This window comes from Corynebacterium lujinxingii (assembly GCF_014490555.1).
Lineage (GTDB): Bacteria > Actinomycetota > Actinomycetes > Mycobacteriales > Mycobacteriaceae > Corynebacterium > Corynebacterium lujinxingii.
In genome coordinates this window covers 2040864-2098534 of sequence record NZ_CP061032.1, presented here as the reverse complement: position 1 = coordinate 2098534, position 57671 = coordinate 2040864, and the positions used below count along the sequence as shown (strand labels likewise).

The window sequence follows — 57671 nt, the reverse complement described above, 5'->3', positions numbered from 1 at the left end:
CAATGACAACTCAAGCAACAATACGGATTAGATACGACCAGTTGGTCGCGTTTTGATAACACTTGGCATACAAAAAGGGGTCGTCGATAAGCATTTGCTTATCGACGACCCCTTGTTCCCGAAGAAACTACCCGCCGAACTCGATGGTCGCGGCGCCACCGATGTGGCGAAGGTTGGACTTGGCCAGGTGGAACAGTCGACCGACGCCGCCCTCGAGGAAGGCGGTGCGGGCGCCGGACTTGGCGAAGCCCTTCATCATGTCCCAGGTGATTCCCGGCGGCAGGGAGAGTGCCTCCGGGTCAGTGACGATGTCGACAAGCACCGGGCCGTCGTAGGCGAGTGCCTCCTTGAGCATCGGCTCGAGGTCCTCCGGCTCCTCGATGCGGAAGGACTTGATGCCCACGCCCTTGGCAATCTCGGCGTAGTTGGCCTGCTCGTGGTCGGTACCGAAGTACGGCATGCCGGCGACCATCATCTCGAGCTTGACCATGCCCAGCGAGGAGTTGTTGAAACAGATGACCTTCACCGGCAGCTGGTGGAGCTTGATGGTCAGCAGCTCGCCCATGAGCATGCCCAGGCCGCCGTCGCCGGACCAGGAGATCACCTGGCGGTCCGGGAACGCCGCCTGCACACCGATTGCCATCGGCAGGGCGTTGGCCATGGTGCCGTGCAGGAAGGAAGCGGCCTCGTCGCGCTTGCCGTTCGGGGTGAGGTAGCGCGAGGACCACACGTTGCACATGCCGGTGTCGACGGTGAAGTAAGCGTCATCGTCGGCAAGCTTGTCCAGCACGGAGGCCGCGAGCTCGGGGTGGATCGGCTTCTTGGACTCGAAGGCTTCGGAGGTGTAGCTCTTCACCACGTGATCAAGCAGCTGGTAGTGGCGCTTGATCATCTTGTCCAGGAACTTGCGGTCCTTCTTCTCCTCGATGTGCGGGAGGATGTTTTCGATGACGCTCTTCACATCGCCGACGACCGGGTAGTCGACCTTGGTGCGGCGACCGATGTGGGCGCCGTCGATGTCGATCTGCGCGACGTTTTCGTCCGGCAGCCAGTCGGTGTACGGGAAGTCGGTGCCGACCATGATGAACAGGTCGGACTCATCCATGGCGTCAAGGCAGGCGCCGTAGCCGAGCAGGCCGGACATGCCCACGTCGTAAGGGTTGTCGTACTCGAAGTACATCTTGCCGCGGAAGGAGTGGCCGATCGGGGACTTGATCTTCTCGGCCAAGGCGAAGACCTCGTCACGGGCGTCGCGGGCGCCGTAGCCGCAGAACAGGGTGACCTTGTCTGCCTTGTTGATCGCCTCGACCAGGCGGGCGGCCTCGTGCGGGTCCGGGTAGATGCGCTTGTTCTTGCCGGTGGCGTAGACGGAGTCCGCGGTGTGCGGGCCCTCGGCGGTGTCGGCTGCGAAGACGTCGCCCGGCACGATCATGACGGAGACACCGTTGCCGGCCAGGGTGTTTTGCAGCGCATTGTGCAGCACGCGCATGCCCTGGTCGGCCTCGTGGACAACCTCGCAGTAGGAGGAGCACTCCTGGAACAGCAGTTCCGGGTGGGTTTCCTGGAAGAAGGAGGAACCGATCTCGATGGTCGGGATGTGCGAGGCGATCGCCAGCACCTTGGAGCCGTTGCGGTGCGACTCGAACAGGCCCTGGACGAAGTGGGTGTTGCCCGGGCCGCAGGACGCGCCACAGACGGCGAGTTCGTCGGCGGCGAGCGAATCGGCGCCAGCTGCGAAGGCGGCGGCCTCCTCGTTGCGCACGTGCACCCATTCGATGTCGCTTTGACGGACGGCGTCGGAAAGCGGGTTGAGTGAGTCGCCGACCAGGCCGTAGATGCGCTTCACGCCCTGGTCTTCGAGCCGCTTCACTACTTGTTCAGCGAAATTTGGCATTACTGCTAACTCCTGATTAATCGTTTCTTTGAACGTGAGCCATGGTAACGACATTTATCTAGCTGGGTCGGCCCGCTGTTGCAAAGCAGACACGAACGCCGGGTCTGTGAAGTAATCGGTGTGCCCGCCCGTGACCCCCTCGACACGCTCGCCGCCCCAGCCGACGTGCGAGGGGGATGCGCCGAGTACGGCCGACGGACCGGAGCGCAACCGCAGGATGATGTCGTCTGGGGAGTCGACGATGTGGACGGTGCTGGTGTCGTCGGCAAGCGTGAGCTCGGAGACGTGCTCGCCCGCCACGCCTGCGCTGCCGAGCACCCACAGGTCGTCAGCGATAAGCCCGTGGTCGCGGGCGGCGGTAGTGGCCAAAAGCGTGCCGTAGCTGTGCGAGATGACGGTTTTCTGCGCCGCAGGGAAACGCTCGTCGAGGGCGGCCTGGAACATGGCCAGGTCGTCCGCGCCGGCGTTCGCGCGCTGCCGTGAAACCGCGTGCGGGACGGTGGGCGGGGGAGCGTAGCCCTGCCAGACGACGACCGCCGCCCCCGTCTGCTGCGCCAGCCGTGTCGCTTTGACCAGTTCGCCTTCGAGTTTCGCAGGTGTGCCGGTGGTGGCGCCGGCGACCAGCGTGATCACCCGCGCCGGGTCGACGGTGTCGCCGACGATGACGGTGGTGGATTCGGGGCCGGCTTCAAGAACGGTGCCGCCGTGGCGCTCAACGGCCGACAGGGTGGTGGCGGGCAGGGTGGGCGCGTGGCGGGCGTGCAGGTCGGAAAACGAGGCGTCCGGGTGGGCGAAGAGCGGGTCGTAGTCTTGCTCGCCGTCGCCGAGACGTAACAGCGAGCGGGAGAGTTCGAGATCGAGCAGCATGGACATGGAGTTCAGCCACAGCACCGCGCGCTGGTGGAGGTGGTTTGCGGCGAAGTCGGCGGCCTCGTCGAGTTGGCGCTGCAGCCGCGCCGCCGTATCGACGAGGACCGCCGCGGCCTGCAGATCTGCCGCTCCGCGCGCGAACACCCCGCCGAAGACGTCGATCTTGGCGTAGGCCAGCGTGGCCGCTTCACCGGAAAATCCGGTGGAGACTAACGAGGTGCGGGCAAAAGGGGCGTGGCGGGCGCGCTCGGTGGCGGCAGCAGCAGCGAGGCGGAGCGACAGCGCCGCCGTGTCGAGTTCTGCGGCATCTAGTGCAGGGCGGTACGTCACGGTCGCAGCCTCGCTTCCAGGTCGGCATCTACGGTCTCGACGGACGAGGCGAAGTCGGCGATGGAACCGAGGTGGGTGTTGAGGTGGTGCGTGGTGTCGTCGATAAGCGAGTGCGTTTGCGTGCGTAACGATTCCAGCGCGGCGGCGGTGCGTGAGGCGCTGATGCCGGAAAACGGCAGCGGTGTAAACAAGCGCGTTAAACGACGGGCGGTTGGGGCGGTGTGTGTGGTCAATTCGAGTTTCATGCGCAGAAGTGTGTGTGGGCGAAACGAACGGCACAAGAGGCGGGCGAAAATCTGTGGATAACCCACCGGAATCGCGCATAGAGTTATCCACATGAAAATCGGGTTGGTGCAAACGGCCACAGGCAGTGACAAGATGGAAAATTTTGCGCACCTTGCCCCGCTGGTGCACGACGCGGCGAGACAAGGTGCGACGCTGATCGTGCTGCCGGAGGCGTCCAGCCAGGCATTTGAGCAGGGCAGGCTGGACACGCAGGCTGAGGAGCTAGACGGGCCGTTCGCAACGGGGATGCGCGAGCTCGCCGACGAACTCGGTGTGACCATCGTGGCCGGCATGTTCCGCCCGGCGGATACCTTGGAGCGCGACGGTAAAACCATCAACCGCGTGTACAACACCGTGCTGATCACGGGCGGGGGCGTGCACACGGGCTACGACAAGATCCACACCTACGACGCGTTCAACTACCGCGAGTCCGACACCGTGCGCCCCGGCTCCGAACTGGTCACCTTCGACCACCAGGGCGTCACTGTCGGCGTGGCCACCTGCTTCGACATCCGCTTCCCCGAGCAGTTCCAGGCGCTCGCCGACCGTGGCGCGCAGGTGGTGGTCGTGCCGACGAGCTGGGCCGACGGGCCAGGCAAGGTCGAACAGTGGCGCACCCTCACCGCCGCGCGTGCCCTCGATGCTGGCGTGTTCATCGCCGCTGCCGGCCAATCGCGCCCGGACTTTGAGGTGAAGGCCGGCGAGCCGTCCGGACCTACCGGCGCGGGGCACTCCGCGGTGGTCGACCCCGCGGGCGTGCGTATCGACGAAGCCTCCTACGGGCCCGAAACCCTCATCGTCGACATCGACCCCACCGAGGCGGACACGCAGCGCACCACACTCCCGCTGGGCGCGATCCGGGCGACAACTACGATGCGCTGAACCACTCCGGCACCGCGTCGTGCGCGATGACCTGCACGTTCGCCGCGCCGTCCAGTGCGTCACGTAACCGCGCCGCCCGATCTTCGCCCGCGCACACGATCACGTCGCGGCCCCACCACATGCCCGCACCTGAGATGACCCGTTCCAGCGGTGCGCCAAGGCGCGATTCCGCCACCCAACTCACGTCCAACCAGTCCTGCGCCGCCGCCAGCGTGTCCAGTGCCGCCCGGTCGTACGTCGCATCCGAGACCAGGTGCACCTCCGGGCGCTCCCCGCGCTCCAACCAGTGGAAAATCAGCGCCTTCGCCGCCGCCAGCCCCGTCCCCGCGGCCACCATAAGCACTTGCTTATCGACGACCCCCTGCAGACCCCCGCGACCCGACCCCAACGTCAGCCACGCCCCGGGCTCCACATCGATGCCGGTGTCGGCGCCGATGTGGAACTCCAACTGGCCGAACTCGTTCGACGGCAGCGCCGGGATCAGCCCGGTCCACACACCTGGCGCGGCAGGCGACATGACCGGCAACGTTTCGCCGGGCGCGTACGCGACGCGCGTGCCGGCCTCGAGGCGCACGACTTTTACCCCGTCGTGGTCCTCCACGCCGGTGACCTGCGCGGCCGAGGCCGCCGGCACGCCTGCGTGGTCCATCTGCGAGGCCGCCTCCCGCATCACCTCGGCCGCGGCGTCGAGCTCTGGCAGGTCGCCGACGCCGCCGGCGGCGCGGATTTCCTCGGCAAGCATCCGCACCGCGTTGGGGTACTCCTCGGCCGGGAAACCGGTGCGGCGCAGGTCGAGCGCGATCGCGCGCAGCCGCTGCCTGGCCTCTTCGGGCAGCTCGGTGGTGCTTTCTGGGACGTTGGTGAGCAGCCACGTGGTGGCGTCGATAAGCGATTGCGGCATGCGCTCGCCAGGGGGAAGCATCGTCGTGGCGTGGGGGTACGCGTCGGTGAAGCGGGTGCGCCAGCCGCGACTGATGGTCTCGCCGTGGTTGCGGAGCAGCTCGGATACAGGCATGGAATCAGGGTACTTACCTGCGGTGGGATACAGTTGCACCCGTCTGATTTCTATAAGTTGATAAAGGAGAGAGGTGCTGCGATGGAGTTCACCCCGTACACGCTACTCACCGACATCGGCTGGATCTCCATCCTGCTGATTATCGGCAACATCCTGCGCAACCGCCTGCGCGTGCTGCAGGCGCTGCTCTTGCCCGCACCGATCACCGCCGGCCTGCTCGGGCTTATCCTCGGGCCGGAAATGCTCGGCGTGATCAACTGGTCCGACCAGGTGGGCACCTACACCACCCTGTTGATTGCGGTGGTGTTCGCATCGATGGCGTACTCGATGGAACTCGGCGGCTCCGTCGCCTCGGGCGCGCGCAACATGTGGGGCTACTCCACCGCAATGTTCATGGGCCAGTGGGGCCTGTTCATGCTGCTGGGCATGTACCTGTTCGCGCCGGTCTTCGGCACCGAGCCGTGGTTCGGCATGATGCTGCCCGTCGGCTTCGTCGGCGGCTTCGGCACCGCCGCGGCAGTCGGTTCTGCGCTGGAGGAAATCGGCGTGGAGGGCGCATCCTCGCTCGGCTTCACCTCCGCCACCGTGGGCACCCTCGTGGCGATCGTCGGCGGCGTGATCATGGCCAACTGGGGCATCCGCAAGGGCAAAGCCTCGCAGCTCGCGGGCACGCTTCCCGACGACCTGCGCACCGGCTACATCCGCAACGAAGCGGAACGCCCATCCATCGGCAAGGCCACGACCAACCCGTCGTCCATCGAGCCGCTCGCGCTGCACGCCGGCTTCATCGTGTTCACGGTGCTGATCGCCTACATGCTCAACTCGGTGATTAAGGACCAGTGGTCGAACGTGTCCATCCCGCTGTTCGCCATGGCGTTCGTGGTCGGGCTTATCGGGCGTCTCGTGCTGAAGCTCGCCGGCCGTCCGAACTACCTGGACAGCTCCACCATTAACTCGGTCTCGGGTGCTGCCACCGACTACATGATCGCCTTCGGCATCGCCTCCATCGTGCCGGCCGCGCTGGCCGGCTACTGGCAGGCGCTCGTGGTCCTGTTCGTGCTCGGCACCGTGTTCTGCCTGGTGTGGATGCTGTGGGCCGGTCCGCGCTTCTTCGGCGAAAAGTGGCTCGAGCGCGGCCTGTTCGGCTGGGGCTGGGCCACTGCCGCGGTTGCCACCGGCATCGCGCTGCTGAAGATGGTGGACCCGAAACTCAAATCCGGCACGCTGAACGAGTACGGCGTGGCCTACGTCGGCTTCGCCCCGTTCGAGATCGGCATGACCATCCTCGCGCCGATTGCCGTCATCGCCGGGTTTGTCACCGGGTTCGCGTGGGTGTCCTTCGCGGTCGCCGTTGCGGTGGTGGTGATGGCGTACGTGCTGAAGTGGATACCGGTGCGCGAGGAGTCGTCGTAAAGCGGGGGTCGTCGTAAAGCGGGGTGCGCTTTTTGCGATCTGCTAGTCGCTCACGAACGCCACTAGCAGATCGCGTTTTTATTGCGACGGGTTTTCATTATCATCTGCGAATACAGATGCGCAACGAACTGATCTGCTAGTTCCCCCCGGCGTGTCACTAGCAGATTCGCACTTGAGCCACCTCTGCGCAACTTTTTTCTTGTTGACAGGAACAGACTCAACCTTTCGTGCGTTATACGGGGTGCGAAACAAAATTAACCACGAAAGGACGATGCACTCATGGCATCCAAGTACACACAGAAAACCCAGGAGGCCCTGCAGCAAGCGCAGATGCGCGCCTCCGCCGCCGGGAACCCGGATATGCGCCCGGCGCACGTGCTCGAGGCGCTGCTCAAGCAGGAGGATGGCATCGCAGCTCCGGTGCTCAAGGCCACGGGCGTTGACCCAGAGACTGTCGCGCGCGAGGCCGGCGAGCTGATTAGTTCCTACCCGAGCGCGGAGGGCCAGGGCATGGCTAACCCGGGCATCAACCGCGATCTGCAGACCGCGCTGAGTACGGCGCAGGATCTTGCGGGCGAGCTTGGCGACGAATACGTCTCCGCCGAGGTCCTCCTCGCCGGTATCGCCAAGGGCAAGGATGACGCCGCCGAGTTGCTGCACAAGCGCGGCGCGACGTTCGACGCACTCAAGGAGGCGTTCCCGTCGGTGCGCGGCGGCAAGAAGGTCACTTCGGAGAACCCGGAGGACCAGTTCCAGGCGCTGCAGAAGTACTCCACGGACCTGACGGCCCGGGCGCGTGAGGGCAAGATCGACCCGGTGATCGGGCGCGATTCGGAGATCCGCCGCGTGGTGCAGGTGCTCTCGCGCCGCACGAAGAACAACCCGGTGCTCATCGGTGAGCCGGGCGTCGGTAAGACTGCGATCGTGGAGGGCCTGGCGCGGCGCATCGTCGCAGGTGACGTTCCGGAGTCGCTGAAGGGCAAGACGCTGATTTCGTTGGACCTCGGCTCGATGGTCGCGGGCGCGAAGTTCCGTGGCGAGTTCGAGGAGCGACTCAAGGCTGTCCTCGACGAGATCAAGGAGTCGAACGGGCAGATCATCACGTTTATCGACGAGATGCACACCATCGTCGGCGCCGGCGCTTCCGGCGACTCGGCGATGGATGCCGGCAACATGATCAAGCCGTTGCTCGCCCGCGGTGAGCTGCGTCTGGTCGGTGCGACGACACTGGATGAGTACCGCCAGTACATCGAGAAGGATGCCGCACTCGAGCGCCGATTCCAGCAGGTGTACGTGGGCGAGCCGACGGTGGAGGACACCATCGGCATCCTGCGTGGCCTGAAGGAGCGCTACGAGGTGCACCACGGCGTGCGCATCCAGGACTCGGCGCTCGTGTCGGCTGCGGAGCTTTCCAACCGTTACATCACGAACCGCTTCCTGCCGGATAAGGCCATTGACCTTGTCGACGAAGCCGGCTCCCGCCTGCGCATGCAAATCGATTCCTCCCCGCAGGAGATCGACGAGTTGGAGCGTGTCGTGCGCCGCCTCGAGATCGAGGAGATCGCGCTGGAGAAGGAGTCCGACGCCGCCTCCCAGGAACGTCTGGAGCACTTGCGCGAGGAACTCGCCGACCAGCGCGAGCGCCTCGGCGAGATGAAGGCCCGGTGGGAGAACGAGAAGGCGGAGGTGAACAAGGTCCAGTCCGCGAAGGAGGAGCTCGAGCGCCTGCGCAACGAGTCCGAGATCGCGGAGCGCGACGGCGACTACGCCAAGGTCTCCGAGCTGCGCTACGGCCGCATCCCGGAACTGGAGGCCGAGGTGGCCAAGGTGGAATCCGAGGCCAGCAACAAAACGATGCTGGAAGAGGAGGTCACCCCGGACACCATTGCGGACGTCGTGTCGTCCTGGACCGGCATTCCGGCCGGCAAGATGATGCAGGGCGAGACCGAGAAGCTGCTCAACATGGAGCGCGTCCTCGGCGAGCGTGTCGTCGGCCAGAAGGATGCCGTTGTCGCGGTGTCCGACGCGGTGCGCCGCTCCCGTGCGGGTGTGGCGGATCCGAACCGTCCGATCGGCTCGTTCCTCTTCCTCGGTCCGACCGGCGTGGGTAAGACGGAGCTGGCCAAGTCGCTGTCCGAGTTCCTCTTCGATGACGAAACCGCCATGATCCGCATCGACATGTCCGAGTACGGCGAGAAGCACTCTGTCGCCCGCCTCGTCGGTGCGCCTCCGGGATACGTCGGCTACGACGCTGGCGGCCAGCTCACCGAGGCCGTTCGTCGTCGCCCGTACTCGCTCGTGCTTTTCGACGAAGTGGAAAAGGCCCACCCCGACGTCTTCGACGTGCTCCTGCAGGTGCTCGACGAAGGCCGCCTCACCGACGGACAAGGACGCACGGTGGATTTCCGCAACACGGTGGTGATCCTGACCTCCAACCTGGGCGCGGGCGGTAACCGCGAGCAGATCATGGAGGCGGTCAAGCACCACTTCAAGCCGGAGTTCATCAACCGCCTCGACGACGTGGTGGTGTTCGATTCGCTGAGCCAGGACCAGTTGGTGGGCATCGTCGATATCCAGCTGGAGGGCTTGGCCGAGCGCCTCGCTGCTCGCCGACTGACACTGGACGTCTCCGACTCCGCGAAGTCGTGGCTCGCCGAGCGCGGCTACGACCCGGCTTACGGCGCCCGCCCGCTGCGCCGCCTGATCCAACAGGCCATCGGCGACCGTCTGGCGAAGAAACTGCTGGCCGGCGACATCCGCGACGGCGACACCGTGCACGTCGACGTCGCCGACGGTGGCGAATCGCTGGACGTGTCAGCGGCGTAGTACTGATCCGGGAGGATAATCGGGGTATGACCGAAATTGTTCATACCCCGGAAGCACTTCAGCAGACCCTGGCAGGCACGCGTGAGGACGCCGGCCTGTCACTCGTTCCCACCATGGGCGCCCTGCACGAAGGCCACCTCACCTTGGCGCGTGAAGCGCGTAAGCTCGGCCACCCAGTGGTGGTCAGCATTTTCGTGAACCCGTTGCAGTTCGCGCCGGGCGAGGATCTGGAAGCGTACCCGCGCACGTTGGACGAAGACGTGGCCAAACTCGAGGCGGAGGGCGTTGCCGCCGTGTTCGCGCCCTCGCCGGAGACGATGTACCCGCACGGTCCGCGCACCACGGTGCAGCCCGGCCCGCTGGGTGCGGTGCTGGAGGGCAAAACCCGGCCGACCCACTTCGCGGGTGTGCTGACGGTGGTGGCGAAGTTGTTCAACCTCACCGGCGCCACCGACGCGTTTTTCGGAGAGAAGGACTACCAGCAGTTGGCGCTGATCCGGCAGATGGTCGAGGACCTTCACCTGCCTGTGCGCGTCCACGGCTGCCCGATTGTGCGCGACGAGGACGGTCTCGCGCTGTCGTCGCGCAATCGTTACCTGTCTGCAGCGGAACGCACGCGCGCGCTCGCGATACCGCGCGCGTTGGCCACCGGGAGCCTCGAGCAAGCGCGGGCATTGCTTGACGACGACCCCAGCATCGACATCGACTACCTCATCACCACCGCCCCCGACCTGTCCGAACTTCCCGCAGACTACTCCGGACCAGCCCGCCTGCTCGTGGCTGCGAAGGTAGGCAACACGCGGTTGCTCGATAACGTCGCCATCGAGGTGTGACCCGCGCCGGTCCGGTTAGAAGGTGTGCTCCGGTGCCGGGAACTGTCCGGTGTGCACGGCGCGTTTGTAGTCCGCCGCGGCCGCTGCGAGGTCGGCGCCGATTGAGCCGAAGCGCTGCACAAACCGTGCCCGGTGGTCGCCTGCGGGAAAGTCTGCCATGTCGTGCCACACCAGCACTTGGGCGTCGGTCCCGGCCCCGGCGCCGATCCCGATGACGGGGGCCGGGCACGCCGCGGTGAGCTCCGTGGCGAGATCTGCCGGGACCATTTCGAACACCGCCATGTCGGCGCCGGCTTCCGTTACCGCTTCGGTGTCCGCCCGCAGTTGGTCGGCGCTGTCGTCGCGGCCCTGGACTTTGAATCCGCTGAGGTTGTCCACTGACTGCGGGGTGAATCCGACGTGGGCGCAGACGGCGAGCCCGGCCTGCTTCAGTGCGCGGATACGGGGAGCGATGCGCGAGCCACCTTCCAACTTGACCATGTTCGCGCCGGTGCGTCGGACGAGTTCAGTGGCGGTGCGAACGCACTGTTCGTCGCTCGCTTCGTAGGTGCCAAACGGCAGGTCGATGACCACCAGCGCGTTGCCGGCCCCGCGCACGACGGCGGCGCCGAGGTAGGCCATCTCGTCGAGCGAAATGTGGTTGGTGGTTTCGTATCCGTAGACGACGTTCGCGGCGGAGTCGCCAACTAACAGGCATTCGATGCCAGCAGCAGCGAAAGTGCGCGCCGTGGCGTAGTCGTACGCCGTGAGCATCGCCCACTTCTCCCCGTGCGCTTTCTTAGCGACGAGATCTGCAACCCAGACCTTCTTCTTCGGAGTGAGATAACCAGACACGTATGCAGCCTAGCCGTTGTGTTCATAGGCTCTCGCCGTTTTTGGCGGCTAGATGCTTACCCCAGGGTGCTTGTGTCCGCAGTCCCGGCCAAAAACCAAACCAAATGTGAGGGGAAGGATGTGAGGGGTTCGCCGTCATTGTTTCGGGTGCTTCCGGGCGTTGGCGAACCCCTCACATCCTGCCCCTCACATCTACGAATGAAGTCGGAGAGCAGCAACCTACCAAACACACCAGCCGGTTTGCGCCGGCGCGATACACTGCCATCCATGCAAGCAACCACGACGATTCTCACCCGCGTCGTTATCCCCGGCGTGGAAAGCGAGCAGCTCCAGGCGCAGCAGATCGGGCGGGATCATTTTGTGGTGGCGAGTGTGCCGTTCGTCGATACGACGCTCGCGCTGGGCGACATTGTGCAGTGCGTGAAGGTCGGCGGCGCGTTCCACGTTGACAAGGTGGTGGTGCGCGGCGGCGCGTCGACGGTGCGCGTGCTGCCGGAGGATGAGAACCCGCGGGAAATCGCGGAGACCCTGCTCGCGTTCGGGTGCCGGGTGGAGTTGGGCCCGGGTGGGATGCTCGCCGCCAGCATCGGTGCAGACTGCCCGCGCGAGGGGATCACGGAGTGGCTGGGCGGCCTGGCTGAACAGGGCGCTATCCAGCTCGCTCCCGGGTACATGGCGTAGACACCCGTTACACTGGCGCCCATGAGCGTCTTTGTCTCCGCAGCTGAACTCAACGAGCGTGTCCAGACCGGCCAGAAGCAGACCGTAATCGCCGCGTTGTGGGACGCGCAGGAAGGCAAGGCCTGGTCGAAGTTCCAGTCCGAGCATGTGCCGACGGCGCTGTTTTGCAACCCGTCGTCGCAGCTGGCGAGCATGCCGGGTCGGCAGGTGGGGCGTAACCCCTTGCCGTCGCTGGATGTCGTCGCTAAGGCGGTGGCGAATTGGGGGATCGAGGACGGCAAGCCGGTCTACATCTACGACGGCGGCTCGGGTCTGTTCGCGGCGCGCGCTTGGTGGGTGCTGCGTTGGGCGGGCGTGGACAATGTGCACATTGTCGACGGCGGGTACGCCGCATGGCACCGCGGTGGCTTCAAAACGATCGCCGGACCCGGCGGCATCGTCGTCCCGCGCGAGCCGGAGGCGTTGAACGCAAACTCGCTGCCGACGGCCACGATGGAAGACGTGCGCGCGTTTAACGGCAGCCTCCTGGACACGCGCGATCAGCGCCGCTTCGACGGCCGCCGGGAGATCCTAGACCTGCGTGCGGGTCACATCCCGGGTGCGGTGAACCTACCGGTGAGCATGCTTTTCGACGACACCACCCGCACCGTCAAAGACACCGACCACATCCGCGCGACTCTGGCGGAGCACGGCATCACACAGAACACGAACCCGGCGGATGTCATCGTCTACTCCGGTTCCGGCAACCACTCGGCGCTGCTGCTCGCCGCGATGGAACACGCCGGCCTGCCGGTGCTCACGCACTACGTGGGCGGCTGGTCGCAGTGGAGTGCGAACCGGGATAACCGGGTGGCCGCGAACGTTTAGTGTCGGCGGGCGCGGTAACATCGTCGCCGATGGTTGCTCTCCTTTTAGTCCTCGCGTTTGCGGCGCTGGCCGCCGGTGTGGCGCTGTTTATCGCCGATGCCCGCCAGCGCAGCCCGCGCCGGGCGTGGGCACGCGAGCACGGGTTCACGTTTGCCAAGGTGGATGACCTGTTGGCGGGGGAGTGGACGCGTGGCGCGGCTTCACGGGGTGCGACGGCGCGCGAGGTTGTCTCCGGATCGGCGTATGGCCACGATGTGCACCTCGCTGACCTCGGTGGGGTGACGGTGCTCGCGGTGCCGACGGGCCGGGAGGCCGACGTCGTGGTCGATATGCGCCGCAACGGGTTCGCGCCCGCGCAGCGCGATGACGACCTGCTCGAGGTAGCCGGTGAAGGTGGGTTCACCGTGCACGCCACGAGTGCCGGTCCCGCGCGCAGGCTTATCGACGAACGCGTGCGCACCGCCCTTGCCACCCTGCCGAAATCCGTGTCCGCCGTGTGGTTCGAAGGCGCGTGGGTGATCGGCGAGTTCGCACCCGATGCCGCCGCCGAGGACTGGGACGCGGCACTCGCACCGCTCGCATTGCTTGCCGACGCCGCACGCACTCTGCCCCCACGCGAGGCGGCGCCACTGCAGGTGGTGGATGTTGTGGGTGAGGGGGTTGTCGAGAAGCGAAGTGCCCGACCCGACGACCCGGTGGAGCTGCCGACCCGCACCACTGGCGGGGAGCGCGGCGAGGTGGAGGAGCGCGATCTTGGCGACGACGACGTGACCGCCATCGCCGGCGACGCCCACAACGTCACGGACTTGACGCGGGTGCGGCGGGTGCAGGGGCCGTCGTCGATATTTGATTCGGAGGAGAAATGATGAAGGAACAACTCGCTGAACTGGTCAAAGAACTTGCCGTGGTGCACGGGAAGGTGACGCTGTCCTCCGGCAAGGAGGCCGACTACTACGTGGATTTGCGTCGCGCGACGCTGCACCACGAGGCGAGCCCGCTGATCGGCAAGCTGCTGCGCGAACTGACCGACGATCTGGAGTTCGACGCCGTCGGCGGCCTGACCCTGGGTGCGGACCCGGTGGCCACCGCCGTGATGCACGCCGAGGGGCGCCCGATCGACGCGTTCGTGGTGCGCAAGGAGGCGAAGAAGCACGGTATGCAGCGCCGCATCGAAGGCCCGTCGATCAAGGGCAAGCGCGTGCTGGTCGTGGAGGACACCACCACGACCGGCAACTCGCCGCTGACTGCTGTGGAGGCGTGCCGCGAAGAGGGCGCCGAGGTAGTCGCCGTTGCCACCGTGGTGGACCGCGCGACCGGTGCGGACCAGGTGCTTCGCGACGCCGGCCTGGAGTACCGCTACCTCCTCGGCCTGGAGGACCTCGGGCTTGCCTGAGTTGGAACCTGCGAAGGGCCCGACCGAGTGGATGGAGGGCCGCCACGGCGTCGGCCCCTGGGAAGGCGCGTGGCCCGACGACCCGCGCCTCGACCCGGAGTACCTGGAACACGGCGACACGCGAAACGTTGTCGACGAGTACCGCTACTGGTCGCTCGACGCCGTGGTGGCGGACCTGGACACGCGCCGGCACCCGTTTCATGTGGCGATCGAGAACTTTGAAAACGATATGAACATCGGCACCGTCGTGCGCACCGCCAACGCCTTTTTGGCCAAGGAGGTGCACATCGTCGGCCGCAAGCGCTGGAACCGGCGCGGCGCGATGGTTACGGACCGCTACCAGCACATCCGCCACCACGAGTCGATGGCGGACCTGATCGCGTGGGCGGAGGACAACGGTCTTGCGGTCGTCGCCATCGACAACACCCCCGGATCCGTGCCCCTGGAAACCGCCGAGCTGCCGCGCGACTGCGTCCTGCTGTTCGGGCAGGAAGGGCCCGGCGTGACCGAGGCCGCGCAGCAGGCGGCGGTGATGACCTGCTCGATCGCGCAGTTCGGCTCGACCCGTTCGATCAACGCGGGCGTGGCCGCCGGTATCGCGATGCACGCTTGGATCCGCCAGCACGCGGACCTGTCGCAGGCTTGGTAAATCCCAGTAAAACCCAGCGAAACCCGGTGAAACACATCCGGGTGCTCTGGCAATATAAGTAGGAAGCAACAACACAAAAGGAGACATCCGTGCCGGAAACCTGGGCGCACCGAGCCGACTTGGCTGAATCGGCGATCACTGAACGTCACGCCCAGAAACTCTGGTGGATGCCGAAGACGAACATGGCCGTGGTCACTTGGCCGCCGGGGTTGAAGGACAAGATCTTCTGGCACTGGCACTACTGGTGGCAGGCGCAGTACCTCGACTGCCAGGTGGATGCCACGGCGCGGCGGGCGACGAAGACGCGTCGTCGCCGCATCGCCAACACCCTGCGTACGGTGCAGCGTCGCAACCGGGGCAGACTCACGCGCAACCAGTACTTCGACGACAAGGCGTGGCTCGCGCTCGCCTGGGATCGTGCCAGCCAGCTGCCGCGCGAGAACGGCAAAACCACTGTGAAACGTCCGCGGGCGCTGCAGGATCTGGAGTTCGACTTGCTCGCCGGCATCGACCCGGTCGTTGGGGTGCTGCCGTGGCGCGCCGGCGAGACGTTTTACAACATCCCGTCGAACGCCACCGCCGCCATGGTCTTCGCCCGCACCGGACGCCTGGACAAGGCGCGCGAGATTGTGGACTGGATCTTCGACTCCCTCGTGCGCGAGGACGGCCTGCTTTCCGATGGCATCCGCATGCGCATGTCCGGCCCCGAAGTGGTGGACAAGGTCTACACCTACAACCAGGGCACCGTGCTCGGCGCGAGCCTGGAGATCGCCCTAGCGCTTCGCGGCGACGTCGGCCTCGCCCACGACGAACCCATCGATTCCTTCGAGTACTCCGAGCGCGCCGACGCGTCGATGTTCTACATCACCCACATTCGCGCCATCGTCCAGGCGATCGCGCTGGACATGGCCACCCCGCAGGGCGTGCTGCTCAGCCCGCCGGAGGAGTCGCTCGAGGGCGACGGCGGCCTGTTCAAGGGCATCCTCGCGCGCTACCTCGCCGAGGTTGCGGTGCGTCTGCCGGAGGATTCCAAGGAGAACATCGCCACCCGCAAGATCGCGGCGCGCCTGGTCATGCAGTCCGCTGAGTCGTTGTGGTCGCACCGCCTCGAGGTCGACGGCCTGCCCGTGTTCGCCGCCGAGTGGACGCAGGATGCAAAGTTGCCGCATAACTACGGGTTGGGGCCGTCGTCGATAAGCGAGGCCGTGGGGCTTGTGCGTATCGACGAGCGCGACCTTTCCGTCCAACTTTCCGGCTGGATGCTGCTCGAAGCTGCCGCGAAGGTGGCTGCAGCACACGCGTAAAAGGGGCATACTGGGAGGCGTAACTGATCCCGTTAGCAGGAGGATTTCCATGCCCATCGCAACCCCCGAGGTTTACAACCAGATGCTGGACACCGCCAAGAAGGGCGGTTTCGCGTTCCCGGCGATCAACTGCACCTCGTCGGAGACCATCAACGCGGCCATCAAGGGTTTTGCGGAGGCCGAGTCCGACGGCATCATCCAGTTCTCCACTGGCGGCGCCGAGTTCGGTTCCGGCCTGGGGGTGAAGAACAAGGTGGCGGGCGCGAAGGCGCTGGCAGCGTTCGCGCACGAGGTCGCGGCGCACTACGACGTCAACATCGCGCTGCACACCGACCACTGCCAGAAGGAAGTCCTGGACGACTACGTCCGCCCGCTGATCGCGATTTCCCAGGAGCGCGTGGACCGCGGCGAGCTGCCGCTGTTCCAGTCCCACATGTGGGACGGCTCGGCAGTCCCGATCGACGAAAACCTGGAGATCGCGCAGGAGCTGCTGGCCAAGGCCCACGCGGCGAACATCATCCTCGAGGTGGAGATCGGCGTCGTCGGCGGTGAAGAGGACGGCGTCGAGGCGAAGGCCGGCGCGAACCTGTACACCAACGAGGCTGACTTTGAAAAGACCGTCGACGCCCTGGGCACCGGCGAGAACGGCCGCTACATGCTGGCTGCGACCTTTGGCAACGTCCACGGCGTGTACAAGCCGGGCAACGTGAAGCTGCGCCCGGAGGTGCTGGACATGGGCCAGAAGGTCGCCTCCCGCAAGCTGGGCCTCGATGAGGGCGCCCAGCCGTTCGACTTCGTCTTCCACGGCGGCTCCGGCTCCGAGAAGGAGAAGATCGAAGAGGCGCTGCGCTACGGCGTGATCAAGATGAACGTGGACACCGACACCCAGTACGCGTTCACCCGCCCGGTCGCGGCCCACATGTTCTCCAACTACGACGGCGTGCTCAAGATCGACGGTGAAGTGGGCAACAAGAAGACCTACGATCCGCGTTCCTACCTGAAGAAGGCTGAGGCCGCGATGACCGAGCGCGTCATCGAGTCCTGCCAGGATCTGCACTCCGTGGGCAAGACCGTGTCCAAGTAGACCCCGGCTGCCAATAGGTGAGGCGCAGGCTGTTTTCGGCCTGCGCCTTTTTGTTTTTGCATCCGCCCGACGGTTTGGTGTGCCGTTTACACTGTTGAACCATGGCGAAGCAGAGGATGAGCACGCGCGAGCGGCTCCAGTTGGTAGACAAGTCGCTCCTGTCGCGTTTGAAACGTGTGCGCAAGCGCCTGCTGCCGATCCTGCAGATCGGCCTCGCTGCCGGGTTTGCGTACTTCTTAGCCCGCGACGTCGCCGGACACCCGCGGCCGTTCTTCGCGCCGATCAGTGTGGTCATCATCATTGGGATGTCCGGCGGCGACCGCGTGTCCAAGTCGGTGGACATGGCGCTGGGCTGTGTGCTCGGCGTGCTGGTGGGCGATCTCATCTTCTACAGGCTTGGCGACGGCGGCTGGCAGATCGCGGTCATCGTCGCCGGATCACTGCTTATCGCCTCGTTCTTCTCCAGTTCGATCCTGGTGAACAACCAGGCCGCCATCGGTGCCATTCTGATTGCGACGATCATGCCGCCGGGGGCGGAGGTCACGGGCATTGACCGCACCGTCGACGCCGTCATCGGCTGTCTGGTGGCGATGGCGACGATTGCGTTGATTCCGCAGGCGCCGATGTCGTCGGCACGCGCGGAGGTGTCCAAGGTGATGGGCATTGTCAGTTCGGTACTCGACGACGTGGCCACCGGTATCCAGAATAAGGACCCGCAGGTGATTCATGAGGCGTTGGACATGATCCGCGGTACGCAGACGGGTATCGACGACCTCGCGGCCGCCATCAAGTCTGGTGAGGAAGCCAGCCGCGTCTCGCCTTTTCTGTGGGGTACGCGCCGCTACATCAACTCCCTGGCGCGTGTGATTCCGCCGGTGGATAACGCGGTGCGCACCTCGCGTGTGCTGGCCCGGCGTGCGCAGGTGTTGGTAGAGGACGACGACGAAGCGACGCAGACGCAGGTGGAGATCCTCGACCAGCTCTCGCACGTGTGCCTGGAACTGTCCGAGGTGTACGACGTGAACTCGCGTGTGGCGCAGGCGAAGGTGATTCCGGACTGCGTCAACGAGTTGCGCATGGCCGCGCAGCGCGCCGGTATGGACATCGTTCCGGAAAACGCGGTGCTCTCGGCGTATGCGATCTTGGCGCAGACGCGCTCGTTGATTGTGGATCTGCTGATGGTGTGCGGCATGTCGCGTGAATCGGCGCTGGCGGCGCTGGTGCCCACATCCACGACGCCGAAGTACGAGCCGGAAACATTCGACTTCGAGTAACTGCCGCGCACCGCTTGCGGGCATAGCAAAAGGCCCCGGCCGGAGCCGGGGCCTGAAGCCTTATGAAGCGTTAGCGCTTACTTGTTGTCGCGGACATCGCCCTCGACAACACCGTCGGTCTCGAAGCGCTCCTTGCGGACCTCCTCGGAAACACGCTCGGAGTCCTGGACGGTGTCCTTCTCCAGGGAAACCTTCTCCACCGGGACGGAGTCCTTGGAGACGTTGACGCGGTCCTCGTGCAGGGTGACGGATGCTTCCTGCTCGCCGATGTTGCCGTCGTAGTTAGCGCGGTCAGCGTCGGTGATCGGCTCGCGGACAACGCGGACCTCTTCGCGCTCAACCGGGACGTCGACGGTCTCGGTCTCGTTCACGACGTACTTGCGCAGGCGAACCTGGCCGGACTCAACGCGGTCCTTGGAGACGTTGAGCTGCTCCTCGGAACGGATGATCTCGCCCTCGTTGTCAACCTGACGGTCGCGGTCTGCAATCTCAGCGCGGTCGGTCTCGACCTCGCGCTCACCAGCGGCGTAGCCAGCACCTGCAGCGGCACCAGCGCCAGCAGCGTAGCCAGCGTTCTGGTCGGTCTCGTAGGTGGTCACGTCCTGGGTGTTCTCCAGGCCGTAGTGGCGGTAGAACGCCTCCTGGTCCTCGGTGGTGAGGTGGCCGTTCTCGTCCAGATCCGGAGCGTCCTCGATGCGGTCCTTCGGGAATGCGAGGTGCAGCTCGCCGTCGCGCAGGGTGTGGCCGCGCAGCGGGACGATGGAGTCGCCACCACCGAAGAGGCCGTGGTTTACGGAAACGAAGTCCGGCTGGCCGGTGGTGTCGTTGACGTAAACGTCCTTGACGCCGCCGACCTTGTCGCCGTTGGAGTCGTAAGCGGTCGCGTTTGCGAGGTCCTCGATGCGGTTGAAGTCAGCCATGATTCTCCTTAAAGATTCGGGCAAGTAAGTTTTGTTCGGTTCCGCATTAGGTTGAGCGTTTCGCTCGGTCGTTGCGGGAACAAATCCGAATGTAACCACGGCCACCCCGTCCCGCTTGAACGCACGTCCAAATATAAGAGGCTGAACGTATGTTCGAGGGACAAACCCGCCAGCTTCAGGTAGCCCCTCGATTAGGCCTATGACGTGCCGTAACGTAAGTCACGTCATCCAAAGGGGGAGTTGCGAATACGAACGCGAGGTTTCGTCAAGGTAACGGTCACGTACCGAAGGGGCATAGAAAACCCTGATGTGAGATAAATCACACAACGATTCTAAGAGCCCCGGACGGCCTGAATGTCGCGCAAATGGCGGTAAAAGGTGACGCGGTTGACGGGGCGGGGGCGCAGGTGGTCGTCGATACGCACCGCGATCTCGTTGCCGCCCGACTGCAGGGCGCGGCCGGTCAGCGCGCGTGTGCCGTCGAGCCGCGGTGTGCGGCGGAAGATGCGTCGCTTATCGACGACCGGCGTCACGTACGGCACCGCCGCAATCCCCGGCGCATCCACCGTGGGGACCAGGCGCGCGCCGTATTCCTTCTCGGGGGAGACGAGTACGTCGGAATCGACCACGACCTCGCCGATGTAGCGTCCCCCGCCGTCGCCGGTGAACAGTTCGGCGGAACCGGCAGCCACCTCGCCGAAGTCGGTGCGGATGCACGGGATCGGGCGCACCGGGCCGGATACGGCAAGGTCGACCGAGCCCGCGCCCCACAACACCGCGGCGGGGGATTGGGGATCCACCGGCAAGTAGGCGACCTCGGCCCACATCGTGTCGGCTCGCATCAGGCGGGTAAGTACCAGGCCCAACGCGCGGTCGGAGCCGGAAACGATAATGCGGAGCGGCTCGGACGGGCGCTGCGGAGCGAAGTTCGGCGCGCCGAGGTGGGCGACTGCGGGGTTGCGCTGGATTTCGTCAAGTGACGGTGTTGGATCCTCTGGCAACACCTCGCGGGCGATCCGATCGAGGAATTTCAGGTCCTTCTGTGTGGGCAGCTCGGGGAGGGTGAACTGCTCGGCGGTGAGGGAGTCGTCGATAAGCGAGGCGCCGCATGCGCAGTGGATGAGCCGCATGGCGCTCACGCTACAATATGCGCGTTGAAACGCCATATATAAGGAGTGCGTGATGTCCGCCATCATTATCGTCGGCGCCCAGTGGGGCGACGAAGGCAAAGGCAAAGCAACCGACATCCTCGGCGGCAAAGTCGACTACGTGGTCAAACCCAACGGCGGCAACAATGCCGGGCACACCGTGGTCGTCGGTGGGGAGAAGTACGAGCTGAAGCTGCTGCCCGCCGGAGTCCTATCCGAAAACGCCACCCCGATCCTGGGCAACGGTGTGGTGATCAACCTCGAGGCGCTTTTCGACGAAATCGACGGCCTCGAAGCCCGCGGTGCCAACGCTTCTCGCCTGCGAGTGTCCGCCAACGCGCACTTGGTCGCGCCCTACCACCAACAGCTGGACCGCGTGCAGGAGCGCTTCCTGGGCAAGCGTGCGATCGGCACGACCGGCCGCGGCATCGGCCCGACCTACGCCGACAAGGTCGCGCGCGTGGGCCTGCGCGTGCAGGACGTTTTCGACGAATCCATCCTGCGCCAGAAGATCGAGTCCGCCCTCGACGTGAAAAACCAGATGCTGGTGAAGATGTACAACCGGCGCGCCATCTCCGTCGAAGAGACCATGGACTACTTCGGCCGTTACGGCGAGCGTCTCGCGCCGATGGTGATCGACGCGGAGCGCGTGCTTAACGACGCCCTCGATGCCGGCAAGCACGTCCTCATGGAGGGCGGCCAGGCCACGATGTTGGATGTCGACCACGGCACCTACCCGTTCGTGACCTCGTCGAACCCCACCGCCGGTGGCGCCTGCGTGGGCGCGGGCATCGGTCCGACGCGGATTACTGCGTCGCTGGGCATCATCAAGGCGTACACCACCCGCGTGGGCGCGGGCCCATTCCCGACGGAGCTGTTCGACAAGTGGGGCGAGTTCCTCCAGGTCACCGGCGGAGAGGTCGGTGTGAACACCGGCCGCAAGCGCCGCACCGGCTGGTACGACAGTGTGATCGCCCGCTATGCCTCCCGCGTCAACGGCTTCACGGACCTGTTCCTGACCAAACTCGACGTGCTCACCGGCATCGGCGAAATCCCGATCTGCGTGGCCTACGACGTGGACGGCAAGCGTTTCGACGAAATGCCGCTCACCCAAACCGACTTCCACCACGCAACGCCCATCTACGAGACGATGCCGGCGTGGGACGAGGACATCACCGAATGTCGCACGTTCGAGGAGCTACCGGAGAAGGCCCGCGACTACGTGTTGCGCCTCGAGGAGCTGTCCGGCGCGCCGATCTCATACATCGGTGTTGGCCCCGGCCGCGACCAGACGATCGTGCGCAACGACGTGATGGAGCGGTAGCTCACCAGGCGGACACGGATTGGGAGTTCGAGGCTGGCCATGATGGCGTCGTCAAGGCAACTGCTCCCACCTCCGACGAGGCGAAGCAGGCCGTCAAGGACGCGCTCCCGGAGATCGACACCAGCGGCCCCGGTAATCAAATGGTTACCGGGGCCGCTGTTTTGGATTGTGTGAATTTTTAGGTGAATGACGGTGCGACTCCAACTACGCTTGTCCGCGAACATTCAGCCAAGTCACAGCAGTGAATAATCTTGATTCGCGGTGTGCTCGGCAAATTCCCCAAACATCCCAAGGAAGCCACATGGCCACAAGCAGTGACAGAAACGAGCACCGCAAACGGAAGGGCGTAAGCGTCGCTGCGGCGGCTTTGTCCATCGCGCTGGTCGCACCACTTGTACAACCCACAGTGACGCACCGATTCACTCTGGCCGCCGAATCGGACAATTCGGTAGTTGCGTCGGAAACCGGTTCGGTGTCGGGTTCTGTTGATCCGGATGCCGTTGACAGGGTTGAGTTGGTTGACCCGGAGACGCAGGAGCGTCGTGAGGTGCCGATGGATGAATCCGGCAACCTGGACCTGACTGATGTTCCGACGGGTGATTACACGGTTGAGGTCACGCCGCGAGATGGTTACACCGCGCCTGCTTATCAGACAGTGACGGTGGAGAAGGATCAGAATACGCAGCTGATGGATGTTACGCCGACGCGTGATGCTGGATCGGTGTCTGGTTGGGTTGATCCGGGTGCGGTTGACTGGGTTGAGTTGGTTGACACCGCAACCGGTGAGCGTCGTGAGGTGTCTGTTGATGACAACGGCAACCTGAATCTGGGTGTGGTTCCCACGGGTGACTACACGGTTGTTGTTACTCCGGCGGATGGCTACACCGCGCCTGCGGATCACACGGTGACGGTGGAGAAGGACAACAACACCGAGCTGGAGAATGTTGCACCGACGCGTGATACAGGTTCGGTGTCTGGTTCGGTTGATCCGGAGGCTGTCGGCACGGTTGAGTTGGTTGATCCGGAGACGGGTGAGCGTCTTGAGGTGCCGATGGATGAAAGCGGCAACCTGAACCTGGATCAGGTCCCGACGAGTGATTACACCGTTGAGGTCACGCCGAAGGATGGCTACACCGCGACTGCTAATCAGACGGTGACGGTGAAGAAGAACCAGAACACGCAGCTGATGGATGTGTCGCCGAACCCGTCGACGGTGTCGGGCAAGATTGATGGTTTACCGGAGGGCAAGTCTGTCACGGTGACTATTGGTGGTCAGTCGGCGACGGTTGATGCCAATGGTGAGTACACGATTGAGAATGTGCCGGCGGGTGAGCAGACGGTTGAGGTTTCGGACCTACCGGGGTATTCGATTGCTTACCCGGGCACGGTGACTGTCAGCCCGGAGGGCACGCCGTCGGTTGATGTGACGGTGACCCCGGTTCCGGTGCCGGTGTCGGACAAGATTGAGATTTTGCCGGGGCCGATCTCGAAGCCCACCACGGAGGAAAAGACGCCAGCAACCGGCTCGATCGTAGGCAAGGTCATTGACGACAAGGGCAACCCGCTGCCGAGCACGGACGGGGCCGGTAACCGGACTCCGTCGAAGGTGACTGTCACCGACGGCGAGGGCAATCAGGTTGGCGAGCCTGTTGAGACCGACGAGAACGGTGAGTTCACGATTCCGGAGCTCCCGGACGGCGAGTACGTCGTATCTGTGAAGACCCCGGAGGACCACAACGATCCGAAGCCGCAGGTTGTCGTGGTGACGGATGGTCAGCCGACGGAGGTCCCGCCGTTTGTCTCGGCAGGCCCCCGCAATACCGAGTTCGAGCCGGTGTACCCGGTGACATACGTCCGAGTGGGCGAGGCTGCAACGTCGGTAACTCCGAACTTCACGCGATTGATCAACGGGCGTGAGTTTTACCGGCAACCGCTGCGCACTGCGGGCGTGGCAAAGTTTGAGATTGCAGACGAGCGCGCGTCGCTAAAGGACAACGGGCGAGTCGTGTTCGCCGCGCCGCAAGGTGCGAAGCCCGGGGACCGCTTCAGCGTTCCGGTGACGGTGACGTACGAAGACGGCACCACCGACCGGACGGAGGCAGAGTTCGAGGCGATTCAGGGCGACCTGGCTGACGCATATGACCCGAAGTACGAGGTCGGGCGCACCGCTGCACCGGGTGAGCAGGTTCTCGTTGAGCAGGTCGGTGATCCACATCTGCCGGAGGGCACAACCTTCGCGTTGGACCGGGCCAACTCCTCGCTGAACGGATGGGGGATTCGCGTTGACCGTGAAACCGGCTTGATTACGGCGACTGCTCCCTCCTCGGGTGAGAACGGCGCCGAGGTGGCGGTTGTGGTGTCCTACTCGGACGGTTCGCACGAAACCATCAAGGCGTTCGTTGACCCGCAGGTGGGCAACTCGATGGCAGCAACTACTCCGGTGAGCGATGCTGTGGTGCAACTCCCGGTGGGCGTCGCGTTGGATGTGAAGGCGATTGCGGACCTGCCGGACGGCACCACTTTTGCGTTGGACGAGTTCTCCAATGAGGACTGGACGGTGCTTATCGACGACACCACGGGCGAAATCACCGTCGTCACCAACAAGAACGTGAAGCCGACGGATCGGGTCGTGGTGCCGGTGCGCGTCACGTTCCCGGATGGTTCCCAGAAGATAGTGCGTGTCACCTTGGAAGCAACCGAGTCTCAGGCGGATGCGTTCAAACCGGAGTACCGGCCGATCCGGGTCACACAAGGCGCGTCTGCCGTAGCGCGGTTGATCGAGCCTGTGGGTGCGTCCTACTCGCTAGCGGGTGAAGTTGCAGGTCTGAGGACGGTCATCGACCCGACGACCGGTGCGATCACCGTGCATGCGGACACCGGTGCAACCCCGGGTACGACGAAAATTCCGGTGGATGCACGGTTTGCGGATGGGTCGTTGAAACGCATCCAGGCTCAGGTGGAGGTTGTCGGCGTTGGCGCGTCGGATGCGTCGCAGTGCGAGGGCGCGTCGAGCGGCTCGAGCGGTTCCAGCATGTCGAGCACCTCGAGTTGTGGCTCCTCCGGTTCGAGTGCGCAGGGCACGACTGTCCTCGCAGTTGTTCTTGGCCTGCTGGCCGCGATCGGTGGCGTCGGCTGGGCGCTGTACATCAATCAAGATGCGGTGCGTGGTGCGCTGCGTGAATTCGGAATCAACATTTAAAGGGATGGAATTGTGACGTTGAAAAAGACTGCGCTCGCGGCGTTGATGGTTGGTGCCGTGGTGGCGGCTGAAACTGTCACTCCGGCTGACGCGGACATTGTGAAAATTGATGCGGGATACCGCGTTGACCAGGATGCTTCGAACGGTGCCTTCGATGGTGTTGTGGTGAGCTTAGGTCGACAGACCGACCTTCACTTTGCCCACCCATACTCGGTGCCGGGAAAAATGACGATTAGCGCGCTTACCGATGTTTGGGTGGGAGGCAGCCCGGTTGACTGGGACAAGAACACCACGACGACTCGGGAGCAGGTTGGCGGCGCAAATGTAGTCACGCACGTGACAAAGAGCGGCGATGCCACCATCACGCGCACGTTCACTATCGACGGGGCCTCCACTGAAGTGGAAACGGTCGTCGAAGGCAACCCGGGTACATGGGTGAAGGTGTCTTCAACTTCGTGGATCAATAATTTGGTGACTGGTTATACAGCCACCTACGACCAGCAGAAAAACTCTTTTCATCTCACTCCGGTGGACCCCGGTCACGAAGTCGATGTCACCTTCGGTCAAGGCACCCGGACGAGCGCTGTTGCTGGCAGCACGCAGTCGATAGGGGAGACCCTCTCCTCTGACCGCAATGGGGTCGTAGGTGAGTTCGCGGGCGTGCAGAACGGTAGTTGGCGGGAAAGCCTCGATAGCACTGGCCGGCTGGAGACCAGTGTCCGTTTCGACGTGACCACCCCGCAGGATGCCGCTGATAGCGATGGCGACGGGCTTCCTGACATTTGGGAAGAAGAGGGTTTCACACTCACTGACGGCACGGTGATGGATTTGCCGCGGTGGGGTGCTGATCCGCAGCGGCCGGATGTTTTCTTGCAGCTGAACTGGATGCCATCGGAGTTTGAGGCCCGCGGGTGCACTAGCCGGGAGCGGTTCGAAGCCTCAGCATCAGGGGCTCTGAAGTTCGAAGAATGTGACGGTGCGAACAAGGAGTTCTACCGCCCGAATTCTGACATGCTGAAGGATTTGGAAGAACTCTTCGATCAGCACGGGATCAATCTCCACATTGATGCGGGCGCGTTGTACGCGTCTCGGATCGATTTGGAGGATCGCCACGGCGGGCCCAACGAGGATGTTTTGCCGTACAGCAAGTTCGCATTTTCGAACGACCCCAACGAGTACGCCGGCCAGTTGCAGCAGTGGCGCGAGGACCTCCTGGGCGAGCGTGGCGCGGTGTGGAACGTCGGTGTACTTGGTGACCGGATCTCGGCTCATCCGCGTTTCATAGACTCCTCGGGAATCGGGCTGAAAGGTGAGAGCTTCTTCGCCGCTAAGGGTGCAGGCTTAGACAACGCCGAGCTCAACGGCACGATTCTCCACGAGTTTGGTCACGTGCTTGGGCTCAGTCACGATGGTGCGGAGACCCCGGAACGACAGGCATATAAACAGTTGATGGAGACTTACCCGGAGGGAATGCAGGAGCGTAACCGCATCCCCGAATATAGGTCGGCGATGAACTACCTGTACCAGTTCTCCAAGCTCAACCTGTCGGAACAACCCACAACTGCAGGTAAGTACGAGCGCACTTCGAACCGCTTCTTATATGAACGCTGCCCGGAGTGGGTCAAGAAAAATGAGAATTGCTTCGTAGGCAAGTCCAACATCCCCGCAGACTGGGACAACCTCGTATTTCGCTCCAACTACATCGGCAGAGCCGAGGGCATCGTAGGGTTGCCGGACGCGGAGGAGCGTGTTGTCCGGGAGGATATGTCGGTGTATGAGCTGGCGCTTGCTGCCTCTGAGTCCCACAACAAGGAGGCAGGGCTCACGCTTAACGACGAAGCCGGCAACTCCATCGTTGTCGGCCGCGACGACAACGAAATTAATGTTCGCGTGCAGAACAAGGGGTTCGACGCGCACACGTTCACAGTGACTGCGCACTGGGGCAATGGTCAGGAAGTGAGCCGCGAAATCCCCCTGCCCGGAATGCCGGACAAGAAGAACCACATTAGGGACCTCGCGCTTCCGCTGCAGAACCTGGATGGTGTCACCGGGCCGAACACCCCGATTGAGCTGGTCGTAACCAACCAATCGAACGAACGCGTCTTCGCTGAGACCTACGAGATTCCGGTGGCCGACTACACCCAGGCAGAGGCGAAGAAGGTACTCGCAGAACTACCCGCGGCGAATGCCGATCAGGACCGGAAGAACCACGTGGAGGAGCGGTTGCGTCCGGTAGCGGCGCCGAACGCATCGGCTTCGCAGAACTCGGCCGCGGCGACGAAGGTGACTCCGCGCCCGAAGCCCGCTCCGGCTCCGGTGACTGAGACACGCGGTCCGGTGCAGGAGAAGCCGGCGGAGAAGGGGTCGTCGGTAAGCGACGGCGCGATTGCGGGCATCGTCCTTGCGATCGCTGGGGCCATGGCTGCGCTCTTCGGCTGGTGGTACAACAACGGTGGTGAGCTCAAGCTGCCGTTCTAAGTCAGCCCCCTCCTTGTAACGCACGGGCCGTGTGTGACGATTTCCTTTCGAATCCAGTTCACTGTTTTCGAAAGGAAGCCTGCATGTTTAAGAACAACGTCGCTCGCAAGGGCACCCTCGTCGCAGCTGCGCTGTCAGCAGCCCTCGTCGCACCGTCGCTCGCGCCGGTCGCGTCCGCGCAGACTGATGACGTGAACCTGTCCTCGAGCGACGGAACCGACAAGGCCGCCGATAGAGACACCGACGCGAAGGAAATCAACTTCAAGCGCGACATCACCATCAAGCGTGGCGAGTCCACCAGCTTCGATCTGGGCACCATCGCCAACCTTCCGTTGGGCACGTTGTTCGAGCTCAACGCTGGCGGCGAGATCGCCCAGCTGGACGGCTCCAAGCTGAGCCTTACCGCGCCGAAGTCCGGCAGCACCAAGGTGCAGATCAAGGCGAACCCGAAGGTCGGCCCCTCGCTGAACATTGACCTCAACGTCTCCGCTGGCGACACCACCGCGGTCGAGGAGAGCACCGAAGATACCGAGACCACTGCCGGTATCGCGGACCTGTTTGACCGTCTATCCTCCTCCGAGACCGAGGGCACCGGCTCCTCCCTGGCTGACTCCGGTTTCGCCACCGAGGGCACGCTGTCTTCTGAGAACGGCACCGGCTCCTCCATCGAGGGCACAGGTTCCTCGGCTGAGGGACAGGGCACTCTGACTGGTTCCTCGCAGGAGTCCGGCCTGCCGGGCAAGTGCGAGGTTGCCCTGCTCGGCCTTGGTGTGCCGCTGCTGGCGCTGATCCCGGTTGCGCTGGTATCCCAGCTGGCGATCAGCGGCGCGTCGCAGCTCGGCGACCAGCTCGGTGCGCAGATCCGTCAGGCCAACTCCGCGATCCAGTCGCAGGTTGGCCTGCTCAACCCGCAGGTTGCTTCCCAGGTTGAGGCCGCGAATGCCGCGCTGAAGCGGTTCGGCCTGACCGCAGGCTCCGCCGCACTTGCAGTCGCTGGCGCTGGCGTCGGCCTGACCCTGCTGGCTGGTGTGCTCGCAGCATGCCTGGGCAACGGTTCTTCCTCCTCGTCCGCCCCGGCTGACCGTGGCTCTTCCTGGAACGCCAACGTGAGCAAGAAGGAGACCGAGGCACCGAAGGCAGCGGCCACCAACTAATTCCGCCTCGCCGGATAGGGGTGAACCCATAACTATGGGATAATCGGTGCCCATGACCGTTCCGCATAATGCAGAGCAGATGGGCACCGGCCCGAACAGCCCGCTGGAGCCGCGTCGCACGCTGGTCCTGGGCACTTCGCCGATGGCGCGTGAGCTGGCACAGGCGTACCAACGTCTGGGCAACGAGATCCAAACAGGGACCGTGTCTCAGGCGAGGGAATTCCGCCCCCAGCTGATCGCCACCACGGGCGATTCTCCGGACGCGTTGGCCGAGGTTGCGGCGGTGGCGGAGGAGACCGGGGCGGAGGTGGCGCCGTCGGTAAGCGCGTGCCACCACACCGCGGACCGCCTCGCAGTACGTAAGCAGGCGAGCGAGGAACTGGGGCTTCCGACGCTGGATTATGAGTTCGCGTCCACGCCGCAGGAGATGCAGGACGCCATCGAGCGCATTGGGTATCCGTGTGTGGTCAAGGCGCCGACGTCGAACGACGGCGAGGGCTTTAGTTTCGTGCGCTCGAGCGGGGATCTTGCGGTCGCCTGGTCGAACGCCGACCGTGGCGTCGGCCAGGGTGCAGTGGTGGAGCGGTTTATCGATTTCGATTTCGAGTGCACCATCCTCGCCGCCCGTTCCATCGACCCGGAGACGGGCCAGTTGGCCACATGGTTCTGCGAGCCGATTGGCACTCACCACCGCGAGGGTCGCCTGGTTGAGGCGTGGCAGCCCGCGCCGCTTCCGCAAGGTGCGATGGACAACGCCCGTTCCATCGCCGCGCGCATCACCGGCGCGCTGGCCAGTTGCGGCGTGTTTTCCATCGAGTTGTTCGTCTCCGGCGACGACGTCTACTTCTCCCAGGTCACCCCGCGCCCGAGCCGCGACGGCCTGGTCACCCTGGCCACGCAGCGCGTCAATCAGTTCGATCTGCAGGCGCGTGCGACGCAGAAATTGCCGATCGATTCCACGCTCGTCAGCCCGGGCGCGGTGCGTTTCCTTCCGGGCGTCCGCCCCTCGCTCGAGGCAATCGCCGTCGCCATGGCCGTCGAGGAGACCACGGTGCGTTTGCTTAACGACGACACCCTGATCTTCTCCACCGCTGACTCCGCCGCTGAAGCGCGCGTGCGCACCGACAATGCGGCCCGTGCAATGAAGAAAGCCCAGGAAAACGCCATAGAGGGATAGGTCACACCATATTGTGTATCGCCGTGTCGAGTGCACCGGTAAACTAGGCGATGTTTGCCAACAACGAAAGGTGAAGCTTATGACCCAGTCCCTGCTCGTAACCCTTGCGAACCGCACCTTTGACGGTGTGGATTTGCAGCAGCTCGCCAGCCGGCTGAACCTGGATCTGGTGCGCGCCGAAGGCGACGATGTCGCCGAGGTGTTCAACTCCGGCGCCCTGTCCGGTGAGGCCGTGCTCATCCAGGGCATTGGCGACTACAACTTCGACGCCGAACTTGCCGCGGCACTTGGTGTGCCGGTGCTCCTGGTTGCCGGCGACGAGAAGACGGCTGCGCTCGCGCAGCGCCGGATTGAGCAGCTTGGGGCGGTCGTGGTGTCGTCGATTAGCGAAAGCGACATCGCCACCTTCGAACCGGCCACAACTGACGCCAAGCAGGTCATGAGCCCGGTCGTGTTTGAAAACCAGCTCACCGAGCAGGCCAAGGCCGCCGGCTCCCACATCGTGCTGCCGGAGGGTGAGGACGATCGCATCCTGCAGGCCGCCGACCAGGTGCTGCGCAACGGCATTGCCCAGATCACGATTCTTGGCGACGTCGACGATATGCAGCGCCGCGCCAGCGAGCAGGGCCTGGACCTGTCCAAGGCCAACCTGGTCAACCACCTCGAATCTGAACACCTCGAGGACTTCGCGGCCGAGTTCGCGGAGCTGCGCAAGAAGAAGGGCATCACCCTCGACGAGGCGCGCGAGACCATGCAGGACGTCTCCTACTTCGCCACGATGATGGTGCACAAGGGGCTTGCCGACGGCATGGTGTCCGGCGCAGCCCACACCACGGCCCACACGATCAAGCCGTCCTTCCAGATCATCAAGACTGCCCCGGGCGCGTCCGTGGTGTCCTCGATCTTCCTCATGGTCATGCAGGACCGCCTCTGGGCGTTCGGCGACTGCGCCGTGAACCCGAACCCGACCGCCGAGCAGATCGGTGAGATCGCCGCCGTGTCCGCCAAGACCGCAGCCCAGTTCGGCATCGACCCGAAGGTCGCCGTACTGTCCTACTCCACCGGCTCCTCCGGCGCCGGCCCGGACGTCGAGCGCGCCGTCGAGGCCACCGCGAAGGCCAAGGAGCTCGCGCCGGACGTCGCCATCGACGGCCCGCTGCAGTTCGATGCCGCCTGCGACCCAGGCGTCGGCGCGAAGAAGGCCCCGGATTCCCCGGTGGCTGGCCAGGCAAACGTGTTCATCTTCCCTGACCTCGAGGCCGGCAACGCGGGCTACAAGATCGCGCAGCGCACCGCCGGTGCCCTCGCCGTCGGCCCGGTGCTCCAGGGTCTGAACAAGCCTGTCAACGACCTGTCCCGCGGCGCGACCGTGCCGGACATCGTCAACACCGTCGCCATCACCGCAATCCAGGCAGGAGCGAAGTAAATGTCCTACGCACTCGTTATTAACTCGGGCTCGTCCTCGATCAAGTTCCAGATTGTCGACCCGGCTGCCGACGCATCCGACGACCCGTTCGTCTCCGGCCTGGTCGAGCAGATCGGCGAGCCGCAGGGCCGCATCACCGTCAAGTACAACGGCGACAAGTTCATCGTGCAGAAGCCGGTGCCGACCCACGGCGTGGGCCTGCAGGAGACCTTCAAGATCCTCGATGCCAAGGGTATCGGCCCGACCCAGCTCGACATCGTCGCAGCCGGCCACCGCGTGGTCCACGGCGGCATGGTCTTCTCTCAACCGGAGCTGATTAACGACCAGGTCGTCGAGATGATCCGCGACCTTATCCCGCTGGCTCCGCTACACAACCCGGCCAACATCGACGGCATAGAGGTCGCCCGCGCGCTGCTGCCGAACATCCCGCACGTCGCGGTGTTTGATACCGGCTTCTTCCGCGATCTGCCGCCGGCTGCCGCGCTGTACGCTATCAACGCCGATGTCGCGGAGAAGAACCTGATCCGCCGCTACGGTTTCCACGGCACCTCGCACGAGTTCGTCTCCTCCCAGGTTGCGGAGATGATCGGCCGCGATCCGATGCACACCCGTCAGATCGTGCTCCACCTGGGCAACGGTGCCTCCGCCTCCGCAGTGGCCAACGGCAAACCGATCGATACCTCGATGGGCCTGACTCCGCTCGCCGGCCTGGTCATGGGTACCCGTTCGGGCGACATCGACCCGGGCATCATCTTCCACCTGGTGCGCCAGGGTGGCATGTCCATCGACGAGATCGACAACCTGCTCAACCGCCAGTCCGGTGTGAAGGGCCTGTCCGGTGTCAACGACTTCCGCGAGTTGCGCACCATGATTGACAACGAAAACACCGACGCCTGGCTGGCGTACAACGTCTACATCAACCAGCTGCGCCGCTTCATCGGTTCCTACATGATCGAGCTGGGCCGCGTCGACGCCATCACCTTCACCGCGGGTGTTGGCGAGAACGACAAGGACGTTCGCCTCGACGCCCTAGATAACCTCGAGATGTACGGCATCAAGGTCGACCCGGAGAAGAACGACCTGCCGAACGACGGCCCGCGCGTGATCTCCACCGACGACTCCAAGGTCAAAGTGCTTGTAATCCCGACCAACGAGGAACTGGCGATCGCTCAGAAGGCGGCCGCTGTGGCTGCACAAGTGTCCTAATTTTTTGCTGAGACACCGTAAACGCCGTGCGCAGTTATTCCTGCGCACGGCGTTTGTGTTTCGCGGTAGCGGATAAGCAGCTGCTTAAATGCCGTTTTTCGGGCGAAATTATGTTGTCATTCGACTGCGAAAAGCGATAGATTTGTCGATTGATATGACCGTACTGCGGGCTGAATACGACATTAAAGGGGAATTGAAGATGGCCGGACAGCACCGGAAGGTGTCGAGCGCGCGTCGACGCGGAACGTCGATCGCGGCAACTGCGCTCGGCCTATCGCTTGTGGCGGGCGGTGTGCAGCCGGTATTGGCGCCGGAATCGGCAGACGTTGCGCAGGCGCAATTGCGTACCGAGGCGCAGAGGTCGTTGGTGAAATACCCGCGCTCCACCGCGGTGCGTTTCGGTCAAACGACGACTGCTAGCCCGAATGTCAATAGGCTTACCGTACACCCGCCGGTGTCCTACGAAATCGCGAGCTCCACCGATCCGAATTGGGGCGCTTCTGTCGACCCCGAAACCGGCGAAGTGACAATTACCCCGAACGTGGATGCTGGCGAGGATCTTCCGCAGTCCGGACAGATTGACGTATTGGCCACCTTCAAGGACGACTCGACCAAGATCTTGCCGGTCGCGGTCACGCTCGCGCAGGATCCCTACTTCGACCCGGTCAACGACGCGACCTTCTGGGTGGGAAAGGATTCCAACCCGATCCACGTGCGCGGCGTGTTCGTCCCGTCTGGCTACACCTTGGCTATCGACGAAAACACCATCCCGCCGGGCATGGTCGTCGACGATTCCCGCGCATTGAACCGCTTCCAGCATGTGTACCTCATGGGTGCACCGTCGGAAGCCGGTGTTTACGAGGTCACGGCGAAGTTCGTCGGTACGGATGGTTCCACCTACGTCGGTGCCGGCGGTGACCTGCTGCAGACCTTCACCGTCACGGTGAAGGATCCGGCGGATCTGCCGGCACCGGTGGAGGCGGACCTCGCGGATGAGCCGCAGGAGCCGGTCGAAGCAGGCCAGGAGCTGAACATCCCGGTCAACACCGAAAACGCAGCCTCGGTGGAGGTGTCCGGCCTGCCGGACGGTGTCACTTACGACTCCGAAAACAGCACGATCACTGGTACGCCGACAACTCCGGGTGAGTACGAGGCTGTTGTCGACATCATCACCAAGGACGAGCAGGTCCAGCAGGACCGCGTGAAGATCTCGGTGAAGGACCCGGCCGCGACCTCGGACGAGACCACTCCGGCAGAGCCGACGACCTCGGGTGAAGCCACGACCGAACCGTCGACGTCGGAGGAACCGACTTCGGATCAGCCGACGACAGAGCCGACGACGGACCCGTCGACCTCGGGTGAGCCGACGACTGGTGAGACCACTCCGGCGGAACCGACCACGGACCCGTCGACCTCGGGTGAGCCGTCCACCTCGGGTGAGACCACTCCGGCGGAACCGACGACGGACCCGTCGACCTCGGGTGAGCCGACGACCGGTGAGACCACTCCAGCCGAGCCGACGACCTCGGGCGAAGCCACGACCGAACCGTCGACGTCGGAGGAACCGACTTCGGATCAGCCGACGACGGACCCGTCGACCTCGGGCGAGCAGACGACTGGTGAGACCACTCCGGCCGAGCCGACGACCTCGGGCGAGCCGACCACGGACCCGTCGACCTCGGGTGAGCCGTCCACCTCGGGTGAGACCACTCCGGCGGAACCGACGACGGACCCGTCGACCTCGGGTGAGCCGACGACTGGTGAGACCACTCCAGCCGAGCCGACGACCTCGGGCGAAGCCACGACGGACCCGTCGACCTCGGGCGAAGTCACGACGGACCCGTCGACCTCGGGCGAGCCGACTTCTGGTGCGTCGACGTCGGATCAGCCGACGACAGAGCCGTCCACCTCGGGTGAGCCGACCATGGAACCGACCGCAACTGATCAACCGACCACTGGTGAGCCCACGCCGGCGGATCCGACGGTGGGGGAGTCGTCGACAAGCGAGCCTGCTCCAGCGGAACCGACCGACCAGGCTGACGACTACGAGTGGTCGCCGATCACCGTGAAGGCGGGCAACACTGCCACCGGTGAGCCGGCGCGCGAACCGAACGAGCCGGCCGTGATCACGGCTGACGCGGACGCGCCGGAGTGGGTGACCGTGAACCAGGACGGCCGCATCGACGTGAATCCGCCGCGCAATACGGAGCCGGGCACGTACTCCTTCGGCGTTACCACCGCGACCGGTGAGCGCGATACGATCACCGTCGAGGTCACTGCTCTGGACGCGGACGATAAGCGCGTTGAGACGGAGTACAACGACGACTACCTGCGCGCCGGCGAGACGGCGTCGAACCAGCCGCCGCGCGCGAACATCACCCGCGACGGCGTGGAGTACGCAAAGCAGCCGATGCTCAAGGGTACGAAGTTCGCGCTCGCGAACCCGGACGTCAAGCCGTACAACGAGTCCGTCGACCCGGAAACCGGTGTGGTGACGGTGACCGCACCGATCGACCAGGTTGCGGACGCGCCGATCGAGGTTGAGATTCTCGTGACTTACCCGGACGGCACGACTGACACCGCGGTCGCCACGTTCTTTGCCGACCCGGCGCCGCTGAACCAGACCAACCAGCCGGTCTACGAGCAGGGCAAGGGTGCTCAGCCGGGCCGCACGGTGTCGATTAAGCAGATCGCAGATTTACCGAACCAGACGGAACTCTCGCTGGCGGATCCGACTGCGGACTTCAAGGGCTGGGACATTCGCGTGAACCTGGAGACTGGCGAGATCCTCGCCACCGCGCCGGAGGAGAACCCGCAGCCGATCGACATTCCAATTCGCGCGACGTACACCGACGGCACCATCGACCAGGAAGGACGCCAGCACGGTGAAACCACTATGGTCCACATCGAGGCGCTGACCGGCACCACGCTTGCGGACACCGTCGAGGGCTCCAACTACAGCCAGCCGGTGTACGACTCCGAGGGCAACATCCTCATTTACCCGACGGGCTCCCTGCCGGAGGGCGCAACGTTCGAGGTCGACGGTCTGACCGCGCTGCCGGTCGAGGTCGATCCGGAAACCGGCGCGATCAAGATTGTGGTGCCGGCGGACGCTCCCGCGAACGCCCCGTTCGACGTGCCGATCAAGCTCGTGCTGCCGGACGGCTCCACGCAGGAGATCGTCGTGCCTGTGGCCACCCGTTCCGACGCGAGCGGCCAGGTCGTGTCCTGGGCGCCGATCAAGCTCACCGAAGGTGGCGAGCCGGTCACCGTCGCACCGACCACGGCTCCGGAGGGTGTCACGTTCGCGCTGGCCGCGTCGTTCGATGCCCCTGGTTGGCAGGTGCTTGTCGACGAGCGCACCGGCGCCGTCACCGCCTCCCACCCGAGCAGCGGCGCGGACACGCTGGCAACGCTGATCCCGGTCGTGGTCACGTTCCCGGACGGCTCGCAGCGCATCATGGACGTGCCGGCGACGGTCGTGCGCGGCCAGGCAGCGCTTGCCGACGTCACCTACGCGCCCGCCGAGATCAACCCCGGTGAGAGCGTCACCTTGAATCCGGACAACGCGCCGGGCACGTTCTCCCTGGTCAGCCCGGTTCCGGGCCTGGGTCTGGCGATCGACCCGGCCACCGGTGCCTTGACCGTCACCGCGCAGGCGAGCGCCCTGGCGGGCACCCGCGATGTCCCGGTCGAGGTCACCTTTGCCGACGGTTCGCGTGCTGTAACGTCTGCGCGGATCACCGTGCGGGACCACGACACCGTTACCCAGCCGGATGGTGGTTCGTCGGACGGGTCGTCGGAGGGCTCGTCGGTGGGGTCGTCTTCAAGCTCGAGCTCTTCGAGCGTGGGCAACTCCGCGTTCGTGTGGATCCCGGCGCTGCTTGCGGCGCTCGGATTGTTGGGCGCGGCGAATAAAGCGCTGTACGATAACCGTGAATTTTTCCAGGATTTCCTGGTCTGGTGGAAGTAAGGACACAACATGCGAGTACATAACAAAGTTGCTGCGGCCGCGGTCGTCGCGAGCCTCGGCGCTGGTCTCGTTGTGCCGACGCAGGCCGGTGCGGTCATCGAGCAGAAGCGCAGCTTCTCCGTCGACGCTGTCACCAACGCTGTCGAGGGGTTCCAGCGCGTCGAGGTGAACAAGGGCCGCGTGTCGTGGCTGACGTACAACAACCCGTCGTACGGCACCATGTCCACCGCGTTCTACCTCGACGCCTTCGCAGGCGGCTCCAAGCTGCCGTTCGCGGGCGACGCGACCGCCGTACAGTCCTCCTCCGAGGGCGATACCGACACCATCACCATGACCCACACCGCCAACGGCGTGGAGGTCATCCGCACCTTCACCGTGACCCCGGACCAGGTCGACGTCGAGGTGAAGCTGCGCAACGTCTCCGGTTCCACCCAGAGCCTCGGGCTGAACCTGACCACCGGCCTGATGGCGTACGACTACGACATCACCGCCAAGCAGGAGGACACCGGCTACGATCTGTCCGTCGGCGGCCGCTACAACCTGCAAACGCGCTATGGCGGAGCCGACGCCATCGGCACCGGCGACAGCCAGGCCAGCGCGGTGAACGGGGCGAACAACGACGGCCGCTTCCAGGCCGCGAAGTGGAGCCAGTCCGTCCAGGCAGGCGGTGAACTGAAAGCCACCGCGACCGTGAGCGGCAACGCCTCCGAGGCGCTGCAGGATTCCGACGGCGACGGCTTCCCGGACGAGTGGGAGCTCAACGGCTACACCGCCGCCGACGGCACAGCGCTGCCGCTACACCGCTGGGGTGCGGACCCGGGTCGTCCAGACCTGTTCCTCCAGCTCAACTGGATGAAGTCCGAGTGGGAGACCAACGGCTGCTCCGAAAAGCGCGACTTCGCGCCGACCGAAGCCGACTTCGAGCGCTTCCTCGAGTGCTCCCGCGCGAACACGAACGTGTACCGCCCGTCGCGTGAGACGCTGAACGACCTTGTGGACCTCTTTGACAAGAAGGGCTACAACCTGCACATCGACGCCGGCGCCTACTACAGCAACATCCCCGGCATCGAGCGCCATGGTGGCCAGACCGTGGACTACGCGCCGTACTACTTCGACGGCGAAGTCCCCGGTATCCGCCTGTTGAGCGACCGCAGGAATCTGCTCGGCCCGCGCCAGAGCGTGTTCCGCGTCGGCGTGATCGGCGACATGCAGGATCGCGGCAACCTGTCCTCCGGTAACGCACTGGTCTCCGACGGCGCCTTCTACGTGGCCAAGAACTACCTGATGACCTCGCAGAACCAGGTGCGCAACACCATCCTGCACGAGTTCGGCCACAACCTCGGCCTGACGCACTCCGGCGCGTCCAGTGTGGAAAAGCCGAACAGCGCCTATGTGCCGAAGTACGTCTCGGTGATGAACTACCTGTACCAGTTCAGCCACTTCGACTACTCGGACAAGGACTCATCTTCCTCCGACAACGTGGCCACCCCGCAGGCTTGCCTGAACGGCACCAGCAACTGCTACACGGGCGCCTATGACATCAAGGCCGACTGGCAGAACCTGGATCTGGTCAACGGCGAGATCAAGAAGGCCGACGGCAGCACTGGTGTGGACGAGCAGTCGCTCGAGACCCTGGGTAAGAAGAACCCGACCGTGCGCGACCTCGAGGTCATGGCCGCTGAGCAGAACAACGGCAAGGCCGGCTTGCGTGTGATGAACGAAAAGAAGAACGTCATCATCGCCAACCGTTCGGATTCGAAGGTCAACATCGAGCTGGCCAACGTGGGCATCGACCTGCACAAGTTCACGCTCCAGGTGAACTACCCGGGCGGCAAGTTCCGCAAGGAATACCCGGTCGAGGGTGCGATCACCGAGTACTCGAAGCTCCCGGTCGAGGTGCCGATCGCTAACACCGCCGGCTACACCGGCTCCACCATGCCGGTGCAGTTCCGCGTGTACAACGAGGAAGGCAAGCTGGTCGAGGACCAGACGATCGACTTCTCCGTGCTGAACTACACCACCCAGGACATGGACAAGCTGGTCAAGGAGCTCGAGGCGAAGAAATCGCCGTTGCTTGCCGACGCAAAGGACACTGTGGCCAAGAAGGACCCGGCGGCCCCGACCCTGTCCAAGGCGGCGCCGATCCCGACCGCGACCCAGCAGCCGTCGCAGCCGGGGGGCCGTAACACTGCGGTCACCGAGTTCAAGCCGACGCCGGAGCCGAGCGCGAACAAGCCGGCCGCCCAGCGAGGTGACACCACCGGTAACCAGACCGGAGCTAAAGCTGGCGGCGGTGGCAACGTCGGCGCGATCGTCGGCATCATCATCGCGATCCTCGCGCTGGTGGGCCTTGGCGGCGCTGCAGCGGCAACGATGGGCTAACCACTCGCGCTAGTCGCCTAGATGGCGCATTCTGCACGGTACATTTCACGCCTAATCGACGAAATGTGCCATGCAGAATGCGCCATTTGGCATTTCGCCCCTAGAACCAGGTCGCGGGCCGCACCTTGTTGGCCATGTCTACCAGCGCGTAGCGGTGCTGCGCGTACGGAGCGACGCGGGCCTGGGCGCGAAGCGTGAGCGCCAGCCCCCGGCGCAGCCCGCGGATGGTGAAGGGGTATTCGAACAGTGCCGCGCTGGAAGATGCACGGTGGGCCAGCAAGAAGTTCAGCCCGGCGTCGAGGACCACCGTCTTGATCTGCAGGAACCGCGGCTCGGTGGAGGGGATCTGGTCCAGGCGGTGGGCGGCCTCGCGAATCTGCTCCTCGGTGGGGTCGAAGGACCCTGCGGACGGATTGACCAGGCAGAGCACGGCAGTCAGCTGCGCCATGCGGGAGTGCCGCGAGGCGTTCGGCACCTTGTCTAGGGCACCGAGGGCGAGCGAGACTTGACCTTCCCGCATCAGCATGCGCGCCAGGCCGAAGGCCGACGACACAGTGGTGGGGTTGGTCAGCCACACCAGGGCGTAGAGGCGGATGGCGTGGAAGCGCAACGCCTGCGGCTCGAGCGAGCGCATGGTCCATTCGGCATCCATCTGGCCTGTGTCGATCATGTCCTGCAGGCAGGCGGTGGGGATGTCGAAGAGGCGTTGGTCGAGGGTGGTGAAGGACCGGGCGAGGGTGTCGTCGAGAAGCGATTGCTCCTGCAGGCCCTGCTCCTGCAGCGTCAATTCACTCACGGCGGCGAGTGCGAGTTTGGGGGCAGCCTCGCCGGGCAGGTGGTTGAGCACCTCGGAAAAGGATGCGGTGGCGGTGCGGAAATCGCCGAGCAGCGTTTCCACGACACCTGAGTACCATGCGAAGCGCCACGTGCCGCCGAAGCGCTCGCGAAGCGTGAGCAGCCAGGAGCGGGCCTGGCTGGTCAGGCCGAGGTCGATCATGGTTCGCACGACGCCGAACGGGATTTCCACGGAGTGCTCGTACTGCGGGGTGGTCATCGCCTGGCGCAGCGTTTCCAGCGTCTCGCGCGGCTCGGCGTAGGAGGAGCCCTGCAGCATGGCGGCGCCGACGTCGTCGTGGTTGACCAGCGGCGAGGGGAGTGCGGCGACGACTTCCTGTGGGGTAATGCCGACGGAGCGGGCGATGCCGTCAATGAGCTGGTCGGTGCGGAACACAAGGTGCTTGGTGCCGAAGGTGGTGCGCTGCGGGGAGAACAGCGAGTGCTGCGCTGGGAATGTGCGGCCGTCGCGCACGGCGACGATTTCGCGCAGCACGCCGAGCAGCTGGCTTTCCAGCTCGCCCATCGAGTTGAAGCGGCGGGCGGGATCCGGGTCGCAGCAACGCTTGATCAGGCGGTACAGGGAGGTGTACTGGCGGAAGAGGGGCTCGTCGGTGGGGGTGGGGATGTCGTCGTCAGGCAAGTCCACCACCAGCGAGCCCAGCGTGCGCCCCACCGTGTACACGTCGGAGGCGATCGACGGGCCTTCTGTGGCCACCTCGGGCGCCTGGAACCCCTTCGTGCCGTAGATGAACCCGTAGGCGCCGATGCCGGAGACCGCACCCATGTCGATGAGTTTGACCTGGTCCTCGGTGACAATCACGTTGTCCGGCTTCAGGTCGTTGTACACCACCCCGCGCGAGTGCAGGTAGTCCAGCGCGGGCAGCACCTCGAGGATGTACGCGATGGCCACGTCCGGCTCGAGCACATTGCTTGACGACGAATTCCGCCTCGCCCGAAGCGACGGCCCACCGACGTACTCCATGACGGTGAAGCCGCCGGGCACGCGCGGGTCGTCGATGAAGTTGAAAATCTTCACGATCCCCGGGTGGGTGATGTCGGCGAGGAACTCGCGCTCCGCCGCAGCAGCCGCCGCCTCGTCCGGGTTGTCGGTGGAGTGCAGGCCCTTGAGCACCACCATGCGCCCGGCCACGTGGTGGTCCTGGGCGAGGTAGATCCAGCCCATGCCGCCGTGCGCGATCACGCCGGTGATCTCGTACTGGCTGGCCACGATGTCGCCCGGGTGCAGCACTGGCGGCGCAATGCCCTTGTTCACCACCGCCGGCTCTGGGTCGATCAGCGCATCCTTCGGCTCTGTCGGCTCCACCCATGGCAGCTCCACCATGCCGTCGGCGATGATGCGGCTCGCGCGCCTGGTGCCGCGGCGCTCGCGGAAGGTATCCAGCGCGAGTTGGCGGGAGCGTTGCGACGTATCTTCCCGCCCCGACCCTTTCCGCAACTTGTCCAGGTCTTTGAGCAGCCCGGCCATTTCGCCGAGGCCGGCGTACGCGGCGTCGGAGTCCTCGTTGTCGTCATCGTCGGCAAACGGGTCGAAGGCGACCGCTTCGGTGCCAGGGGCGTCGTCATCATCGTCCGCGAACGGATCGAAGGCGACCGCCTCGGTGGGCTGGTCCTTATCGTCAGCCATCGGATTCCTCCTTCCGGTACCGCAGCGGCGGCGGAGACGATTCTGCGATGGACCCGCCGAGCCATTCGTCGTAAAGCGCGCTCCAGCTCCCGTCGTTTCGCATCCGCTCGAGCGTGCTGTTGACCTGGCGGACCAGGTCGTCGTGGCCCTTCTGGATGCCCACACCGTAGTACTGGGTGGCGAACGAACCCGACAAGATCCGCGCGTACGGGTCCTGGGCGGCGAGACCGGCGAGGATGGCGTCGTCGGCAACAATCGCGTCCGCCCGGAACTGCTGCGTGGCCAACAGGCAATCCGACCAGGAGCGGGTGCGCAAAATATCGGACTCCGCCGCGTAGGTCTGGGCGATTCGCAGCAGGTTCGTGCCGTCGACGATGCACACCGTGTGGTCCTTCAACGAGGCGATCGAATCGATGCCCCGGTCATTCGGCACCATCACCCGCACCCGCGACGTCAGGTACGGAGTGGAAAACTCGATCTTCTCGGCGCGCTCCGGCGTGATCGACATCGTGCGGATGATTACGTCCACCTCCCCGGAATTCAGCGCCTCGGTACGCGTCGCCGAATCGACAAAGCGGAAATCCACCTGGGCGTCGTCCTCCCCACCGAAGATGTCGTTGGCGATCGCATGCGCCAAATCCACCTCCAAGCCCTGCAACTGGCCGCTCGCGGTGTCGCGGAACGACAACAGGTACAACGACTGGTCAATGCCCACAATCAACCGGCCACGCTGGCGGATCCGATCCAGGTTCGGCGTCGACTCTTCGGCACTCTCCCCGCGGGGGTTGATCGAGCCTGCCCAATCCAGCTCCCGCGGGGTGAACGGGTCCTCCGGCGGGCCGGCCGCCGGGTCCAACTGCGCGCCGGGCGGCAACGGCACCATCTCGCGGGTCGGCCAGGGGGTGGCAATCGTCGCCGACACCCGCGTCTCCGCATCATCCGGGGCGGCGCAGGAGGTGAGCGTGAGCGCCATTACCGCAGCTAAAAGTCGTTTCACAGATACTCACCCAACCTGCGGCGGATACCCCACCAAATCGCCACCACGGCCAACAGCGACAGCAACGCCACCGCCGCCGAGACGCGCCGGGTCGCATCCAACGACTCCGCAATGTAGAGCCGGGTCGACTCGCGCGACGACGCAATCAACTCCGCCAACTTCGCATCCAGCCCGCGGAAGGACGCCTCGCCGCCTGACGCCCCACGCGAGCCCAGCAACGCCGCCGCCTGGTCGTAGCTGCCGGTGTTCAGCGCGGAGACAAGTTCGGCGTGTTCGTTTGACCAGGCGTTTAAGTGGGTGCGGGTGTCGTCGATAAGCGGTTGGCTCATGCCGTAGCCCTGCGCGGTGCCGGCCGCCCCGGCGACGGAGGCGTACGTGTCCTCGAAGTCGCGGATGGAGTGCGACACCGTCTCGCGGCGTAGCAGGGCGAAGGTTTCGTCGGTGCGGGTCTCCAAGGCGTCGATACGCGCCGCGGTGAGCTCCTCCCACGGCTGCGCCGCACGCTCGTAATCCACCGAGCCGGAGCGCCACGACTGGAAGTTGGACACCCCCGCCCACGTGACCGCCACAACCACCGCCAGCGTGGCGGCGAGGAACCCCCGGTTGAGGCGGCGGCGGAACGTCAACCACAACCACCACTGCGCCAGGCCCAAAAACGCCAGCGCCGCCAGCAGCCCCGACAGCGTGAACCACTGCGGCTGCGACAGGCGGCGCATCTCGTCGGCGACGTCCTGGCGGGTCAGATCGTTGACCTCCTGCGCCGCGTCCAACATGCGGGTGCGCATAATGCCGCTGGCCTGCGACATGTACGCCACGCCTACCGGGTTGCCCATGCGCTGATTCACCTGGGCGCGCGCGTTGAGTGCCGAGTACACCGGCAGGTCGCGCTGGATGTTGACCACCAGCTCCTCAATGCGGTCGCTCGTGGCCGAATCCGCCTCCACCGCGCCCTTGTAAATCTCGGAGGCGGAGCTGGCCGCCTGGTCGATCGCCGCAGTGTAGGTGCGCATGTCCTCCTCCGACAGCGGCCCCGCCTGCACGAACGACCCGGCGGCGATGGTGTCCGCGCGCAGCAGCGATGTGGACAGCAGGTGCGCCGCCGCGCTCATCGGCTCCGTGGCGTTGAGCACCGTGTCCAGCGACTGGTTGCGCATGGACATCGACTGGCTCATCGACATGCCCGCCGCGAGCAGCGACATTGTTAGAACCACCATCATCGCGATGAGTTTTCCGGGGGTGGTCTCCAAAAACGCCTTGCCGCGCCGGCCCATGTGCACCGGGCGCGCGAGCCTGCCCTGCAGCCTGTCGGACAAACGGGCGCGATGCTGTCGCGGCTCGAGCTCGTCGAGCCAGGCATCCTCGCTCGTCGTCTCCAGCGCCCGCACCATTCCGCAATAATAACCGCTACGACCTACAGTAGGGGCATGCTTGGCGACGGAAACGGCTGGGTCACAGCACCCAACGGCACGAAACTCTGGGGCGTTCACGGGGCCGCCGGCCTCTTTCTCATCGCCGGGTCCGGCACTTCCGCCCGCGTGCTCCTGCAGCACCGCGCCACCTGGACCGCCCAGGGCGGCACGTGGGGCATCCCCGGCGGCGCGATCGATTCGCACGAAACTCCTGCTACGACGGCGCTTCGCGAGTCAGTGGAGGAGTGCGCCATCGACCCCGCTTCGGTCACGGTCGTCGACACGTTCGTCTCCACCGAGTTCCCGAGTTGGACCTACACCACGGTCATCGCGCTTTGCGACGAACCCCTGGCCGTCACCGCCAACGAAGAATCCGAAGAACTGCGCTGGGTCCCCCTGGATTCACTGCCGTCCTTCGCGCTGCACCCCGCCTTCGCCGCCTCGCTGGACACGGTGCTCGCCCGCGCGATGGTGCATACTGAACCGCATGATTGAAGTCCAAGGACTGACCAAACGGTACGGACCCGTCCAAGCCGTCGATGACCTCACGTTCACGGTCAAACCCGGCGTGGTCACCGGTTTTCTCGGCCCCAACGGCGCAGGTAAATCCACCACCATGCGCATGATCCTGGGCCTGGATAAGCCCACCGCGGGCCACTCGCTTATCGACGGCACCGCCTACCGCGACATCCCCAACCCCACCCGAAAAGTCGGGGCCCTGCTCGACGCCAAGGGCGTGCACCCGAACCGCTCCGCCCGCGCGTCGCTGCTGTGGCAGGCCCAGGCCGCCGGCATCCCGCGCTCGCGTGTCGACGAAGTCCTCGACCTCGTCGGCCTCACCGACGTCGCAGGCAAACGCGTCGGCGGCTTCTCCCTCGGCATGGGCCAGCGCCTCGGCATCGCCGGTGCGCTGCTTGGCGACCCCGAATACCTGATCCTCGACGAGCCCGTCAACGGCCTCGACCCCGCCGGCATCCGCTGGGTGCGCGGCCTGCTCCAGTCGCTGGCCGCCGAGGGGCGCACCGTGCTGGTGTCCTCGCACCTGCTCGCCGAGATGGCGCAAACGGCCGAAAACCTCATCATCATCGGCCGCGGCCGCCTCGTCGCCGACACCTCCGTCGCCGAGTTCATCCGCGAAAACTCCGGCGTGACCACCGTCGTGCGCGCGGTTGACCCCCAGGCGCTCGAAGCAGCGCTGGGTGGGGTGGCCTACCAGCGTGTCGTCGATAGTGAGGGCCGCCCCGCCTTCGAAATCCCGGACCGCTCCTCCGACGCCATCGGCGCCCTCGCCTTCAACGCCGGCGTGCAGCTCGCCGAACTTACCGAGCGCCGCGCCTCACTCGAGGAGGCCTACATGCAAACCACCGAAGACCAAGCCCAATACGTATCCGCGGAGGTGCCCAATGCTTAACCTCATCTCGGCCGAATGGACCAAACTGCGCACCACCGCCTCCTTCTGGTGGACCTCCGGGCTCATCATCGCCTTCTCCGCCCTGTACGGCCTGCTGTTCGGATACACCTCGCGGATTAGTGGCATGCCGTACGCGCCGCTGACCGTTGTCGCGTCCGTGGGCCTGACCGTGGGCATCGTCGTCATCGTGCAAGCTGCGATGACCGTGACCACCGAATACCGCTTCGGCATCCCGGCCACCAACTTCCGCGTCGCCCCCAAGCGCTGGCGGGTGGCGCTGGCGAAACTCCTGCTCGGGGCCGTCCTCGCCGCCGTTGTCTCGCTGCTCGGACTCGTCGCCGCGTTCGTGCTTGGCGACCTCACCGCCTCCGTCCCCGCCAACTGGCCCTCGAACGCCGCCTCTCAGCGCGCACTGTGGGCCGTCCCCCTCGGCATGGCGCTGATCACCATGTTCACCCAGGGCCTCGGCTGGCTCGTGCGCAACACCTCCGGCGTGATCGTCATCGCGATGGGCCTGATGCTGCTCGTCGAAACCGTCGTCGGCCTCATTCCTCGCTTCGGCGCCGACGTGGCCAAGTTCCTACCATTTGGCAACCTCATGGCGTTTATGGCCAACCAGCCGACCCAGCATTGGGGCCTCGGCGTGTCCCTGCTCATCTTCGCAGTGTGGGCCGTGGGGGTGTGGATCGCCGGCGTGGTCTCGCTGGAGGCGCGCGACGCGTAGGTGGTTTTTGGGGGCGTTTGCAGCCTGGATGGCGCATTCTGCACGGTACATTTCGGCATGTTTTGCTGAAATGTGCCATGTAGGATGCGCCATCTAGCTTTTATCAACCAGCGCAGTGGCTCACGCAGGGATACAATCGTGACCGTCTCGGGGGAGGGGGCAACATGGACCGAAAAACTTTAGTTGGAACATTGGTGGGCCGGGGGAAGGCTGCGGAGCAGGTGTGCGTGAAGTTATCGTCGACACGCTTTGTTCCTAGAGATCAGTGGGGGCAGTTAGCGCCCCACGAACAGCAATTCCTGCGGTGTTGGGCGGTGGGGGCGTCGACGTACACGTCCGTTCTCGTCGGCCGGGCAGCTGCGACAGTGACGGGACTTTGGGTGGTTCCGTCGTCGTACGACATCGAGCTGGCAAACCCGAAAAGCCGGGTGCCTCGGCATTCACAGCGGGCTCCAGGTGTGGCATACCGGCGGATGACGCTTTCAGAGATAGACATCGACACGCTCGGCGACCAGGGCGAGGTCAGCGTCACCAGGCCGGTGCGTACCGCGGTCGATATCGCGCGATGGCACGGCGTGAAAGAGGGAATCGTTGCGATGGACAGCCTCTTCTACAACCAACCGCCGTTCCTTGAAGCGCAAATCCGGACGGAGTTGGAGGAGACGGTCCACAGACTTGTGGGCAAACGGGGGATTGAAAACGCTCGTCATGCGCTCGAGGGGTCTTCGACCCTTGCGGAGTCTCCATATGAATCACTGGTGAGGCAGCTCCTCAACCGGAACGGCATCTTTCCGCAAGAACAAATGCGTATCGGACCGTACAGGGTGGATTTGCTCTGGGGAACCTTGATTATTGAGATCGACGGCCGAGCGAAGTTTAAAGACAACCCGGACGCAGCGCTTAAGCACATCGAGCGCGAAAATCGTCTGCGTGAGATGGGGTACTGGATCATTCGCATCACCCCCAAGGAGATGAATATGGGTGAGACGGAAGTGCTGCGACGGATTGTGAATGCGAAGAAGAAGTCTGAGATGACGGGGCCGGTATCGGTCCCGGCGCTGCCTCCCTGGTGAGTGTTTGGGCATAGATGGCGCATTGTGGATGGCGCATTTGGTCGATTTGAGCCGAAATGCGCCACCCACAATGCGCCATTTGGCGGTACAGGAACACGGGTGGGGCTGGAGGGGCTGGTGTGGCGCGGGCACACGGGGAACGCGGGCACCGGGAGGCAAGGGCAGGGACACCGTCAGCGCCACCCCTACTGCAGGGCCGAGGTCAGTTTCAGCACGTTGTCAATGTAGCGCCGGTACCAGGGCCGTTGCGCCCACCGCTCCAGCGTCAACTCGCGCGAGACGGCCAGATAGCGCGCACCCAGCGCAGACAGCATCGACAACAGCGACCCAGAGGCGACGAACAGGGACGATTCGTAGTTCAGGGTGAAGGAACGGATGTCCATGTTGGAGGAGCCGACGACGGCGACGGAGGTGGGCAGGTGGTCGTCGATAAGCATGAACTTCGTGTGCAGCACGAACGGCGCGGGGAACTCCCAGATGCGCACGCCGGCTTTCAAAAGTTGCTCGTAGTAGGCGGATTGCGCGTGGTGGACCATGAATTGGTCGGATTTGGCGGAGACGAGCAGGTCGACGCGTACGCCGCGGTAACAGGCGGAGGTGATGGCCTCGAGAAGCGATTCCTCGGGCACGAAGTACGGCGAGCACAGCGTGATGCGCTCTTTGGCGTTGTGGATCATGGACACGAACATGCGCAGGTTCGGCTCGGTGAAGTACCCGGGGCCCGAGGGGACGAGTTGGAGCACATTAGCGCTTGCCGACGACCCCTCAACCGCCCGCTGCGCAATCACCTCCCCAGATTCCGTGTACCAGTCCACCGCAAACATGGACTCGGTCGACGCCACGATGGACCCTTCCAATTCCACGAAGGCGTCGACCCATTGACGGCCGGCGCGCACGTGGCGGCGGATGAGGTAGCCGCGGTCGATGAGGTTGAAGGAGCCCAGAAATGCCACACGCGAATCGACGACGACGAGTTTGCGGTGGTTGCGCAGGTCGGGGCGTCGCCAGCGGCCGTGCAGCGGGTCGAGCGGCAGCATCATGTGCCAGTCCACGCCGATGTCGGTGAGCCGCTTTTTCAGACGCCGAAAGCCGGGGTATTTCTGGGAGCCGATGTGGTCGAACAGGAGGCGCACGTGCACGCCACGGGCGACGGCGCGTTCGATGGCTTGGAAGACCACGTCGGTGGTGTCGTCCCAGGCGACGGCGTAGATTTCGATGTTGACGGTGGTGGTGGCGTCGTCGATAAGCGATGCGATGCGGTGCATCGTTTTGCGGTAGTCGGTCCACAGGGCGCGCACGTCGCCAGGGACGGCGGGGTAGCCGGTCAGTGCGCGGTTGAGACGGACCACCGCGGCAGTTTCGGCAGGCAGGCCGGCGGTGAGGTCGGGCACGCCGAGGTTGATGTCGTCGATGTTGCGGCGCGCCTCGACTTGGATGCGGTGGCGGCGCCGCGACACGAACGTCGAGCCCATGAGCAGGTATAGCGGCAGGCCGACGAACGGCAGCAGGAGGATGAGCAGCAGCCACGCGTTTGCAGACGACGGCTTGCGCCCGCCCGGCACCACACCGATCATGATGAATTTGATGGTGTAGTCCACGAGCATGGCCGCGAACTGCCACCAGGACAGGTCGAAGTTCATCGCACCTCGTCGTAGGCCAGGCCGCGGGTGTCGTAGTCCACGATCACGGGCGCGTGGTCGGAGGCGCCTTTGCCGCGGCGCTCGTCGATGTCCACCCAGGCCTGTTGCACCAGGTCGCGCATGGGGGCGGTGGCGAGCTGGAAGTCGATGAGCATGCCTTCGTTGTGCTGGAAGCGCATGGATTTGTAGTCCCAGAAGGTGTACTGCGAGTCGTGTTCGATTTCGTACAGGCCGGCCTCGAGCAGCATCTGGAACGCGGCTCGCTCGGGTTCGGTGACATGCGTTTTGCCTTCGAACCAGGAGACGTCCCACACATCCTGGTCGCGCGGTGCGACGTTGAAGTCGCCCATGAAAACCTGCATGCCGCCGGGGCGGACGGTGTCGGCGAGCGACCAGAGGAACTGCAGTTTGTAGTCGTAGTGCGGGTCGCCGATTTCGCGGCCGTTGGGCACGTAGAGGCTCCACACCTCGACCCCGCCGCAGTTGGCGCCGACGGCGCGCGCCTCCACCTCCGGTGTGCCTTTCTTCGCAAACTCGGGCTGGCGGTCGAAGGCATCGCGCACGTTGGCCAGGCCCACCCGCGAGGCGATGGCCACCCCGTTCCACTGGCTGACCCCCACGTGCGCGACCTCGTAGCCTGCGGTTTCGAAGGTGGCGTAGGGGAATTTCGCGTCCGCGGTTTTGGTTTCCTGCATCGCGAGCACGTCCACGTCGTTGCGCTCCAGGAATGCGGCGATGCGTTCCGCGCGGGTGCGCACGGAGTTCACGTTCCAGGTGGCGATTCGCATGCGCCTAGCCTAGCGCCAGCCGCCGACGGTGGTGTTCGAGTGCGCCACCAGGCAGTTCGCTTAGCGACGACACCCCGTACCGGCCCCCGTCCACCCAAGCGATTTGTTCTTCGGCGAGTGTCCACGTGTCGTCGAGAAGCTTCAGCGCCGGCTTGCCGATGCGCTCCGGGATCAGCAGCCGCACTGGCAGGTTCCGCTCGCGGTAGAACGCGCGGATGGTGTCGATCGGCACCGGTTGCAGGCCCGCGGAGGGCCCCAGCGGGACCGCGGAGTTCGCCTCGTCGGTGTCGCCGGTGCGCATCAGCCAGCCTTCGGCCCAGGCTTCATCGGTGGTGGGGAGGTCATCGGCAAGCTTGCGCTCGAGCGAGCGGATTTCGGAGTTGCGGACGGTGCGGGCGGACAGTTTTTTGATGATGTGCACGTTGTCCACCCGGATCGCCTCCTTGGACGACGGGAAGCCGCCGACCTCCTGCGGGCGCACCACCAGCGGGTCGAGGGAGACGACGTGGCCGACGATGTCGCTAGCGTGCTCGCCGCGGCGTTGCCGGACCACGACGCGGTCGCCGACCACCACGTCGTCCGAGCGGAAAATGCGCGACACGGTTTAGCGGCGCGCCGCGCGGGAACCCGGCAGCAGGAACGCGACGCCGGCCAGCAGCGCCAGCGCGCCCAGCCCAATCAGGCCGCGCATCGGGGTGCCGGTGTCGGCGAGGTCGTCGTCGCGTTCGTTGCTCGTCGTGGTGGTGCGCGACGTGCTTGACGACGAGCGCGTCGTGCTCTTACTCGTCGTCGACGTCGCCGACGTGGTGCGGTTCTGCATGATCGACGGGGCAGTCGAGCTGGAGGAAGTGGTCGAAGGGGATGAGGAGGAGGTAGTTGTGGATGACTCCGTCGTCTCCGTCGGGGAGGTCTCGGTGCTGGACTCGCTGCTCGACGGGCTCGACTCGGTGGAGGTTTCTGTGGTGGTTTCCTGCATGCGCTCGGCGCGCAGGCGCAGGTTGGTGGCAGCCGGGGTCGGCTCGGCGGTCACGGTCGGCTCGGTGGTAGTGGTGTCCGCGCCCGGGATGGCGTAGACGATGCGCACGTCGCCGTCCTCCGAGCGCTCTAGGGCGTCGAAGAAGGTGGTGCCGTAGAGGCCGGAGAGTTCCTCGGCGGCGGTGGGGACGACCACGGTGTCGTCGTCAAGCAACAGCTCCGCGCGGAGTTTGCGCACGCCGGCGCGCTCTGCCTTGATGGCGTCGGCGGCGTCGTCGAACTCCGCTTCCTCGTCCTCGGTCAGCTCGCCGGCGTCTTCGCGCAGGTCGGCGACGGTGTCGGCGGCGTCGATGAGGTCTTTGCGCCACTCGGTGAGGATCTCGCGGACCTCGTCGTCACCGTCGGCGTCCTCGAGGGCGTCGAGGGAGGTGGTGCGGGTGGCGGTGACGTCGTCAAGCAACGCTTCGAGCTCGCTTTCAGGCGCTGCGGGGGTGGTCAGCGTGAGCGCCGTCGCGGCGATGGCAGCGGTGATGCGCATGGGGGCCTCCGGAAAAATAGACAGTCCCACGCATCATAGCGCGAACTAGTGGCCGAACGGGTCCTCGTCCTCGCCCGGCATCCAGGTGTTGCCGGCTTCCTTCCAGCCGTTGTCGCGGATCACGCGTTTGGCTTCCTTCTTAAACCGGCCGGTGAGCACGTCGGTGTAGAGATAGCCGTCGAGGTGGCCGGTCTCGTGCTGCAGACAGCGGGCGAAAAAGCCGGTGCCCTCGACCTCGATCGGGTTGCCGTTCTCGTCCAGCCCGGTCACCTTCGCCCAGTCCGCGCGGCCGGTCGGCCAGCCGTAGCCCGGCACGGACAGGCAGCCTTCCTCCTCGCTGCCGTCGTCGGCGGGCATGGTCTTCGGGATCTCGGAGGTCTCCAGCACCGGGTTGATCACGGTGCCGCGGCGCATCTCGTCGCCGTCGGGGCAGTGGTAGACGAACAGGCGCAGCGGCACGCCGATCTGGTTCGCGGCGAGGCCGACACCGTTGGCCGCGTCCATGGTCTCGTGCATGTCGGCGATGAGCTCCTGGAGCTCCTCGACTGGCTGGGTGACTTCCTTGGTCGGTTCGTGCAGCACAGGGTCGCCGTGGATAACGATGGGTCGGATGGTCATGCCAATATATTAGGCATGCTTACCGACACCGACCTCGCCGTGCTCCGCTTCGCCGCCCGAGCCCCGCGTTCGCTCGGTGCCCGCGAGGACGCCATCCGCACCGAACTGGGCATGTCGCCGATCCGCTACTACCAGCGCCTAAACATCCTCCTGGACAACTCGGAGGCGCTTGCGGCCGAGCCCCAACTCGTGCGCCGGCTGCAGAGGCTTCGCGACGCCTAACACGGTGTGTTGCCCCACCTTTGTAACTTCCTGTGGTTAGAGTTGCCGATGTGACTAGAGACCAGGATGGCAACGAACCCTTCGATTACGACTCCACCGACAGCGCGCGTTACGACGAGCCGCTCGACGCCGAAATCGTCGACGAGCCCGAGGATTACCGCGGCGCCCACCGCCGCGACGACGACGCCGACTACATCGAGCCCGACTACGACGAGGGCTCCGATTACGTCGACGGTAACTACATCAATGCCCCAGCCGAGGAGACGGAGCGCCGCGGCTCCACCGCCGTCGCCGCTGGTGCTGGTTCCGGTGCCGCCGCGGGCGGCCTGCCCCGTCGCGGCCTCGCCATGATCCTTATTGCCGTCGCCGCCCTGCTCCTGCTTTGGGCACTGTGGGCGATGACGCAGAAGGGCGGCGACGACAACGCCGCAGATAACGCCGCCTCCACCGAGACCTCCACGTCCACCGAGGTCGTCGCCCCATCCCCGGCTCAGGCCGATGGTCAGCAGCAGGAAGGTCAGGCCGGCGCGTCGCAGGACCCGAACGCGCCGGCGTCCGAGACCGCACCGCGCGACCCGAACGCGCCGGCGTCCGAGACCGCACCGCGCGACCCGAACGCGCAGGACGACAATGCGCGGGACGGCGACGCTCAGGCTCCGGCTCCGGCTGCACCGGCACCGCAGGGCGCGCAGCTCAACAGCGGCAACGCTGAGGTGTTCGTCTACAACAACTCCGGCGTCGCCGACCTGGCTAGCCGCACCGCCGACCAGCTCCAGGGGCAGTTCCGGGTGGCTAATCAGTCGCCGGACGCCGCGGCGATGAACATGCCGGAGCAGCAGTACGGCGTGTTCCCGGAGACCTACGTCTTCTTCGACCCGGCCACCCCGGGCGCCGAGCAGGTCGCGGCCGACATCGCCCGTCGCGTCGGTGGCACCGCGCGTGCGAAGAACGACATCCCGGAGGGTGCTGTGAGCCTGCCGGAGCAGGCCGCGAACAACCGCAGCGCGGTCGCGGTGGTGCTCGCCGGCTAGTTTTAGACCGGCATCGCGCCGGCACCGCACAGATGTAGAGAATGCAACGCGGAGAATGGCCAAAAACAGGCGTTTTCTACGTTGCATTCTCTACATCTGGGGCACAGAGGAGCCCGGCACCGCCCATCACGGCCTGGATGGCGCATTCTGGACGGTACATTTCGTCGATAAGCGGCGAAATGCGCCATGCAGGATGCGCCATTTGCATGGGCCGCGGACCCGAAACCGCATAAAAACCCCGCCGACGTAGCAACGCAGGCGCCGGAACGGGATAGGCTGGGCGCTTATGGATCCGTTTCGTGATTTCGCCAGGTCGGCAGCCCCCACCCTCGGCGTGGAGTGGGAAATTTGTCTCGTCGACCCGGAAACGCGCGACCTGGTGCCGCGCGCGGCCGAGGTCATCGACGAGGTGCAGAAACGCAACCCGGACGTCCACTTGGAGCCGGAGTTTCTGAAGAACACCATCGAGTTGGTCACGCCGATCTGCACGAACACCAAGGATGCGATCGCGGCGCTGCAAAAGGACCTTGACGCGATCAAAGAGGTCACGGACGAGATGGGCCTCAAACTCTGGGCAAGTGGCGGCCATCCTTTTTCGGATTTCCGCACGAACCCGCTGAGCCCGAAGAACACGTACCAGGAGATCGTGAACCGCACCCAGTACTGGGGCCAGCACATGCTGCTGTGGGGCATACACTGCCATGTCGGCATCAGCCACGAGGACAAGGTGTGGCCGATCATCAACGCGGTGATGACGAAGTACCCGCACCTGCTCGCCATTAGTGCGTCGAGTCCGGGGTGGGATGGCATCGATACGAGTTACGCGTCGAACCGCACGATGCTCTACCAGCAACTTCCCACTGCGGGCATGCCGTACCAGTTCCAGGATTGGGACGAGTGGGTCGGTTTTATGCGCGACCAACAGACCTCCGGCGTGATCAACCACACGGGCTCGATGCATTTCGACGTCCGCCCGGCCGCGAAGTGGGGCACGATCGAGGTCCGCATCTCGGACGCGACGAGTAACTTGCGCGAGTTGGCGGCCGTCGTCGCGCTCACGCACTGCCTGGTTGTGCACTACGACCGCATGCTCGAGCGCGGCGACGAACTGCCCACGCTGCAGCAGTGGCACGTCGCGGAGAACAAGTGGCGCGGCGCGCGCTACGGCATGGACGCGCTGGTGATCACGAGCCGCGACACGGACGAGGACTGGATTAAAAACGAGCTCACATTGCTTATCGACGAACTCATGCCCGTGGCCGAAGACTTAGGCTGCGTCGACGAGCTGCTGCTGGTCGGCGAGATTGCGGAGCGCGGCGCGGGGTATGAGCGTCAGCGCGCGATCTACGAGCGCACCGGCGACTGGAAGGATGTCGTCGACGCGACTTGCGACGAGATGTGGGAGCTGACCATCTAGGTCGGGCGTTCCACCTCGGTGGGCTTGTTGGGGTTGATGCGGCGCGGGTGGTAGCTCGCGGGCCGGTCGTTGCGGGTGAGTTGCTCCTCGCCGCCGTAGAGGCCCTCGCGTCGCGCGATGCGGCCGAGGCGCTGGCCGGTGACCGGGTTGGTCATCAGGGCGAAGATGACGAGCAGCACCATCATGCCGATGTCGCCTTTTTCGTGCACACCGAAGCGCTCGGCGGTGGTGACGCGGATGATCGTGCCGGTCATGAGCAGCACCAACCCGGTGGTCTGGGGTTTGGTGATGGCGTGCACGCGCGCGAGTGTGGAGTTGAAGCGGGCGGCGCCAACGGCGGCGGAGAACACCATGAACGCGCCGGGCAGGATGAAGATCAGTGAGATGATGTCGGCGATCATAGGGAACCATCCCTCTTGCGGAAGCGGGCGACGGACAGGGACGCGATGAAGCCGAGCATGGCGATGACCATCATGACGTTGACCACAGTGGTGTCGAGCGTCCAGCAGATGTAGAGCGCGAGCGCGCACTGCAGGGAGGCGGTGATGCCGTCGTTGGCCAGCACCCGGTCCATGGAGTCAGGGCCGACGATGACGCGCCAGGCGAAGACGAAGAAGCCGGCGAAGAGGAAGACGGCGGCTATGGCGAGGAAGATGTTGTAGATCGTGTCGCTCATTTGCTCCTGCTTTCGAAGATGCCGATCATTTGGCGCTCCAGTTTCTGCACGTTAGCAATCTCGCGTTCGATGTCGGCTTCGGTGTCGGCATCGAGGACGTGGATGGTCCATTCGCGGTTGGCCAGGTCGATGTCGGTGATGGTGCCGCCGGGCTGCAGGTTGTAGGCGCTGGTGGCCAGGTAGAACACCATCTCGTTGCTCACACGCATAGGCACGCGCAGGATCGCGTTCTTCGGCTGCGGCGCCGGGCGCAGCGACAGCCACGCGACCTTGGCGGAGGCGAGGATGAGGTCCCAGAGCCACTCGAGGACGAAGCCGATAAGGCGCGGCCAGTGGACTTTGTTGCTGGAGCGCGGCACCTTCGGCAGCGGCAGGGCGAGCACGATGAGCATGGCCAGCAGGAAGCCGGCGACGACGTTGCCCCAGGACACTTCGCCCATGAGCAGTACCCACATGAAGGTGAGCCAGGCGACGAAGGCGGGGCGGAAGCGGTGGCGGAAGCCACGGATCGGTTGCATTTACTCATCCACCTCGTTCGATTCGGCGTCGACGGGGGCGGGCACGCGCTCGGTGGTCACACCGGTTTCCACGGGGGCGGTGGGGCGTACGGAATCGCGGTTGGTCAGCGAGTCGTGGCCGCCGTCGGATTCGTCGGGTTCGGTGAAGCCAGCGGGGTTGCGTGTGGCGTTGGCGGGGTCGTCGATAAGCACTGCGCTGCGGTAGATGGACACGTCCTTGGCGGATTGGGCGGCGCGGTCGGTGATGTTGGAGATCGGACCGGCGAGGAACGTGATCGACGTGGACGCGATGACCAGCAGCGCGGTGGACAGGAACATGCCGACGGGGATGCGGCCGACGTCGTCGCGGTCGCCGGCGGCCACGGTTTCGCCGCGCTCGGCGAGGTTGGAGGGGCGGGCGAGGACGACGTCGCCTTCGGGGGCGTCGGCACGGTCGCGCAGAAAGCCCTTGGACCAGACGGTCATCATGGCGTAGAGCGTGAGCAGCGAGGTGACCACGGCGCCGCCGATGAGGACCCACGCCAGCCACGAGCCGTCGACGGCGCCGGCCTGGATGAGCATGACCTTGCCCAGGAAGCCGGACAGCGGCGGGATGCCGCCCAGGTTGAGCGCGGGGATGAGATAGAGCACGCCGATGACCGGCGCGGTGTAGAGCAGCGAACCCAGGCGTCGCAGCTGCGCGGAGCCCGCTTGGCGCTCGACTAGGCCGACGACGAGGAACAGGGAGGTCTGCACCAAAATGTGGTGCACCGCGTAGAAGATCGCGCCGGACAAGCCTGCAACCGAGCCGAGGGCGACACCGAAGATCATGTAGCCGATGTGGCTGACCAGGGTGAACGACATGAGTCGTTTGATGTCGTTTTGCGCGATCGCGCCCATCACGCCGACGATCATGGTCAACAGTGCCACCCACATGAGCATGGAGTCGAGCGCGCCGGCGGTGAACACGGTGGAGCGCACGCGGATGATCGCGTACACGCCCACCTTGGTCAACAGGCCCGCGAACACTGCGGTCACGATGGACGCAGCGGTGGGGTAGGAGTCCGGCAGCCACGCGTCGAGGGGGAATATGGCGGCTTTGATGCCGAAGGCGATGAGGATCGTCGCAAAGATCGCCGAGCGGGTGCCCAGCGGGAGTTCCTCCATGCGGATTCCCGCTTGCGCCATGTTCACCGTGCCGGTGGACGCGTAGATCAGCGCCAGCGCGAACAGGAACACCATCGACGAGGCCATGGACACCATGACGTAGCCGATGCCGGCGCGCACGCGCTGCGGGGACGCGCCCAGGGTGAGCAGCACGTACGAGGCGACGAGGAAGACCTCGAAGCCGACGTACAGGTTGAACAGGTCGCCCGCGAGAAACGACAGGTTCACGCCCATGGTCAGCAGCATATAGATGGGCAGGAATACGGCGACGGGGTCGTCCTCGTCGCCGTCGCGAAGCCCCTGCGAGATGCCGTACCACATCACGGCGAACAGGACGATGGAGGAGACGAACAACATGATCGACGACAACCTGTCGGCCACCAGGGTGATGCCGATCGGGGCTTCCCAGCCGCCCATCTGCACGGTTTGGATGCCGTGGGTGTCGGCGATGACGATCATCAACGCGGAGATTGCCGTCAACAGCGCGAGTGTGCCCAGCGCGATGGTGCGCTGCAGGTTCACGCCCCGGAACACCAGGATGAACGCCGCGGCGACCACGGGCAGCAGGATCGGCATGATCGTCAGGTACGGCATGGCCGGCAGCGCCCATTCGGCGAGTTCGATGAGGCTACTTCTCACTGTCGGCCCCCTTTACCGGTTCCTCGAACGAGGCGGAGGTGGACGCCTTGCCGGCCGCTTCCTCTTCGTCGCGGTCGCCCGTCGGGGTGGTCGGGCGCACCGCAATGGCGCGGTCTTCTTCGTCGCGCTCGACCACGTCGTCGGTGCGGTAGCGGTACTGGCGGTAGGCGAGCGCGAGCATGAAGCCCACCATCGCCATCGAAATCACAATCGCGGTCAGGATCATCGCCTGCGCAAGCGGATCGGCGGTGTCGGCAGCGGCTTTGGAGTCGCGGCCGAGGATCGGCGGGGAGCCTGCTTGGCCGCCGGCTTGCAGCAGAAGCAGGTTTGCGCCGTTGCCGATGAGCAGCACGCCCAAAATCATGCGCGTCATCACCTTGTCCAGCATGAGGTACACGCCGCACGCGATGAGCACGCCCGAGCCGATGAGCAGGAACAGGTTCGCTTCCATTTAGTCCTCCGTGCCTTTGCTTATCGACGACCCACTGTTCGCCACCGCCGCCCTCTCGCTGAAGCGCAGTTTGCGCTCGCGCTCCTGCCAGCGCC

Annotated in this window: 49 protein-coding genes (1 of these 49 only partly in view); 28 read left to right on the top strand and 21 right to left on the bottom strand. The window is 64.9% G+C overall.

Annotated elements, in window-relative coordinates; all coding sequences use genetic code 11:
* Positions 1-127 precede the first annotated feature (127 nt).
* From IAU68_RS10320 to IAU68_RS10310, 3 genes are read right to left on the bottom strand one after another with little or no spacing between them, the layout of a single operon-like run.
* Positions 128-1894 carry a pyruvate dehydrogenase gene (locus tag IAU68_RS10320; RefSeq protein ID WP_171193800.1) on the bottom strand — a complete coding sequence of 589 codons (1767 nt, stop codon included), beginning with the start codon at positions 1892-1894 and terminating at the stop codon, positions 128-130.
* A gap of 54 nt (positions 1895-1948) precedes the next feature.
* On the bottom strand, positions 1949-3094 hold the full coding sequence (locus IAU68_RS10315; protein ID WP_171193799.1) for an alpha/beta hydrolase: 1146 nt from the start codon (positions 3092-3094) through the stop codon (positions 1949-1951).
* Positions 3091-3339: a hypothetical protein gene (locus tag IAU68_RS10310; RefSeq protein WP_171193798.1), complete on the bottom strand. Its 249-nt coding sequence runs from the start codon at positions 3337-3339 to the stop codon at positions 3091-3093. Before IAU68_RS10310 ends, IAU68_RS10315 begins: the two co-directional genes overlap by 4 nt.
* A gap of 91 nt (positions 3340-3430) precedes the next feature.
* On the opposite strand from IAU68_RS10310, the gene IAU68_RS10305 reads away from it, so the two are divergent.
* Positions 3431-4261 (top strand): carbon-nitrogen hydrolase family protein, encoded by an 831-nt coding sequence (locus IAU68_RS10305; protein ID WP_171193797.1) that lies wholly within the window; start codon positions 3431-3433, stop codon positions 4259-4261.
* Here IAU68_RS10305 and IAU68_RS10300 read toward each other — a convergent pair.
* Complete coding sequence (locus IAU68_RS10300; RefSeq protein ID WP_171193796.1) at positions 4248-5276, bottom strand: hypothetical protein; 1029 nt, start codon at positions 5274-5276, stop codon at positions 4248-4250. The genes IAU68_RS10305 and IAU68_RS10300 overlap by 14 nt on opposite strands.
* An 81-nt stretch (positions 5277-5357) precedes the next feature.
* On the opposite strand from IAU68_RS10300, the gene IAU68_RS10295 reads away from it, so the two are divergent.
* The 3 genes from IAU68_RS10295 to panC all read left to right on the top strand — a co-directional run bounded on the left by IAU68_RS10295 (position 5358) and on the right by panC (position 10348).
* A complete protein-coding gene (locus IAU68_RS10295; protein ID WP_171193795.1) occupies positions 5358-6689 on the top strand; it encodes a sodium/glutamate symporter in 1332 nt (443 codons plus the stop codon).
* Between the two features lie 279 nt (positions 6690-6968).
* Complete coding sequence (clpB, locus tag IAU68_RS10290) at positions 6969-9515, top strand: ATP-dependent chaperone ClpB (protein ID WP_171193794.1); 2547 nt, start codon at positions 6969-6971, stop codon at positions 9513-9515.
* Between the two features lie 26 nt (positions 9516-9541).
* The gene (panC, locus tag IAU68_RS10285; RefSeq protein ID WP_171193793.1) at positions 9542-10348 is read left to right on the top strand and encodes a pantoate--beta-alanine ligase; all 807 of its coding nucleotides are present in this window, start codon (positions 9542-9544) and stop codon (positions 10346-10348) included.
* 15 nt (positions 10349-10363) lie between these two features.
* On the opposite strand, the gene panB is transcribed toward panC, so the two are convergent.
* On the bottom strand, positions 10364-11182 hold the full coding sequence (gene panB / locus IAU68_RS10280) for a 3-methyl-2-oxobutanoate hydroxymethyltransferase (RefSeq protein WP_171193792.1): 819 nt from the start codon (positions 11180-11182) through the stop codon (positions 10364-10366).
* 267 nt (positions 11183-11449) lie between these two features.
* Between panB and IAU68_RS10275 the strand changes: the two genes are divergently transcribed.
* The 8 genes from IAU68_RS10275 (at position 11450) to IAU68_RS10240 (ending at position 18434) form a co-directional block, all read left to right on the top strand.
* Complete coding sequence (locus IAU68_RS10275; RefSeq protein WP_171193791.1) at positions 11450-11863, top strand: DUF4265 domain-containing protein; 414 nt, start codon at positions 11450-11452, stop codon at positions 11861-11863.
* Between the two features lie 21 nt (positions 11864-11884).
* Entirely contained in the window at positions 11885-12730 is an 846-nt protein-coding gene (locus IAU68_RS10270; protein WP_171193790.1) for a sulfurtransferase, read from the top strand.
* Between the two features lie 29 nt (positions 12731-12759).
* Complete coding sequence (locus tag IAU68_RS10265; RefSeq protein WP_171193789.1) at positions 12760-13596, top strand: type III secretion system chaperone family protein; 837 nt, start codon at positions 12760-12762, stop codon at positions 13594-13596.
* Positions 13596-14123 carry an orotate phosphoribosyltransferase gene (gene pyrE / locus IAU68_RS10260; protein ID WP_231699026.1) on the top strand — a complete coding sequence of 176 codons (528 nt, stop codon included), beginning with the start codon at positions 13596-13598 and terminating at the stop codon, positions 14121-14123. Before IAU68_RS10265 ends, pyrE begins: the two co-directional genes overlap by 1 nt.
* Before the next feature lie 31 nt (positions 14124-14154).
* A complete protein-coding gene (locus IAU68_RS10255; RefSeq protein WP_171193908.1) occupies positions 14155-14772 on the top strand; it encodes a TrmH family RNA methyltransferase in 618 nt (205 codons plus the stop codon).
* A gap of 89 nt (positions 14773-14861) precedes the next feature.
* Entirely contained in the window at positions 14862-16076 is a 1215-nt protein-coding gene (locus tag IAU68_RS10250) for a glycoside hydrolase family 76 protein (RefSeq protein WP_171193787.1), read from the top strand.
* A 49-nt stretch (positions 16077-16125) separates the two neighbouring features.
* Positions 16126-17160: a class II fructose-bisphosphate aldolase gene (gene fbaA / locus IAU68_RS10245; RefSeq protein ID WP_171193786.1), complete on the top strand. Its 1035-nt coding sequence runs from the start codon at positions 16126-16128 to the stop codon at positions 17158-17160.
* Between the two features lie 101 nt (positions 17161-17261).
* Positions 17262-18434: an FUSC family protein gene (locus IAU68_RS10240; RefSeq protein ID WP_171193785.1), complete on the top strand. Its 1173-nt coding sequence runs from the start codon at positions 17262-17264 to the stop codon at positions 18432-18434.
* A gap of 77 nt (positions 18435-18511) precedes the next feature.
* Here IAU68_RS10240 and IAU68_RS10235 read toward each other — a convergent pair whose 3' ends face one another.
* Both IAU68_RS10235 and IAU68_RS10230 read right to left on the bottom strand, forming a co-directional pair.
* Complete coding sequence (locus IAU68_RS10235; RefSeq protein WP_171193784.1) at positions 18512-19354, bottom strand: PRC and DUF2382 domain-containing protein; 843 nt, start codon at positions 19352-19354, stop codon at positions 18512-18514.
* Between the two features lie 332 nt (positions 19355-19686).
* The gene (locus IAU68_RS10230; protein WP_171193783.1) at positions 19687-20484 is read right to left on the bottom strand and encodes a hypothetical protein; all 798 of its coding nucleotides are present in this window, start codon (positions 20482-20484) and stop codon (positions 19687-19689) included.
* A gap of 52 nt (positions 20485-20536) precedes the next feature.
* Between IAU68_RS10230 and IAU68_RS10225 the strand changes: the two genes are divergently transcribed.
* The 9 genes from IAU68_RS10225 (at position 20537) to IAU68_RS10185 (ending at position 38821) form a co-directional block, all read left to right on the top strand.
* On the top strand, positions 20537-21826 hold the full coding sequence (locus IAU68_RS10225) for an adenylosuccinate synthase (protein ID WP_171193782.1): 1290 nt from the start codon (positions 20537-20539) through the stop codon (positions 21824-21826).
* A 301-nt stretch (positions 21827-22127) separates the two neighbouring features.
* A complete protein-coding gene (locus tag IAU68_RS10220) occupies positions 22128-25025 on the top strand; it encodes a Rib/alpha-like domain-containing protein (RefSeq protein ID WP_171193781.1) in 2898 nt (965 codons plus the stop codon).
* A gap of 12 nt (positions 25026-25037) precedes the next feature.
* Complete coding sequence (locus IAU68_RS10215) at positions 25038-27503, top strand: hypothetical protein (protein WP_171193780.1); 2466 nt, start codon at positions 25038-25040, stop codon at positions 27501-27503.
* An 83-nt stretch (positions 27504-27586) separates the two neighbouring features.
* Positions 27587-28657 (top strand): hypothetical protein, encoded by a 1071-nt coding sequence (locus IAU68_RS10210; RefSeq protein ID WP_171193779.1) that lies wholly within the window; start codon positions 27587-27589, stop codon positions 28655-28657.
* Between the two features lie 52 nt (positions 28658-28709).
* Positions 28710-29834, top strand: a complete 1125-nt coding sequence (locus IAU68_RS10205) for an ATP-grasp domain-containing protein (RefSeq protein WP_231699025.1) — start codon at positions 28710-28712, stop codon at positions 29832-29834.
* Between the two features lie 79 nt (positions 29835-29913).
* On the top strand, positions 29914-31260 hold the full coding sequence (gene pta / locus IAU68_RS10200; protein ID WP_171193778.1) for a phosphate acetyltransferase: 1347 nt from the start codon (positions 29914-29916) through the stop codon (positions 31258-31260).
* The gene (locus tag IAU68_RS10195; RefSeq protein ID WP_171193777.1) at positions 31261-32466 is read left to right on the top strand and encodes an acetate kinase; all 1206 of its coding nucleotides are present in this window, start codon (positions 31261-31263) and stop codon (positions 32464-32466) included.
* A 154-nt stretch (positions 32467-32620) separates the two neighbouring features.
* A complete protein-coding gene (locus tag IAU68_RS10190) occupies positions 32621-36439 on the top strand; it encodes a Rib/alpha-like domain-containing protein (protein WP_187767825.1) in 3819 nt (1272 codons plus the stop codon).
* Between the two features lie 9 nt (positions 36440-36448).
* On the top strand, positions 36449-38821 hold the full coding sequence (locus tag IAU68_RS10185) for a hypothetical protein (RefSeq protein ID WP_171193775.1): 2373 nt from the start codon (positions 36449-36451) through the stop codon (positions 38819-38821).
* Positions 38822-38921: 100 nt separating this feature from the next.
* Here the strand turns inward: IAU68_RS10185 and IAU68_RS10180 are convergent, their stop codons facing one another.
* Genes IAU68_RS10180 through IAU68_RS10170 form a run of 3 tightly spaced genes read right to left on the bottom strand, consistent with a single transcriptional unit; the run spans position 38922 to position 43688 of the window.
* The gene (locus IAU68_RS10180; RefSeq protein ID WP_171193774.1) at positions 38922-41303 is read right to left on the bottom strand and encodes a serine/threonine protein kinase; all 2382 of its coding nucleotides are present in this window, start codon (positions 41301-41303) and stop codon (positions 38922-38924) included.
* Positions 41296-42276 carry a glutamate ABC transporter substrate-binding protein gene (locus tag IAU68_RS10175; protein ID WP_171193773.1) on the bottom strand — a complete coding sequence of 327 codons (981 nt, stop codon included), beginning with the start codon at positions 42274-42276 and terminating at the stop codon, positions 41296-41298. Before IAU68_RS10175 ends, IAU68_RS10180 begins: the two co-directional genes overlap by 8 nt.
* Before the next feature lie 20 nt (positions 42277-42296).
* On the bottom strand, positions 42297-43688 hold the full coding sequence (locus tag IAU68_RS10170) for a hypothetical protein (protein WP_171193772.1): 1392 nt from the start codon (positions 43686-43688) through the stop codon (positions 42297-42299).
* Between the two features lie 36 nt (positions 43689-43724).
* Here IAU68_RS10170 and IAU68_RS10165 point away from each other — a divergent pair, with 36 nt between their 5' ends.
* From IAU68_RS10165 to IAU68_RS10150, 4 genes are all read left to right on the top strand, one after another.
* A complete protein-coding gene (locus IAU68_RS10165) occupies positions 43725-44204 on the top strand; it encodes an NUDIX domain-containing protein (RefSeq protein WP_171193771.1) in 480 nt (159 codons plus the stop codon).
* On the top strand, positions 44197-45120 hold the full coding sequence (locus tag IAU68_RS10160; protein ID WP_171193770.1) for an ABC transporter ATP-binding protein: 924 nt from the start codon (positions 44197-44199) through the stop codon (positions 45118-45120). The genes IAU68_RS10165 and IAU68_RS10160 overlap by 8 nt, the downstream gene beginning before the upstream one ends.
* Positions 45113-45844: an ABC transporter permease gene (locus tag IAU68_RS10155; RefSeq protein ID WP_171193769.1), complete on the top strand. Its 732-nt coding sequence runs from the start codon at positions 45113-45115 to the stop codon at positions 45842-45844. Before IAU68_RS10160 ends, IAU68_RS10155 begins: the two co-directional genes overlap by 8 nt.
* Before the next feature lie 473 nt (positions 45845-46317).
* Positions 46318-46917, top strand: coding sequence for an endonuclease domain-containing protein (locus IAU68_RS10150; protein WP_171193768.1), 600 nt, complete (start codon positions 46318-46320; stop codon positions 46915-46917).
* Positions 46918-47102: 185 nt separating this feature from the next.
* On the opposite strand, the gene cls is transcribed toward IAU68_RS10150, so the two are convergent.
* Genes cls through IAU68_RS10125 form a run of 5 tightly spaced genes read right to left on the bottom strand, consistent with a single transcriptional unit; the run spans position 47103 to position 51476 of the window.
* Positions 47103-48557 carry a cardiolipin synthase gene (gene cls / locus IAU68_RS10145; protein ID WP_171193767.1) on the bottom strand — a complete coding sequence of 485 codons (1455 nt, stop codon included), beginning with the start codon at positions 48555-48557 and terminating at the stop codon, positions 47103-47105.
* Positions 48554-49345, bottom strand: a complete 792-nt coding sequence (locus tag IAU68_RS10140; protein WP_171193766.1) for an exodeoxyribonuclease III — start codon at positions 49343-49345, stop codon at positions 48554-48556. The genes cls and IAU68_RS10140 overlap by 4 nt, the downstream gene beginning before the upstream one ends.
* Before the next feature lie 4 nt (positions 49346-49349).
* Entirely contained in the window at positions 49350-49946 is a 597-nt protein-coding gene (locus IAU68_RS10135) for a GNAT family N-acetyltransferase, cg3035/Rv0428c family (RefSeq protein ID WP_171193765.1), read from the bottom strand.
* Between the two features lie 3 nt (positions 49947-49949).
* Complete coding sequence (locus tag IAU68_RS10130) at positions 49950-50858, bottom strand: hypothetical protein (protein WP_171193764.1); 909 nt, start codon at positions 50856-50858, stop codon at positions 49950-49952.
* Positions 50859-50903: 45 nt separating this feature from the next.
* Entirely contained in the window at positions 50904-51476 is a 573-nt protein-coding gene (locus tag IAU68_RS10125) for a peptide deformylase (protein WP_171193763.1), read from the bottom strand.
* A gap of 15 nt (positions 51477-51491) precedes the next feature.
* On the opposite strand from IAU68_RS10125, the gene IAU68_RS10120 reads away from it, so the two are divergent.
* The 3 genes from IAU68_RS10120 (at position 51492) to IAU68_RS10110 (ending at position 54146) form a co-directional block, all read left to right on the top strand.
* The gene (locus IAU68_RS10120; RefSeq protein WP_171193762.1) at positions 51492-51698 is read left to right on the top strand and encodes a DUF3263 domain-containing protein; all 207 of its coding nucleotides are present in this window, start codon (positions 51492-51494) and stop codon (positions 51696-51698) included.
* Positions 51699-51748: 50 nt separating this feature from the next.
* Positions 51749-52729: a LytR C-terminal domain-containing protein gene (locus IAU68_RS10115; RefSeq protein ID WP_171193761.1), complete on the top strand. Its 981-nt coding sequence runs from the start codon at positions 51749-51751 to the stop codon at positions 52727-52729.
* Positions 52730-53015: 286 nt separating this feature from the next.
* A complete protein-coding gene (locus IAU68_RS10110; RefSeq protein ID WP_171193760.1) occupies positions 53016-54146 on the top strand; it encodes a glutamate--cysteine ligase in 1131 nt (376 codons plus the stop codon).
* On the opposite strand, the gene IAU68_RS10105 is transcribed toward IAU68_RS10110, so the two are convergent.
* The 6 genes in view from IAU68_RS10105 to IAU68_RS10080 are tightly spaced (each overlapping or abutting the next) and all read right to left on the bottom strand, a layout consistent with a single transcriptional unit that may run on beyond the window.
* Complete coding sequence (locus IAU68_RS10105; protein ID WP_171193759.1) at positions 54143-54547, bottom strand: monovalent cation/H(+) antiporter subunit G; 405 nt, start codon at positions 54545-54547, stop codon at positions 54143-54145. The genes IAU68_RS10110 and IAU68_RS10105 overlap by 4 nt on opposite strands.
* A complete protein-coding gene (locus IAU68_RS10100) occupies positions 54544-54822 on the bottom strand; it encodes a monovalent cation/H+ antiporter complex subunit F (RefSeq protein ID WP_171193758.1) in 279 nt (92 codons plus the stop codon). Before IAU68_RS10100 ends, IAU68_RS10105 begins: the two co-directional genes overlap by 4 nt.
* On the bottom strand, positions 54819-55340 hold the full coding sequence (locus IAU68_RS10095) for a Na+/H+ antiporter subunit E (protein ID WP_171193757.1): 522 nt from the start codon (positions 55338-55340) through the stop codon (positions 54819-54821). Before IAU68_RS10095 ends, IAU68_RS10100 begins: the two co-directional genes overlap by 4 nt.
* Positions 55341-57125 (bottom strand): Na+/H+ antiporter subunit D, encoded by a 1785-nt coding sequence (locus IAU68_RS10090; RefSeq protein WP_407928711.1) that lies wholly within the window; start codon positions 57123-57125, stop codon positions 55341-55343.
* Positions 57115-57576 (bottom strand): Na(+)/H(+) antiporter subunit C, encoded by a 462-nt coding sequence (locus IAU68_RS10085; RefSeq protein WP_171193756.1) that lies wholly within the window; start codon positions 57574-57576, stop codon positions 57115-57117. Before IAU68_RS10085 ends, IAU68_RS10090 begins: the two co-directional genes overlap by 11 nt.
* Positions 57577-57671: the 3' portion of a Na+/H+ antiporter subunit A gene (locus tag IAU68_RS10080; RefSeq protein WP_171193755.1), read on the bottom strand. It continues 2881 nt past the right edge of the window; the window shows 95 of its 2976 coding nt (coding positions 2882-2976); its start codon lies off the right edge, out of view; it ends in the stop codon at positions 57577-57579.

Bases quoted from the DNA above. Each gene is read 5' to 3' on its own strand.
- IAU68_RS10320 (WP_171193800.1), bottom strand. From the start codon at position 1,894: ATGCCAAATTTCGCTGAACAAGTAGTGAAGCGGCTCGAAGACCAGGGC.
- IAU68_RS10310 (WP_171193798.1), bottom strand. From the start codon at position 3,339: ATGAAACTCGAATTGACCACACACACCGCCCCAACCGCCCGTCGTTTA.
- IAU68_RS10305 (WP_171193797.1), top strand. From the start codon at position 3,431: ATGAAAATCGGGTTGGTGCAAACGGCCACAGGCAGTGACAAGATGGAA.
- IAU68_RS10300 (WP_171193796.1), bottom strand. From the start codon at position 5,276: ATGCCTGTATCCGAGCTGCTCCGCAACCACGGCGAGACCATCAGTCGC.
- IAU68_RS10295 (WP_171193795.1), top strand. From the start codon at position 5,358: ATGGAGTTCACCCCGTACACGCTACTCACCGACATCGGCTGGATCTCC.
- clpB (WP_171193794.1), top strand. From the start codon at position 6,969: ATGGCATCCAAGTACACACAGAAAACCCAGGAGGCCCTGCAGCAAGCG.
- panC (WP_171193793.1), top strand. From the start codon at position 9,542: ATGACCGAAATTGTTCATACCCCGGAAGCACTTCAGCAGACCCTGGCA.
- IAU68_RS10275 (WP_171193791.1), top strand. From the start codon at position 11,450: ATGCAAGCAACCACGACGATTCTCACCCGCGTCGTTATCCCCGGCGTG.
- IAU68_RS10270 (WP_171193790.1), top strand. From the start codon at position 11,885: ATGAGCGTCTTTGTCTCCGCAGCTGAACTCAACGAGCGTGTCCAGACC.
- IAU68_RS10265 (WP_171193789.1), top strand. From the start codon at position 12,760: ATGGTTGCTCTCCTTTTAGTCCTCGCGTTTGCGGCGCTGGCCGCCGGT.
- pyrE (WP_231699026.1), top strand. From the start codon at position 13,596: ATGAAGGAACAACTCGCTGAACTGGTCAAAGAACTTGCCGTGGTGCAC.
- IAU68_RS10255 (WP_171193908.1), top strand. From the start codon at position 14,155: ATGGAGGGCCGCCACGGCGTCGGCCCCTGGGAAGGCGCGTGGCCCGAC.
- fbaA (WP_171193786.1), top strand. From the start codon at position 16,126: ATGCCCATCGCAACCCCCGAGGTTTACAACCAGATGCTGGACACCGCC.
- IAU68_RS10240 (WP_171193785.1), top strand. From the start codon at position 17,262: ATGGCGAAGCAGAGGATGAGCACGCGCGAGCGGCTCCAGTTGGTAGAC.
- IAU68_RS10235 (WP_171193784.1), bottom strand. From the start codon at position 19,354: ATGGCTGACTTCAACCGCATCGAGGACCTCGCAAACGCGACCGCTTAC.
- IAU68_RS10230 (WP_171193783.1), bottom strand. From the start codon at position 20,484: ATGCGGCTCATCCACTGCGCATGCGGCGCCTCGCTTATCGACGACTCC.
- IAU68_RS10225 (WP_171193782.1), top strand. From the start codon at position 20,537: ATGTCCGCCATCATTATCGTCGGCGCCCAGTGGGGCGACGAAGGCAAA.
- IAU68_RS10220 (WP_171193781.1), top strand. From the start codon at position 22,128: ATGGCCACAAGCAGTGACAGAAACGAGCACCGCAAACGGAAGGGCGTA.
- IAU68_RS10210 (WP_171193779.1), top strand. From the start codon at position 27,587: ATGTTTAAGAACAACGTCGCTCGCAAGGGCACCCTCGTCGCAGCTGCG.
- IAU68_RS10205 (WP_231699025.1), top strand. From the start codon at position 28,710: ATGACCGTTCCGCATAATGCAGAGCAGATGGGCACCGGCCCGAACAGC.
- pta (WP_171193778.1), top strand. From the start codon at position 29,914: ATGACCCAGTCCCTGCTCGTAACCCTTGCGAACCGCACCTTTGACGGT.
- IAU68_RS10195 (WP_171193777.1), top strand. From the start codon at position 31,261: ATGTCCTACGCACTCGTTATTAACTCGGGCTCGTCCTCGATCAAGTTC.
- IAU68_RS10190 (WP_187767825.1), top strand. From the start codon at position 32,621: ATGACCGTACTGCGGGCTGAATACGACATTAAAGGGGAATTGAAGATG.
- IAU68_RS10185 (WP_171193775.1), top strand. From the start codon at position 36,449: ATGCGAGTACATAACAAAGTTGCTGCGGCCGCGGTCGTCGCGAGCCTC.
- IAU68_RS10180 (WP_171193774.1), bottom strand. From the start codon at position 41,303: ATGGCTGACGATAAGGACCAGCCCACCGAGGCGGTCGCCTTCGATCCG.
- IAU68_RS10175 (WP_171193773.1), bottom strand. From the start codon at position 42,276: ATGGCGCTCACGCTCACCTCCTGCGCCGCCCCGGATGATGCGGAGACG.
- IAU68_RS10170 (WP_171193772.1), bottom strand. From the start codon at position 43,688: ATGGTGCGGGCGCTGGAGACGACGAGCGAGGATGCCTGGCTCGACGAG.
- IAU68_RS10165 (WP_171193771.1), top strand. From the start codon at position 43,725: ATGCTTGGCGACGGAAACGGCTGGGTCACAGCACCCAACGGCACGAAA.
- IAU68_RS10160 (WP_171193770.1), top strand. From the start codon at position 44,197: ATGATTGAAGTCCAAGGACTGACCAAACGGTACGGACCCGTCCAAGCC.
- IAU68_RS10155 (WP_171193769.1), top strand. From the start codon at position 45,113: ATGCTTAACCTCATCTCGGCCGAATGGACCAAACTGCGCACCACCGCC.
- IAU68_RS10150 (WP_171193768.1), top strand. From the start codon at position 46,318: ATGACGCTTTCAGAGATAGACATCGACACGCTCGGCGACCAGGGCGAG.
- cls (WP_171193767.1), bottom strand. From the start codon at position 48,557: ATGAACTTCGACCTGTCCTGGTGGCAGTTCGCGGCCATGCTCGTGGAC.
- IAU68_RS10140 (WP_171193766.1), bottom strand. From the start codon at position 49,345: ATGCGAATCGCCACCTGGAACGTGAACTCCGTGCGCACCCGCGCGGAA.
- IAU68_RS10130 (WP_171193764.1), bottom strand. From the start codon at position 50,858: ATGCGCATCACCGCTGCCATCGCCGCGACGGCGCTCACGCTGACCACC.
- IAU68_RS10125 (WP_171193763.1), bottom strand. From the start codon at position 51,476: ATGACCATCCGACCCATCGTTATCCACGGCGACCCTGTGCTGCACGAA.
- IAU68_RS10120 (WP_171193762.1), top strand. From the start codon at position 51,492: ATGCTTACCGACACCGACCTCGCCGTGCTCCGCTTCGCCGCCCGAGCC.
- IAU68_RS10110 (WP_171193760.1), top strand. From the start codon at position 53,016: ATGGATCCGTTTCGTGATTTCGCCAGGTCGGCAGCCCCCACCCTCGGC.
- IAU68_RS10105 (WP_171193759.1), bottom strand. From the start codon at position 54,547: ATGATCGCCGACATCATCTCACTGATCTTCATCCTGCCCGGCGCGTTC.
- IAU68_RS10100 (WP_171193758.1), bottom strand. From the start codon at position 54,822: ATGAGCGACACGATCTACAACATCTTCCTCGCCATAGCCGCCGTCTTC.
- IAU68_RS10095 (WP_171193757.1), bottom strand. From the start codon at position 55,340: ATGCAACCGATCCGTGGCTTCCGCCACCGCTTCCGCCCCGCCTTCGTC.
- IAU68_RS10085 (WP_171193756.1), bottom strand. From the start codon at position 57,576: ATGGAAGCGAACCTGTTCCTGCTCATCGGCTCGGGCGTGCTCATCGCG.